Here is a 54,220-nt window from a genome sequence, read left to right on the forward strand (position 1 = left end):
TAAGGCGACAATGTGCCGCCTTATTTTTATTATTTACCGTTCTTATTTTGGTGGTTTGATCTGGCCACCTTCGCCGCCTGTATCGCCACCTGGAGGGGGCGTAGCCGGATCACCGTTGGTAGTTACTGTTGTACCGCCATCATGGGTACAGTTGCTATTTGTATTTGTAGGCGTTGCCAATCCCAGTAGGATCGCAATAAAATATGGAATAAACATGATTCAAAAATTTTAGAATGTGAAATACTTGGAGAGTGCCCACGAACCATTCGTGGGTCTTTCTCCGGGTTGTAAATCAGAAGGCCTTCTGCAATTTTTGGGAAGTGTTGAGTGTCTGTCGCGGGAGCTGGTAACTGCTTCCCAAACCGGTTATTCACTACCGCGATTTCTACTCGTTTTTAACAGTTGATTCTTTGCTTGGATTATTGTTTGAACCGTCGCTTGAATTAAATGTTGAGACAAATATCCAAGCTTCAAATCGCTAGTTTTCAGATAATTCCGAAGATTCCGAGAATTCTTATTAAATTCCATTCGAATTCCGGAAAACCGTAAAAATTCCGGAGAATTCCGTTCTATTTTTACGCTAAAATTTTAAAAAACATGACTGAAGAATACCCAGAATTAGTATTGTCTACCTATAAAAAGATGAGAGATAATGGGGAGCTACATACGATTATACCCAAAGCGACAACTGCAGCATTAAAGAATGCTTGTTTGAAAGTGTACGACAGCAGATATAATCCAGAAGATGCCGACATACTTTCGGTATTTTTTAATGTAGATAAGATGAAATGTGATTTCCGTAAAGTAATATCTGATGTTAAATCGGATTATTTTAAGGCCCTATGGAAACATATTAGAGATAAAACAGATACAACTGATGAGAGAAATAGTGATCTTTTGGCCTGGTTAATAGATTTTAAACCGAGGCCCAGCGGATCCTATTATAAAAGTCTCCGTGAGGCTAAAAAGCGAACTAAAGAATCAAACGAAGGTTTAATTATTACATCATCTGATGGGAATAGTGATAGTAATGGGGAAGATATTCCTACTGACAAAGGAGATGATAGTCTAAACGGAGAATCAGATAAAAATGACGGGTTAGAAAAGGAGACAAAAGAAAAGATAGAAAGTCTAAATACTAGTGAACCAATTGGGGAAATAGAAATTAATGGCGAAAAAGAGCTTGTGGATAAACCAACCGTTCCACCTGTAATAATTATTCCTGTCAAAATTAATGATGGAGATAAAGGTGCAGACAAAACTAGAGATATCCATCCCCCTAAAGAGCCAATTTATGAACCTCGTTTCTCACCACGCTACATCATAATTTCTTGTGTTCTGATATTCTTTATCGGCAGCACTTCCTTTATGGTTTGGGAGCGTATGCCTATAAGCGTTAGAAAGCCTGATGTAGGTGAGAATGCCATGTACTGGGATGGCGATCATTACGAACCTGTTAAAGCTGGAGCACAAAAACCTGGTGTTGCCATTATTCCATTAGATTTTACACTATTACAACAGCAAAGGAAAATTACTTTACCTGATACACTGACAAAATATTCCTTAGGAAAAGTATGGTATAAAGGTTACGGAAGTAACCATGAGTATTTTACTTTTAAGGGCATATACCCAGCAGATACAGCTAGGACATTAAAGCCGCTCTCAACCACAATCTTAACCAAGTATACTTCTAATTACAGGTATTATTTTACCCGTCTGTTATGGTTTTTATGTGCTGCTTTTGTAATCAGTATTGGTGGTTATTTGGTAAGTACATTAAAGAAAGAAGTGAAGCATGCTAAGGAAGAAGGAGAGCCAGATCGGATTCCTATTCTTCCAGATAGGCAATTCGCCTAATGATAAGTTTAACTTATTGTTGCGGCTAAGTGCTGGTTTAACCCAGATGTAATGCACCTGAGTTAAACCAACTGTAATTATTTTTTACTGTCCCCAGTTTACCTGGATATTGTGCTCTTGCGCGTAGGCTTTGCCTTTTTCCATCAGGGCATTAAAATTTTGTTCAAAGCGGGCGCCATATTTCTGGTCGATGCTGTTAATCAGTTCATCTTTGGCGGTCTGACTGCCCTTACTGTCGCAGAGTTTGGCGTAGGCGAGGTATTCGTTCTGATATACCGGGATCACGAGTTCGTATAATTGCTGCGAAAGCTTTTGAATTTCTTTTTCTTCATCACCTGAAGCGGAAAGCTTTTTCACTTTATCGAGCGATTGTTCGAGGTATAATATTTTGTTGTTAAGATTGGTGGCGGCTTCGTTGCCTTTCTTTTTACTGGATGGGATATCGGGAAATTCTTTGGTTTCGTCGTTGATGTGGCGTGCCAGATCGGCGCTGGCAAAATCGTTGATCATGTTGGTATTCAGGATGGCAATGTCGAAGAAACGCTCAGGGGTTTCGGAGCAGGAGGAGCAGAAAATGCTAATCAGGATTAAAATGGTGGTTAATGGTTTTCGGGATAGGGCTTGTAATTTGTTCATGATCTATATGGTTTCCTTATAAAATTAAGTTTGGGGAGAAGCAAAGATTGAGCCGCTTTGAGTTGGGAGTTTGAATTTGAGTTGAGAGCTTGGAGTTGGGAGCTTGGAGTTGATTTAAGGGACCTTGCGTTTAGGGCTGGGCGTTTGGCGTTGATTAACCGATGAAAAAGCTTCTTTTCAAAGATTAATCGCCGGATCTTCATCAGGCAGCATAGCCCGCCAACGCGGTATACTTTGCAGCAAAAAACGGGGCAGGTTAGCGGAAGAATATTTTGATAAAATGATATTTTTTTTCGCTATCTTACACGCTGACTGTCAGTCATAACAACAACTAAACCAATCGTCCCTTTTTTCGCATCTTAATATTACGCATCTTGTGAAATACTCATTCTACCAACATTTAATTGTTAGGTCGGCTGCGCTGCCTATGAATACCAATTTGCAAATGGAATCGCTATTGCAAATGTGGCAGAATCCCTTTATACGGGAAAGTATTTATCTGGCCAGCAAATCACTCTATAACGATCTCGACAAACTCTTTAGCCATACCAGCGAAATCAGCGATTTAAAAAAAGACGGATTAATAAGGAGCTTTTATAAATACCTGGCACGGATGAGCAACCGCGCTACTCCTTTCGGTTTGTTTGCGGGCTGTTCGGCATTACAATGGGATGTACCGCAGCAATTGATCCTGGGCCAGGGGTTTAAAAGAGGCCTAACGTTAGATGCCGCAGTTAACGAACAATTGGCTGCGCGGAGCGAAATAAACAATACTGAGGCTAATTATGCACTCAATAACACCATTTACCTACAGGGCAAACAGTATAAGTTTATTGCCTACCAGTTGGTAGAAGGCGAGCGGGTTTATGAAATTATCGGACTGGCCTACAATGAGGTGCTCGCCCATCTGGTTAACAGCATGCAGAAAACGGCTCGCCCCTGTAAAGAAATTGCCCTGCTCCTCGGCGATTTCGATCCTGAAGAATCCATGGCTTTTATCAGCCAGCTCATTCAGATCCAATTTTTGACTTATACCGGAAAACCGGGCATTGGGCTCCAGTTCCCGGATTATCTGCCACAGCCCTGGCCAGCTGCCATGCAGGCCGAATTACAATCCATCACCGCGATACTGGAAAAAACAGCTAACATAAATGGGGCAGATAAAGCAATAATTGATAATTATTTGCAAGTGGAGCTCAACCTGAAAAAGCTTCTGGGCGAAAGCCCTAATAACTGTTTCCACGTAACGAGGATAAATTACTTACGCGAGGCCAGTATCCAAAACAGCCTGCAGGCTAAACTTATGCGTGGGATAAAGCTGCTGAACAATTTAACCGATTTTGAGCCTCTTAAACGGCTGAAACAGTTTAAGGCGCAGTTCCTTCAACGTCACCAAAGCCGCAGTATCCCCTTGTTAGCCGCATTCGATCCTGATAGTGGTATAGAATACGGGCAGTGGCACAACAAGGAAACTTTACTAACCGAAGGCTTAAATGCAAATTTAAATAGGGCGGTAGAGCAGTCCCCTTATACAGAAACCAGCCTAAAACTGTTAAAGGTATTAACCTTGGCCAATGTAAGCGGCAACCATACCTTTACCCTGCCAGAAGATTTTGTGCAGGAGAAACCCTTAACAGGACTACCCCATCATTTGACAGCGGTTTTTCAACTTTTTAATGAAGATCAGGTTTACCTCGAACTGGTTCCGGGTACTGGTAGTTTAGGGCTTTTAGCCAGGTTTGCCGATGCCAGCGCAGAAATTAAACAGTTGGCGAAGGCTATGGCTGCCGAAGAAACACTGGCCAACCCTGATGCCATTTATGCAGAAATTATTCACCTGCCCGAAGAGCGCTCAGCCAATGTTATGTCGCATCCCCAATTTTGGTCGCACGAGTTGCAATATGTAGACCGCGCAAACGGCCCGCAGATCATTAACCTGGCCGATATTGAGGTAAGCTTACAGAATGGCCTCTTTAAACTGTTTTCGAAAACGGAGCAACGGGAGATTATCCCGAAGTTGAGCAGTGCCTACAACTATAACCGTTCGCAACATCCGATATACACATTTTTATGTGATATCCAGCATCAAACCGGGCCTGCCGGGTTAAGCTTTAACTGGGGCAGGTTGGCAAAAGATTTTGTGTTCTTTCCGAGGGTTGATACTGCCTTTGGTCTCATTTTACATCGCGCCACCTGGAAATTCAACACTGCTAACCTGACTGCGGTTACAAAAAAAACAAGTAGCGAAAGGCAACGGTTAGAAGCTTTTGAGCAGTTTAGATTGGAATGGAAGATACCAAACAAATTTTTTGTGGTAAATGGCGACAACGAACTGTTAATAGATGTAGAAAATGCCTTATCGGTTGATGTTTTTTTAAAGGAAGCCGCTAAAACAGTTAAAGAGTTGATATTGAAAGAATGTTTGCATGGCGATATGGTGCCAGCATTACAGGATGAGGCAGGAAACCGATATGCACACCAGTTTGTAGCGCCCCTTTTTGCGGCAACAGAGGTAAAAAAAACCAGTTACCAGTTAAGCGACAGTACCATCACCCGCCATTACTTTCCGGGTAGCGAATGGTTATACATCAAAATATTTTTAAACGAAAATACCGCGCAACAGGTTTTAATAGCACTATTTAAACTCCTGGATAAAAATTCGGGGACAATCGATTATAAAAAATGGTTTTTTATCCGTTATTACGAACATGGCCACCATATCCGCTTGCGGATATTGCTGCATAGCGCAGATGATTTTCAACAGGCTTATTTTTTGGTTAAGCAGGTACTCGATCCTTTCATCCTGCACCAGCAGATCAGTAACATCCAACTGGATACTTATGAACGGGAGATTGAACGTTATGGTGCCGAACAGATTGCGCTTGCTGAGAGCCTGTTTGATATCGACAGCAGATTTTGCTCATATATTTTTATGCTGTTCGAAAATAACGACTATACCGAGCAGGGCTGGCTGATTATTTTTTGGGTAATGAAAGAATACTTATCGCGCAAAAGCAAAGATGCGGCCATACAACTAAAATTCGCGGAAACACAGCTGGCATTTTTTTTAAAGGAAATGGACAGCAAAGTGGTTAAAATCCAGATCGACCAGTTATTTAGAAAGTACGGCGCCATCCTCCCTGAGTTGGCAAACGAATACGAAACCCTGCTGAACAACAGGCGCAGCGAAATAGATGAGCTGCTTAAAGGGCAACAGATTGATTGGAACGATAGCTTTTTAGGCGGCCTGATCCATATGTTGGTAAACCGGTATTTTGTTAACCAGCAGCGCCTGCACGAATGCCTTTTATATGGGATGATGGTTAAGCAACTAAAATCTGGTCTGGCAAGGGCAACACAAAATTATTTGTAGAGCGTTTTGTTTAACATATAGAAAAAGCTGTCGCGGTAGGTAACACCAATAGGCACCTTTTCTGTGATATGATCAAACAAGATCATATTGCCATCAATAGATTTAATTTTCTTGATTGCGATAATATACGATTTGTGGGTCCTGATAAATTCACCTTCCGGCAAACCGTCAGCAAGTGATTTCATGCTCACTAAGGATACATGCCGCTGGGTATCTGTAAATACTGAACAATAGTTTTTAAGCCCTTCTATGTAGAGTATATCTTCGAAATTGATCCTCACAATTTTGCCCCGGTCGGTTTTTAAATAAAAGGCATCTGTTTTGGGTGTATTCTGCGCGTTCCCCTGATCTTTTTTTAAGGAGTGAAGCATCAGTTTATCGAGCACTTTTTGCGTGGCATTTAAAAAACGGTCGAACGAATAAGGCTTTAACAGGTAATCTAAAACGTTGTTTTCGAAACCAGCAACAGCAAACTCACTGTATGCTGAAGTAATAATGACCTCAATACCCGGGGGCAGCATCTTGATCAGGTCTATACCCGATAGTTCGGGCATATTGATATCCAGAAAAAGCAGATCGATACTATTGCTTTTAATTTCGACCAAAGCCTCTATGGGATTCGTAAATACACCAATCAAACTTAGATAAGGAACCTTATTTACATAATCTTTTAAAATGTTGTGCGCATAGGGCTCATCATCAATAATGATACAGTTAAGTTGTTTCATAGCGTTTTTAGGGGGAATTTTAATTTACATTCGTAAGTTTCTTCTGTTTCTGAAATGATTAGCAGATGATTATCGGGATATAATTCGTTTAGCCTCTGCTTTACATATGCTATTCCTATTTTATTTGAGTGTACTTTTTTATTATTGTTTTTATAGTTGAAAGAATAAAAATGAAGGTCATTATCGATTACTTCAATATTTAAAATTGCATCCTTTCCAGGGTCTTTTATCACACCGTGTTTAAAAATATTCTCTACCAATGTAATAAGGATGAGGGAAATCACCTTTTTATTAGCCGTATTTCTCTCAAGTTTATACTGCATGGAGAGCGATTCGTTTCTTTCATCATGGATGCGGATAAAATCGTGGATATAACTCAGTTCGCTTTCCAAACTGCTATAACCATCTTCGCTACCTGTTAGTGCATGCCGCATCACATTCGATAACATCAGGATCGATTTGGCTACATCGGGCATCGCCTTATAGGTTTTAGCGTGTAGAAAACCAAGCGTATTGAATACAAAATGAGGGTTGATTTGCGACTTAACGAGGTTGAGTTCGGCCTCTATTGCATTCTTTTTCAACCGTTCCTGCTCCTGTAACATACCAAGCTTTTCGAGGTTGTACAGGTAAGCCTCCTTATTCCGTTTTGCGGCCAGTTGCGCAAAACTAAAGCCAACCGCGATGATGTAAAAATAAAGCCACCGCATAATTAGCGCAGTGATCTGATAATGGGTTAAATAAACAGCAATATCCTTATGATAGATGAAAACTTCGACCGCCATCTTCGATACGACAGAAACGGCAAGGGTAACCACAGTAATCCCTAAAATGCCAAGGGCTTTCATCACCAATGAGCTGCTGCGCTCTTTAACAAATGTAAAACCCAGCCAGGTGGCATAAAATACCGCAATATTGATGGTAAATGATAATACAGTAAACGTAGGGCGGAGGTCAAGCCCGGCAAAATAACTGAGAAGAACTTCGTACAGAATATACGCGCCCCACACTATGAAATGTACACCGATATTTTTTCTATTCATTTAAATCTGGATATCTGCTTCCCGAAACGGAATATTCACTTGTCCTTTTATAGCTACTCATTCGTCATCCAAAACCGCTCATTGGTACAAATTATTTTGCAAGCTTTTGAACAAACCGCACATTTATATCAACAACAAACGATAAAGCTATGAAAAATCAAACTAAAGTTTCGCTACCACAAATCGAAGTTAAACAAATTCAGATTCTTAATCGCAGTACGTCTGCAAAAACAATGGTTTTTAATCAGCGTAACAATTATTTCCCAACAGAAACAGTTGTAACCTCAACACTAACAGGCATTTAATTATGAAAGTAACATTATTAAAAAAACTAGGACTGGAAAGCACGGCAACCATGCTGTCGGATGAGCTAAGTGATATGATAGGTGGAGGCCAGTCGGAAGATGATATCCGCTTCACTTTGAATCTTCCATTTGAAGGGCAAATGTCGGGCTATGCCTTAACGCACATCGTCCAGCGGAGCCAGTACAACAAACGCGTAAGTCAGGAAGACAGCTTGTTATAGTTCTGCCATCGGCACCAAAAACCGGTGTGAGCAGACAAAGACATCCCTGTACCGATAGATACAATAGCCCGAACAGCAAATTCTACCTATGAAAAACACTCGAAACGGCTCTATATAAGGTGTTTTAGCGGATAGCCATCTACTATCCGCTAAGCCCTTAATCTTCTCCTGATAGTTTATTATTCATCCCTTTTAAACTATGGAACATGAAAAAACAACCTAAAACCAAGCTTTCCCTGGCCAAAGAAACCATTGCAAAATTAAATGAGGAGCAGATGGCTCTTTTGTCCGGCGGACAAGGGTTAAACGCTGAATCGGCAGTCACTATTAAAACAGAATCGGAAGCCCTGGGAGATGTAGGAAACTGCGGCCCGCAAACTTTTCAGGTTTCAAAAACCTGTCCGGCAACAAGCTCTTGTTTATGCGTATGCGAATAACCTAGCTGATTTAAACAAACACCACCATGAAAAAACCGATCAACATAAAACTATCACTGAATAAAGAAACAGTGGCTAAGCTAAACGAAGAGCAAATGCAACTGCTTGCCGGTGGACAGGCCATTGGGGCCGATGCAACCATTGTAATCGGTTTGGATGTGGTGACAGGGGAAGAAGATGCCTGCGAAAAAAAATCCATCGTCAATTCCAGGACCTGTCCGGCATCTGCAACCTGTAACTGCCCGGGATGCTAGCAATACAAACAACAAAACAATTTAATTCACCATATAATCAAATCTTATGAAAAAACAATTCAAAACCAAACTTGTGCTAAACAAGGAAACAGTAGCAAAGCTCAATGAAGAGCAAATGGACCTGGTAGCAGGCGGGCAGGCTGCAGCAGATGGCAGTACTTTCGTCGTTGGCCTTAGCCTGGAAGCAGATGCTGCCGAAGGAGGTAGCTGTGGCCAAAAATCAATCATCGCTTCCAAAACCTGTCCGGTAACCAGTACTTGCGTTTGTACCTGCTCATAAACAACCTATCTATAAAAACATGAAAAAACAATTAAAAACCAAACTGTCGCTAAACAAAGAAACGGTAGCCAGGCTAAACGATGAGCAAATGGAATTGATTGCTGGTGGCCAGGCCGCCGCAGAAGGCTCAACTGTGGTAATCGGCTTCGAATCCGAATCATTGGCAGCTGAAGGTGATAGCTGTGGTAAACAGTCTATTATCGCTTCTAAAACCTGTCCGGTATCAAGTACATGTAAATGTAGCTGTTAAAAAATTAAATCAATCTATACAAAAAACAATTAAAAACATGAAAAAACAATTAAAAACTAAACTGTCGCTAAACAAAGAAACGGTAGCGAAGCTCAACGAAGAGCAAATGGAATTGGTTGCTGGTGGCCAGGCTGCTGCAGAAGGTTCAACCATTGTAATCGGCCTTAGCCTTGATGCTGTTGACAGTGGCGATAGCTGTGGTAAACAATCCATCATCGCTTCTAAAACCTGTCCGGTAAGTAGCACCTGCGAGTGTAGCTGTAAATAATCAATCATTAACCATAATCTAAATTACATGAAAAAGCAATTAAAAACCAAACTGTCGCTGAACAAAGAAACAGTAGCAAAGCTTAATGAAGAGCAAATGGAATTGGTATCTGGCGGCCAGGTTGCTGCAGATGGCTCTACCGTTGTTATCGACATTCCGATCCTTTCTGCTGCCGAGGCTGAAGGAGGAAGTTGCGGTAAACAGTCAATTATCGCATCTCAAACCTGTCCGGTATCAAGTACATGTAAATGTAGTTGCTAAACCAATGCACATTGCCGGTAAATGCCGGCAATGTTTTTAACCGCTTGCAATTTTAACAATTGCTGCACAACACCATAAGCTATGAAAACATATATAATATTGATGCTCGTTTTTTTAAGTACTGCTGCTATCGCTGCTCCAGCGAAGGTTGCAAACAGTATTACGGATAGCGTAAGCTTAAAATTTACCGGCAAGGTAATCGATTCTGTTACCAAAGAACCACTTATTTATGCACAGGTTGTAATCAACAACGGGCAAAAACAGGTAACCCAGGCCTTAACCGATACCCTTGGGCAGTTTGAAGTAAAGATAAAAGCGGGTACCTATCAGGTTAAAGTATTTTATATGGGCAACGAAAACCAGGTTTTTAATTTGGTCGTAGCAGATAATCCTGAACATATGGTTAACAGGGTTTTTAATGTGAAAATTAAAACCGAACTCTTAAATGAAGTTTCGGTTTATGCAAAAAGAAAAATTATTGAAAACACCGCCGAAAAGATCGTTTACCATGTAGACCGTGATCCGATGGCCAAAAATAAATCACTCAGCGAGGTGATCAAAAAAGTTCCGTTGGTTACGGTTGATTTTAAAGGCGTTCCTTCTTTAAAAGGAAGTGAAAAAGTACAGGTACAGGTTAATGGCCGTTCGGTTACCGATTACGCCATACCGGTAGACCAGGCCCTTAAAATGATTCCAACGGCAAATGTAGAAAGTATAGAAGTGATTACCAACCCAGGTGCAAGCAGCGATGGCGAGAGTTTGGCAGGTATCATTAACATCATAACAAAAAATAAACTCGCCTTAGGCGGCAATCTTACCGTAGGTGTAGAATCAACCATCGGCAAAAGCTATACTACCAAACCAACCTTAAATTTTACATACGGTGTAGGCAAGGTTAATTTTTCGATCAACGGAAGTTATACCAATTTTAAAACAGTAGGGTTTAGCAACCAGCTTTACTCGAGGAGCAATTTTTTGCAAACACAGGGTGGCAATTTGGGTTACGACGGAAATCCTGTTTATGTAAATAGCGGCCTGTTTTACCAGATCAACAAAAACGAATCATTAAATGCAGGTTTAACGGCTTCCAATTCACCATATACCTTTAACCAAAATTTACAAACGAATATTAACGATCAGGGTGCTGTAAATGTATTTAACCGTTTTTCGGATAATTCGGTTAAGGCCAACAGTTTATCAACCAATTTAGATTATAAACTTAAGTTCGATAAACCGGGCAAAGAGTTTAATGTTGGAGCACTTTTTACTACTGGCAAACAAGACAATTTAAACAACAGCATCAACAATTATGTCTCCGGAACAAATATCCCAGTATTACAGGAGCTGAGCAGCAACAACAGTACTATCCGTACCCTGATCCTGCAATCAGACTATAAACTTCCGGTTGGCAAACATAAATTACAGGCAGGCATTAAAATTACCAACAGGCACTTTGGTTCAAAATATCAAAATGCCCTCAGTTCCCAGTTAACAACAGCACCTACTACAGCTGATGAATATACATACAATCAGGGCATTTACGCAGCATTTGCACAGTTCCAGCTGATGCTGCAAAAAAAATGGACCATGATTGGCGGTATGCGCTACGAAAGAACACAGAATGATGCCAAATTCATATCGACTAACAACAGTGTTAATCAAGGCTTCAACAGTTTTTTACCTACTTATGTAATCGGTAAAAACCTTAAAAATGGAATGATCAGCCTCACTTACAGCTACAAAATTTCGAGGCCGGGAATTTCTTACCTAAACCCATTCCAAAATTTTGTAAATGCAAATACCGTAGCACAGGGGAACCCTGATCTTTTGCCAGAACATAAAAATGGCCTGAGTTTGGCCTTCTCGCACAATGCAGGCAAGGCATATTTGTATGTAGATGCCAGTGCCGATTTCTGGTCTGATTATATTTTACGGGTAAACGAGTTTGTAAACAACGTTAACCAGATCTCGTACAAAAATATTGGATCGTACAGGCAGTTTGGCACATCGGCAAACCTAAACCTTAGCATTACAAAATCATTGGGCTTAACAGTAGGCGGTACATTAAACCTCATCTCAACCAACGATGCGGCATTTAATGCCACTTACAACGAGAAATTAAACTTTAATGCCAGTTTTATCGGCACCTACAACTTTAAAGGTGGCTATAACCTACAGGCCGAATATTACCTGTATTCAAATAACTATTTTTTTCAGAGCAGAACAGTAATGCCCAATACTTCTTCTGTTAGCTTAAATAAATCGTTCATGAAAGATAGGATCAACCTGAGCATTGGGGTAATCAATCCGTTGAACAATAAGATCGAATACGACATGCTCAATATTAACGGGGGCCTAACCAACCAAAATATACAATCAGTTTATGGCAGAGGGCTAACTTTTGGATTTAGCTATCAGTTTGGCAACGATAAAGTAAATAAAAAGAGCAAAACCAATATTAAAGACAACGATACCAAAGAAGGAAGCACTAACCCAATTGGTTTTTAAACAGCAAATTATGAAGACTGACACAATTAACGAGCAATACCAGTTCTTGCCAGATCTGATGCTCCGGTTTCCATCTTACCACAACGAGGGGCAGATCACTAAAGAACTGATCTATCAGTTTATTGAAGATGATTTCTTTATGGAGGCTTTATGGATCGCTTCAAAAGATCTTTATGAAGCGGTACTTAGGATCGATACAATTACTGACCCTAAAAAGCTCGAAAAAATAGAAGTTGCCTTATCAAAATATATTAACAGAACTAAGAATAGAGCGACTCCCTTTGGTCTTTTTGCCGGCTGTGCACCTGTGGCCTGGGCAGAAAACACCCAGATAGCGCTAGGCACCATCAGCAAACATGCCCGTTTGGATATGGGCTTGCTTTGTACCATTTTCCGGTATGTGTTAAAAAACGAGCGCATTAAAAAGGCCTTAAAGTATAGTGTTAACAAAACCCTTTACGATATAGATGGAAACTATAGGATGGTTGATTACAAAACCCTGGGCTACCGGAAATATACCGTATCGTCGGTAACAGGTTCGGAATATTTACAGGAGATAATCGAGTTCTGTAGTACTGCACAACCTTATAGTACCATTGTGGCTTTTATTACAGATGCTTTCGAGGTGGATAAAGAAGAGGCGATTGCTTTTTTAAATGAACTGATTGATGGTCAGATTTTGCTTAGCGACCTAGAGCCAAGGGTTAGTGGCCCTGATTTTTTAGATCAGATTATAGAAAGTTTAGAAAATGTGCTATTGGCAGATGCAAGCAATAAAGATGCACACACTTACTTCACAGCTTTTACACAGATTAAAAACATCTTGTCAAAAACAGAAAATACCATTTATAAAAAAGAACAAATCACTAAAATACTGCATGACCTGAACATCGAATTTAATAGCGATAGCATGTTCCAGATTGATCTTTATAAAGATGGTACCGCACAAACACTCAGTAACACCTATGCCGATAAGCTGATGGAAGCCATTCAGTTTCTAAGCCAGGTTACACCAAAGCACAATAACAAAGACCTACAGGCTTTTAAAACCCGGTTTGCCGAACGTTATGATGAGCAGGAAATACCTTTGCTGCAGGCGCTGGATCCTGAATCGGGTATTGGTTATGCTGCAAACACCAACTTAGCGGGCGAAGCCCCATTGGTGCACCGCATGGTTTTTTCGTCGGGTACGGCAAGCGAAATCAGGGAAACACAATATACCGATCTGGGTAAATGGCTTATTGGTTATTTAACAAGCAACCCTACTGGCACTGAAATCAATATTGACCAGCATGATCTGGGTAACCTCAACATTAACCCATCAGAGCTGCCACCAAGTTTCTCTATCATTTTCAGACTGGATGGTGGCGAGCATGATCAGGTTTACCTTGAACATTGCGGATGGCCAACCGGCGCCTGTATGATCGGCAGATTTGGTTATGGCGATCAAAAATTTGGCCGGATGTTACAGGATATCAATACAGCAGAAAATGCCTATTATCAGGATGCGATAGTAGCTGAAGTGGCACACCTTCCCGAAGACCGTCATGGCAACATCGCTTCGAGGCCTAAATTTAGAGATTATCAGATTCCGGTATTGGCAGGCAGCACCTCTGATGAAAGTGAGATCAGCTTAAGCGATCTGATGGTATCGGTACGTAACGGACAGCTTTTTTTAAGGAGTAAACGATTAAACAAGGCCATAATACCAAGGTTAAGCAATGCGCACAACTATGGCATGAATGCCCTGCCAGTATATCATTTTCTTGGCGATCTGCAGGGCATAGACCATAAATACTGGTTAGGTTTAAACTTAGAGGTATTACCAAAAATGGGGGTTTTTAAAATCCCAAGGATCAAATACAAAGGGGTAATCCTCTCATTGGCGTCATGGTATCTACAGGCCAGCGACATTAAAGAAATACTGGAAATTAATGCCCCTGAACATGAAAAGAAACTGAAACTTTTTTTTGAGAAGTGGGCGCTCCCAAAAACCTTTGTTTACGCCGATGAAGACAATGAACTGTTGGTGCATCAAGAAAACCGGATCGAAATCCTTGCCTGGTTATCGGCCTGTAAAAAACGCAGCCAAATTACCTTGAAAGAACATTTGCCGGTTAGCGGTTCGATATTAAAAGATGCAGATGCAAAAGCAGTAAACAACCAGTTTGTTGCATTATTAACGAGAAAAGACAGTAAAAAAAGACCAACCGCCGTGTTTAACCCAATCCGTAAAAATGATAACGAAATAAAAAGGCAATACTTTCCCGGAGAGGAATGGCTGTATGCAAAAATTTATAGCGGCGTAAAAACTGCAGACCAACTCATTGGAAATGAGCTATTGGAACTTGGAAAAAAATTAACAAGTGCCGGATTAATCGATCAATGGTTTTTTATCCGCTACGCAGATCCGGAGCCACACTTAAGGTTTAGGGTACACGTAACAGCTACAGCAGGTTTGGCTAACATCATGCGCGAAATCAATAAAACTTTTGAAACACTTTCGGAAACAGGTTTAATCTGGAAAATACAGTTTGACACCTATGAGCGAGAAATTGAACGCTATAGTGCAGCAGGAATGGAGTTAAGTGAGCAGTTATTTTACCACGATAGCCTGGCTGTATCGAGCTTCTTATCCCGCAGGGACATGGTAGAAAATTTTGAGCAGCTGCGCTGGCTCTGGGGCATCAGATCTATCGATAGCCTGCTGAACGATTTCGAGTTTTCTTTACCCGATAAATTAAGGGTAATGGAAGTTTTATCAGCCTCCTTCCATCAGGAATTTAATTCAGATGCTTTGCTGATCAAACAATTATCGCAAAAATACAGGTTTAGCAAAGAGCTTATTGCAAAACATTTAGATGCAGGAAATGATTTTTCTGGTTCGGATTTGCTTCAATATAGAAGTTTCGAAATTATCCCTTTGGCCCAGGCCTTAAAAAAGAAGATCGCACAGGGATTGATCGGTCAGCATTTAAACGACTTTTTGATCAGCTACATCCATATGAATATGAACCGTTTATTTAAAACCAAACAGCGTGTGCACGAACTTGTCGTTTACGATTTTCTATTAATGTATTATAAATCAACCTTTCACCGTCAAAAAACAAAAATATGAGCACTTTACAAGCAGAAACAGAGGTTAGTACCCGGTTTAAAGTGGTATTCGAGCAGATCAAACATTTGCTTCACCACCAGGAAAATCAGCCGGAATTTATCACTAACGGCAACTTATTTAATGGCTATGCAGGTATAGTATATTATTATTTTAGCTTGCTAAAGGCTTTTCCAGAAGGAGAAACCGAAGCATATGCTGCATTAGAAAAACTGGTCGAATCTTACAATTCGCAAGATAACGAAGCAAGTAAATATATGACCTTCTGCAGCGGATTATCGGGGTTCTATTTTCTCATCCAAAAACTGGTAGAACAGGATTACCTTGACGAACTGTTCTTAGAAGAGGTGCTGCCTATTAATGAACTCATTTTTAAAGATACACAGAAATTACTCACTGAAGAAAATACCGATTTTTTACACGGGGCCAGTGGGCAAATGTTATATCTTTTAAACAGTAAAGACCCCAACCGGGCATATTACTTAAGTACGCTTGTCGATGAATTGTTAAAGCTTGCTGTTGTAGACGAAAAAGGATTGCGGTTTCCGAACAGTACGGTTAAACTGTTTCAAAATACAGATAATACCAATATGAGCCTTTCGCACGGTAATGCCGGTATTTTATTGGTACTGTTAAATATTTATAATGCAGGTATTGAACAGGAAAAACTGGGCCCTGCCATTCAGCTTGGAATTGATTATTTCATCAATCACTATCATCCCAGAACGATAGAAGCTTCGCTATCGGCATTTCCACTATTGGTTAATCAAGAACTCACCAAAAAAGAGTTGATTGATGGCGATTTTTATGCGGAAAATTACAGCTGGTGTTATGGAGACCTGGCTGTAGTATGGTTACTGTATCAGAGTAGCTTATCGTTTAAACAACCTGCCTATGCTGATATAGCCGATCAGGTTGGCAAGACTATGGCCACACGGTTAATAACCGTACCCGCCTTGGGGATAAAAATTAATTCCCATTTCTGCCACGGTACATCGGGCATAGCACTCTTTCTAGATCGTCTGTATAAATTTTCGGGACATGAAATTTATCACGAAGCCGCACAGGTATGGCTGGAGACTACGCTCAACCATTTGGAGAAAGACCTTAACAACCCCGATTTCATGAACAAGCCCTCATCATTTGGCTTATTAGAAGGAGTAGCAGGAGCAATGTTTGTGCTGGCAGCTGCAGAACATAATGATATAGCTGCAAATTGGACCGATATGTTTCTTTTATCTTAAATATTAAAGGTTATGAGTATTAAAAAAATTGGCTTAATGGATTTTGGTACAAGATCTAAAAAAATGGATAGCCTTTCTATTATCGAAAGTGTTATTGATGATGCAGTATTAGCAGAAAAACTTGGTTTTCACCGCTTATGGTACGGAGAGCACTTTATTACTTCGGCCAACTCACCCTGGTTTAGCCCCGATATGCTTTTGCCCCTTATATGTGGCAATACCAATAGCATCCGTGTTGGCGTAGCAGGTGTATTAGTAGGTTATACCTCGCCTATTAGAACAGCATCTAGTTACAAGATGTTGAATAATTTATTCAACAACCGCATCGACCTGGGTTTTGCAAAAGGCACTCCGGGGAGTAATTTTTTACCATACTTCAGTCAACCCAAAATCACCAGTTATGAGGAAGGTGTACAAAATATCCAAAACCAGATCACAGCCATAAGCAGTTTATTACATCATGAGGATGAGCATGTAAAAAACGGGGTCATTCTTTCACCATATAAAGGCGCTGTACCTTCCCTTTGGAACCTGGGCGGTTCGCCACACAGCTATCAAGCTAGCCTCGGCAACCAGTTAAACTGCTCCAGAACACTTTTCCATAAAGGTGTAAACCTGGAAAAAGGCCTTGACAACCTCAAATCCTATCGGGATGACTTTTACAAACAATATGGCCGCCTGCCAGAGGTTAATATTGCCCTGGCCGGATTTACCAGTCCAAATAAAACCAAAAGAGCAGAAGTTGTAGCACTTTCTGAAGCAGAATTTGATTTTGTAGAACCAACAACAAGATTGTGCTGTGAGCCTCAGGAACTCCTTGATAAACTGTCTGCTTATGCCGAACAGTATGATGCCGACGAAGTTATATTTTATGATCTGGCCCGTAACCCTGAAGACAGAAGGGAAAGTATGGCCTGGATCAGTGAGGTTTTTGGAATGAAAAACAAACAACAGTTAGTAGCCTAATTTAAAAAAATCTACCATGTTCAAATTAAACTATCGACCATCGATTCCAATATACAGGCAATTAGAAACAAAAGATTGCGGACCAACCTGCCTACGCATGATTTTACGTTACTACGGAAAATCATATACCTTAAATACCATTAGGCAAGCCTGCAGGGTAAACCGCGATGGAAGTACCTTTCTGGGAATTAAAATAGCTGCAGAAAAGTTTGGCATGAATGCGATATGTGTAAAACTGCATTATGATGATTTGATCAATGCGGATATCTGGCCTGCCATTATCCATTGGAAAACCAATCATTTTGTTGTGCTGAAAAAACTGACCAAAGATGAAGCCGTAATTATCGATCCTGCCCAGGGAAAAGTGAAGATCGGCAGGGCCGAATTTTTGGAGCACTGGAATGCCGTAGAGGAAAAAGGATATGCCCTTATTTTAGAACCCGATGCAGACCTCGAACAGCTTAATCAAGAGGAACAGGAAACGCAGACCAATGTAAGTTTATGGAAACTTTTAGGCTATCTGAAAAAACATAAATCATTGATTTTTCAACTTTTGATCGGCCTTGTAGCCAGCTCGATACTGGAATTGAGTTTGCCATTCTTAAGCAAATTACTAATTGACAAGGGGATAAAACTTAAAGAAGTAAACATCATTTACCTCGTACTAATTGGTCAGGTAGTGGTATTTGCATCCAAATCTTTTATCGAGTTTGTGCGGTCGTGGATTTTATTGTTCGTGAGCGTAAGGGTAAACCTCAATATTTTGGTCAGCTTTTTTATCAAGTTATTAAACCTACCGCTATCTTTTTTCGAAACACGCAAACAGGGCGATGTAATGCAGCGTGTTAACGATCATACGCGTATAGAAAATTTTTTAACCAGCAATACCTTAACTACTGTATTTTCTTGTTTCAACATTTGTGTATTAAGTATTATTCTATTCCACTTCAGTAGCATATTGTTCTTGATTTTTGCAGGTAGCAGCATTTTATATGTAGGCTGGGTATTTTTGTTTTTCAATAGACGGAGGCAAATCGATCAAAAAAGATTTGAGGTAAACTCTTCGGTTCAGAGTAAAATTGTACAGCTTATAGAGGGTTTTCAGGATATCAAGATCAGCAACTCTGCCGATCAGAAAAGATGGGAATGGGAATCGCTCATTGTAAAAGAGTTTAAAATAAGGGTAAAAGGCCTCACCTATAATCAGTATCAGCAGGCCGGCTCGCTGGTGATTACAGAAATGCGCAACATCGGGATCACTTTTGTAGCCGCATTTATGACCCTCAGGGGGGAGATTAGTTTAGGTAGTCTTTTTGCCATACAATTTATTGTAGGACAGCTTATTGCACCAATAGAATCATTGATTTTCTTTTTGCAATCTTATCAGGATACAAAAATGAGTTTAGAGCGCTTAAACGAGATACACGATATTCAGGACGAGCAGCCAGAAACAGGAAAACATATCGGAATTGATCATCTAATTGGCGACATTTCGATCCAAAACCTTCAATTCAGTTATCCGGGGTTTGAAAACAAGGCTGTTTTTAATAGTCTCAGCTTAGTTATACCAAAGGGAAAAATTACAGCCATAGTTGGTTTGAGCGGAAGCGGAAAAACCACCTTGTTAAAACTCTTGCTTAAACTGTACGATCCAACGGGTGGAACCATCCACATCGGCACTGAAAAGCTCGATGATATAGATGTTGGCCAGTGGCGCAACCTTTGTGGAACAGTTTTACAGGACGGCTTTATTTTCTCTGACACCATCGCTAAAAATATTGCATTGGGCTTTGAACAGATAAACGAAAGCCGTTTGCACGATGCAATTAAAATGGCCAATATAGGCGATTTTGTATACAACCTTCCAAAAGGAATTGAAACAGAAATTGGGATTGGGGCAAATGGGATATCACAGGGCCAGAGGCAGCGTTTATTAATTGCCCGTGCCGTTTACAAAAATCCCGAGCTCCTGCTTTTTGATGAAGCTACAAATGCGTTGGATTCTAACAATGAGCAAACCATTATGAATAATCTGAGGGATTTCTTCGATAACAGAACAGTGGTTATTGTTGCCCATAGATTGAGTACCATCAAAAATGCCGACCAGATATTTGTGATGGAATACGGCAGGATCCTGGAAGCGGGAAATCATGAAACCTTAATGAAGAATAAAGGACCTTATTTCAATTTAATCAATAATCAACTCGAAAAAATAAAGTAATATGGAAATTCAAGATAAAATGAGCCCCGATATCAGGCATATCCTTAATAAAAAGCCTAAGGGTATTGTCCGTTTTGGGTCGGGTATTATGCTCACGGTAATTATTGTTACGGCTTTAGCCTATTTTTTTAAAGAAGATATCAAAATATTAAGCATCTTTAACTATTTCGGGTATACGAAGTAAATCTTTAGGTCATCTATCATTATAAATCAATTAAAATATTATGCAGAAGTATATCATTTTTATCGTTTTGATCACACTTTTAAGTGCCTGCTCGTATGGCAATTACGAACTGAACAAAGGACCACTTAACATGGAAACCAAACCCAGCTACAATGTAACTTACAAAGTGTTGGCCAGTAGCAATGCCAGTATCTCTTATACTGATGAAAGTGGAAGTCAGAAAGTTTTAGAAAATATTTCGGGCGAATGGGAAAAGACTATAATGCTGAAATCGAAACAAAAAGTACAGTTTACTGTCGATTCGAAAGATAAACAGTCTGCCTCTGTTTTAGTCGATCAAAAACCGGTTTCTACAGTGAGTAAAACCAATAAAACTGCTCATTATAGTCTTAGTTTTATATTGCCATGAAAAGAGAAAGCTTATCAGTCCAGAGTCCGGAGTCTTGAGTCGATTAACCTGCAAGGCAATCACCAATGGATTAATCACCAATAGACTAATTACCAATTAACTCATCTTTACGGCCAGAATATGCTTACAGATTCCTCTTTGGCCCTGATAAGTGGTAAACCATTCGCAGGTACAACGGTAACCCTGTTTATCGATAACAACCTTGTGTAATACTCCTGTGCCTTTTACCTCTGCTTCGATATAACCGTTTTCCTTTTTAAGGATCCTGACCTGTTGCTCATTGATCAGTTTCCTAGCATTTTTTAACCGGGGGTTTAAGCTTAATATTCGTTCTGTTTTGAATGGAAGCTGACGGTAAAAATGATTTCTACCCATTACATCGTAACCGAGTAAACCCATTGATGATAAGCTCGAGGTGAGCTGATCCATGGTGCCAAAATCGATATCATGTTCGATGGAAAGTAAAGTGGGATCGAAGTTTTCGTTGGCTTTAAGCAAACTGTTTAACCCGTAAACCCATTCTACGGGCAGGTTTTCGGTCATCTGGTCAAGCGCCTTGCCCTCACCAGAAAATCCGCGGTAGGCATCGGGAGAGAAAGCCATCAGCAATTGCATTTTACCAAATTCGTACACAAAGGCAACGGTCTGTTTATCGGCCGATTCGTAAATGTACACCTTATCGGCAATGGCTAAAATGCCATCTAACAAACGGAGCCGGTGTAAACCGCCCACACGAACGGCATCGGCTGTGGCCAGGGTAGAGAACATAAATTTGCCTGCTCTTTTTGCAATAAAGAAATCGCCTTTAACAGTTCCTTTTGGCAGGTTTTGAAAAAGCTGTATGGTTTGTATTTTATTCAGCTCAAACTTCAGGTCCATATCGGCCAGGTAAAGCTGTACACTGGTTAAACCTTTAATCCAACGGGTAGGCAAGGTTACCTTTTTTTCTGTCACTTTAGTTTTGCTGGTCACTACCTGCATGTCCTGCTGACCCACGGCCAGGGTTACTTTTTCGTTTTTCTGAATGCTGTTTAAGGCATTGAGCATGGGGTCGTTAAAATCTACATTGGTGGTGCCACTGGCCATAAATTCGCCATCAATAGATTCGGGTTTCATATCGAGCCTGACATACACGCCATTGCATGAAGAAAAACCTTCGAACCTGATGCGTTCGGTGCCTGCAGTAACAATGGGATCGCGTAAACTTGGTGGGATTGGCCCGAAGCTTGAGCGTACTACTTTTGCTATGGTGCTCCAGCATTTCGCGGTAACATAAGGATCGGTTAAACTGCCCCAGAAAAAGCAGGGGATATTGTTTACGGCTTCTATTTCGGTTTGGTGGGCCAAAACTAAACTATTTATTCCCTTAGCCTTGGTAAAGGTAGAAACTCCGCTATAGTGATATTGTAGATCGGTCATGTTATGCTGTAATAATCTGTTTAATTAAACCCTTAAGGGAAGCATTGTCTTTCCATCGCCCCAAAAAAGCGATGGTTGCAGGAGCAGGCTGTTGATTGGTTTTGTAAAGCACATCCACATAATGTTCAACCAGTTTTTTAAAGTTTAGGGGAAGTTTTTCGGCAATAACCAGGTGTTTTAACAAACCTTCGAGCAGTTGCAGAAAAGCAGAGTTGTGCAAGGCAGAAACATCTTTTAATGCGCCAATACTTTCTATCAGGCGTAAAAAGGCTCCATATTTATTCGAGGCTAAATAAGCGAGTTTTGTGGCCAAAAGATCCAGATCGATCATCTGCTTTTCAATCTGGTTGATCAATACCTCTGAAGCCATTAAACGGACCTCTTTTTTGTCCATAAAAAACATACAGGCAAAAACCAACATCGAGATATCTGAAAAACGGAAGCCCGTACTGTTGATCACATGGAGGAAACCCTTAAGTTCTGAAGCTCCTCCACTGGCATGCTGGCAAGAGGAACGCAGGATATACCAGCTCAGCGCATCGTTATTCTGCGGCATCAGGCTGTTCCAGTAATACACATTGCCTTCGCCACTCATCATGTGCTCCCAACTGTTTTTTCTTCCGAACAGGTCTAAACTGAAAAGGAAATAACCATGAGTGTTTACATAAACAGGCGAATTGAATTCAATGGCATACCAGGATGGCGACCGTTCCATTTTCTTCGTATGATAATTCATATACTCGTTCCACTTTTCTTTAATCCTGATCTCAGGTTTAAACGGCGCTACAGCCATCGGATAATCTTTGAGGTAGGTGTCGTTAAATACAGGAAAGCTTTCATCGGGATAATAGGTTCTGGAGGCCATGGCCCACACGCTTTTTAAGCCGGGATCTGTTGAGGCTCCGATTTTGGTGAACAGTTTATTAAAGATATTATCGGTTTTAACCACAATATCTTTTGTGGTGCCCAGACAAAAAGCCATGAGTTGTTTAAGCTCGCCGTTAAGCTTTGCAAGAAGCGGGATTGCTTCATCTACCTGCTCACGCGGCATGCGGCCAATGGCGATGGTTAAATCGAGCGCATTAATTTCTTCTTCACTTTCCTGATAGGCAATTAACCTTTCTAAAAGCACTTTTGGCGCCACCCAATACGGATAGTGCGTAGGGAAAGAAAGCATGGGCAATTTAACATTGCCGGCCATTCTTTTATGCACCATATCTAAATAAGGCCTGATGAGCAAGAGGGTTTTTATTTTGTGATAGGTATTTTGTGTGATGGTAAATACATAATCGATATTTTTTATTTTCTCGCGCAGGAATGTGGCGATATACGTTTTATGTACACTTTCAAAATATTTCTTTTCAACCTGTTGTGCGTAAGGTGCCAGTTGTTTGGCATAATCGGCAGGGAACAAATGCCTTTGGGTGATATAGGTATTGAGTAGGATCTCGGCATCGGCTATTTCTTCTGAAGCAATAAATTTGCCGAATAAATACACCACATCATTCCAATCCTTTGGCAGTGCGATTACTTCGTTTAATACCTTTTCTTGTTGCGGGTTAAAATGATAGGTTGCTAAAGCCTCATCTGAAACAAGTAGATCCTCGGCGGCCAGCAAACTGCTTAAACCCGAACGTACGTTCCCCAACATCAGGGCCGAATAACCCGATAATTTTTCGCGCAATGCCGTATCTTTTGGTGCGGCTATTTTTAACAGCAGTTTACTTGCCCTTTCTTGCAGGTTAAGATCGGGCACCACATAAATATCAGCAATAAGGGCGCTGATCTTTTTATTTAATTTGGGGTACGCTTTATTCAGCTTCTCTAAAACAGGCAAAATATTCTTGATGGCGGTTTTATTGTCGCTGCTCATCATCAAGGGTTCGAGCCAATCGAGAAAAGAATTGATGTTAAACTTTTTCTCTTCATAAATCTGTTTAATCCAATCTACCGCAGCATTTACAACTGGTGCATAAGCATATTGTAAACAGGCAAAAAGGTATTCCTGATAAAGCACCAGCTCAGCTGCTGTGGGATTTAAATCGCTTAATCTTTTCCGGAAAAAAGATTTAAGATTGTTGTTCCAATCTTTGGTCTGGATTAAAATGGCCTGCTCTATAAACTGTTGCCGATCCAGTTTCCCATCCTGCAATAAGGAGTTATAAATAACCTCCCATATCGAAAATGCGTTATAGGCCTCGGTATCGTGATCTCTGAAGTGATTGTTCTGTATCCCGGTTTCATAGTCATATAAATGTGGTATATCACGTGTATAGGCCAGTTCATCGTTCAGGATATATTGGATAAATGCTCTCGGTTTCATTTTGGTTACCCACTCGCTTGCACTGGCCAAACACAAAGTATAAATTTCGGGCTCTGGTTTAATTAAAGCATGGCTTTCAAGAAAACGCAGGTTTGGATAGCTGAAACTTCGCCACTCGCTTTTTTTCACTTTATCGAGAATAAAAGCATTAATCCAATCGGGTTGCGCCCATTGCAAAATGGCTAAAATGGAGGGATCTTTCGCTTTTTCCAATATGCCGAAAGTTTCATCCCAGGACATAATATCTGTTTTGCTCAGTATACCGATGGCAGTAAGCGAAATAATTTCCTTTAACTTTTCATCGCCCCTGGTACCCCAACTATAATTGTTTGTTGTTTTAAACTGTGGTTCTTTACTCAGGTCGATAAAGTCCATCCAATAACGCTTTTTAGCCTTAATGTGCTTTTTAAGCACCTCAATATTTCCTTTGGCATTTTCCTGTAGAAAAGGTAAAAGCGCCATGAGATTTTTCTCTTTCAGAATGTTGTCGTAAACATTCAATATTTCGGCTACATCTTTATCCCCACTTTTTCCAGGTGTTGATGGCGCCTGATTGTTTATCACCTCGCCCGTTTCGGAATAACCTTTTTTGGTTTTTTCGTTCAGCAGTTTTTCTGCGGCTTTTAAACATTGATCGGCATCATCAAAAGTTTTGGCCTGTGAGGTACCACTGGTTCCATTCCGGCCATAAGTAACGGTATAAGTATTGTTCAGTACTTCGATCTGCCAGAATTTATCTGAACTGCCATCAATGTATTTAAGGTGTTTTTTCATGCGGGAAGCATTCTTTGAGTATTTGAGATTTCGTTGATTTATCGATAGCTAAACTATTCAAATTTTTTCTAAAAAGAGAAGCTTAGAAGTAATGATGTCCGATGGAAAATGGATGATGGAACCGGCCTTGCGATGAAAAAGATTTCGTAATGAGATTGCTTCGTCCGGTGAAGGATCGGCCTTGCAAGGACGATGGTGGGGAAGAGCCAATCACCAATAACCAACGTTCAATCACCAATCACCAGTGAACGAATGCCCAGTAAACCAAAAACAATATACCCAATATCTGGTATTGATGGTCAGCTACATAATGTGTAAATTTAGGTTTGCTTTTTAAGCCTGCCTTCACTTACACTGTATCCCAAGTATTGAGTAACCCTAACAAACCCATTATGAAAGAATCTGAATTAACGGAAAAGAAAAGACGTTTCATCAAACGTACTTATTTTGGTGTATCCGACAACCCCATGGATGATGTCAATCCCTTTGATGCCTGGGATGAATTTTTAGCGGCCAAGGTACAAGACATGAACTGGGGGATCGATCCCGATGCCATTAAAAGATCCAAAATCAGGTTTGCCTATAACTTTAATCAGATTTTAGCGCATTATAACGTTTCGCTGGCACTTGAAGATATTCTGGTCGACCTGGATAACAATACGCAGACCAATGAGACGATGATTAATACCTGGACGGATAAGGCCGTTTTCCCCAGCGACAAGACTCCTGCAAAAACCACAGTTAAATGAAACGGGCTTTATTATTGATCTCCTGTCTGGGTTTTGGAAGCCTGGCAGTGGCACAAAACAATGGTACCGATACCACCACAAAAAAAAGTATTGTGGAGGAATCCAGTTCATTTAAAGTGTTCGATCGGTATGGGTTAAAGGTCGACCTTAAATTTATCGATCCGGAAAAAGGATCCTTCGGGATCGATTACCAGTTTCAACTCGACAAGAATCTACTTGGCAACGATCCAGCTAAAATCAACAAGCTGAATTTATCGTTGGGTAGCAGGGGCTTCGTAACGGTAGCGGAAGAGAAAAACAAAAACAGCAGCCTCATTTCCGAAATAAAATTAGAGGGACAGCCTTTGTTTCATGTAAAGGGAAAAGATCTCGGCCCGCCCAGCACAATAGATCCACTTGCGGGTGATGACCCGGAACTCCCTCCCGGAAAAGATCCTCTTGTGGAAGAAGCGCGCAACCTGGCGGCACAGGTGGCTTCGCCATTGTGGCTATCCTTTAACCTGCATGCAAAACATGAAACTACACAGGATTTCAGGAATTACGATTTTGCATTTGGTCCGCAGCTTTCGGTATCCACATCTTACCTGAGTGCAATCCTCGATTTTCCTTTTGGTTTATTGAGGGCTGCCAAAAACAACAATCCCAGGCAGCTGGATTTGTCGGTGGGCTACGATTATGTAACCGGTGCGAATAAAACCAGTCTTGCTCCTTTGCTTGAAGATTCTAAATTTATGAACAGGTTAAACCTTAAAGCCGAATGGGAAACGGGCATATTCTCCGGAAATGAACGGATTGCCTTTTTATTTGATTCGTATTACGACCTCGACCGCAACCTCCTGCTAAAAAGCGCGGGTAAAGACTGGAATTATTTTTATATGATCAGGGTAGAAAAACTGCTTAAGATTAATTTAGGCCCCGGCACTAAAACCAAGGTAGCTATAAAATATACCGCGGGTGAGCTTCCTCCAAATTTTGATAAGGGTTTTGTACTGGGCGGTGGTTTCTCTATTGATTTTTAGTGTAAGGCGGATTTGGAGTAAGTTAAAGGGCGTGCGTTTGGAGCCAGGCGTTTGGCGTACGGTCAACCGATTTAAACAATTAACCTTCTGAGTTTGGAGCTGGAACTAAATCCCCCCCTTCAAACTGTACACTTCCCCTTCATAGAGCCCATTCAACAATTGCACCGCCATTTTACTTCTTTGTCCCGTTTGGCAATAACAGACTATTTTTTTAGCTTTCGGGATGGAGGCAAGTGAGGCGCTGAGTTCGTACAGCGAAAGGTTGATGCCACCAATATTGCCTTCTTCATGTTCATAATCTTCCCGTACATCGATCAGGAAAACATCATCTGCAGATTCGGAAAGCCATTGATCTAAAACTGCTTTACCGATCTCTTTGATCGGATGATTGACCGGCTCCGGCTTAATGGTTTGTGCCTGTTTTTCCGGTGCGATGTTAAATACCATCACGGTATTGTTCAGTGCATCAATGGTCATGAGTTTACCGGATAAGGTTTCGCCAATGCCACAGATGATTTTGATGGCTTCGTTGGCCATGTATAAACCAATGATGCCAGGCAAAACCCCAATCACTCCGCCTTCTGCACAGTTGATATTTTCAGTTGGTGGTGCCGGATAAAGATCGCGGTAGTTTGCCCCTCCTTGATGGTTAAATATGGAAACCTGCCCTTCAAAGGCCAAGATGGAGCCAAATAGGAGTGTTTTTCCCAAACTTACACAGGTATCGTTTACAAGGTAACGCGTGCTAAAGTTATCTGAACAATCGATCACCAGATCATAAGCCTCGCAAATGTGTATTGCACGTTCAGCGGTAAAACGTTCGTGATATGCCCTAAGCTGAACATGGGGATTAAGTAAGGCAAGTTTCCCGACCGCCACTTTGGCTTTCGGCTGGCCAATATCGGTATGGCTGTACAAAATCTGGCGGTGCAGGTTACTTAGTTCTACCACATCATCATCTACAATGCCGATTTCGCCCACTCCTGCAGCGGCGAGATATTGCAAGATTGGGCAGCCCAGTCCGCCGGCACCAATCACCAGTACTTTAGCCACCTTCAGCTTTTCCTGTCCGGCAAGCCCTAGTTCAGGTAGGATCATCTGCCGGTTGTATCGCTTTAATTCTTCTTTTACTAACATGGTTTATGGATTAAACTCATATCCCAGTCTTTCCAGATGGGTTCGTAACCTTGTTTCCTGATCATGGCCGCAATTTCATGCGCCGGGCGTTCATCAGATATTTCGAACTGCTCCAGCGACTGTGGTTCTACTTCATATCCACCAGGATTGGTTTTAGAGCCTGCACTAATGGCTGTAATCCCTAATTTGATTATCTGGTTCCTGAAAGCCATGGTTTCGCGGGTAGAGATAGACAGTTCTACTTCGCTGTTGAATAAACGGTAGGCGCAGATCAGCTGCACCAGTTCTTTGTCGTTCATCACCACTTTAGGTTCTAAACCACCACTAAAGGGCCGCAACCTGGGGAAGGAGATACTAAATTTACTCTGCCAATACTGTTTTTCGAGATAGGATAGATGTAGGGCCGTAAAAAAAGAGTCAGTCCGCCAGTCTTCCAGTCCGATCAAAACACCAAGCCCCATTTTATGGATGCCTGCCTGCCCCAATCGGTCGGGGGTTTCCAAGCGGTATAAAAAGTTGGATTTTTTTCCTTTAGGATGATGCTTGCGGTAATCGTCCTGGTGGTAAGTTTCCTGATAAACCAGCACGGTATTTAAGCCATGAGGAATCAGCGTTTCGTAATCTTCGGTATCCAGGGGTTGTACTTCCATGGATATGTGGGCAAAATGTGGACTGATCAGATCCAGTACCTTTTTAAAATAATCGGTATGTACACTTTGGTTGGCTTCGCCAGTAACCAGTAACACATGGTCGTAACCCATGCCTTTGATAACGGCCACTTCCTGCATAATTTCCATCGGATTGAGGGTTCTGCGCCGTACCTTATTGTCGTAACTGAAGCCGCAATAGGTGCAAATGTTGTTACATTCGTTAGAAAGATAAAGCGGAATGTACATCTGGATCACGCGGCCAAAGCGGTCTAAGGTTAAACGCTGGCTGATCTGCGCCATATCTTCGAGATAGGGCATTGCGGCAGGCGAAATCAAGGCCTTAAAATCTTCCAGGCTCCGTTGCGGATTATTTAGTGCCCGCTCTACGTCGGCCGCTGTTTTACCGTAAATACTGGCTTTGGTATCGTCCCAGTTGTAGGATTCGAATACTGTGTTAAAACTACTCATCTAAGAATGCGGTTAGTGGACTACTGGCGGTGGCATAATGCTGCTGGCCCCCAAGTTTAGCTTCGAATGCCATTCTACCGGCTTCTACGGCCAGTTTAAATGCGGTGGCCATATCGGTCGGATTTTTGGAGATGGCGATTGCGGTATTCACCAGAACAGCATCGGCACCAATTTCCATGGCTTTTGCCGCATCAGATGGTGCACCTATGCCCGCATCGATAATTACGGGCACCCTGCTCTGGCTGATAATGATTTCTAAAAAGTCAATGGTCCTTAAACCCTTGTTACTGCCAATGGGCGAACCTAAGGGCATTACCGCAGCAGTGCCTACATCTTCCAAACGTTTACACAAAACGGGGTCGGCATGGATATAAGGCAGCACCACGAAACCCAGTTTAACCAGTTCTTCGGTGGCCTTAAGTGTTTCGATCGGGTCGGGCATCAGGTATTTTGGATCGGGGTGGATTTCGAGTTTGATCCAATTGGTTTCCAAGGCTTCTCGGGCGAGCTGAGCGGCAAAAACAGCTTCCTTCGCATTGCGTACGCCAGAAGTATTGGGCAACAGGTTAATGTGTGGATGTTTAAGATGGTGCAGGATATCATCGTCCTTACCTTTTAGATCCACCCTTTTAAGGGCAACGGTAACCAGTTCGGAAGCCGAGGCAATTAAGGCATTTTCCATCTGCCTGGCGGAACTAAATTTTCCGGTTCCGGTAAAGAGGCGGGAGCTAAAAGTTTGATCTGCTATAGTTAACATATCTGTAATTTTTAAAGGGAATGGATGTTAAATTTGCTGTTGATTTCATCAAGAACCGCAGCAGTTTGTATCTGGTTGGTGAGCGCTGCCGAAATGGCTATTCCGTAAATTCCGGTTTCGAGTATCGCCGGAATATCTGCTGGCTCGATACCTCCAATGGCCACAATGGGTGTGTTGATACCGGCCTGTTTTACTTTTTCCATTAATTTGCGGTAGCCCTCCAAACCCACAATCGGACTCAGGTTTTCTTTGGTACGCGTAAAACGGAAAGGACCTAAACCAATATAATCGGCACCTTCGGCTACCCTTTGTTGGATATGTTCGAAGGTGTTGGCCGTCCCGCCGATAATCTGCCCAGGGCCAATGATTTTCCGGGCTTCCAGAATGGGCATATCCTGTAACCCCAGATGCACGCCATAACTGCCCACAGCTTTGGCCAGGTGCGGGTAGTCGTTTATGATAAGTTTGGCGCCATAACGCTCGCACAAAGCTTGTGCGGCTTGTGCAAAAGGCAGGATATCGGCTTCCGCTTGGTTTTTAATGCGGAGCTGGATCCATTTTCCGCCAGCCTGGAGTACCTGCTTAATGGCATCCAAATGAGTGCCTGTTCGGGGTGCTTGCGATATATATTGTAAGGGCTGAATCATGTTTGTGTTTTTTAAAAATTCTGAGTGTAAAGCCGGCATTGGGCCTGTGCTCTTTTAAAGGTATTTAAGGCTTGCGAAGCATCGTTCCAGACCGCACCTAATAAGGCCACACCATCAAAATTCATTTCTTTTACCGCATCAATTTGGCTTAAACCGATGCCTCCAAGGGCGATGACTTTAGATTGGCCAATTTTCTTTTCCAGGCGAAAACCTGAAGGGATAACACCTGAATAACCCGGTTTAGAAAGGCTGTTGAAAACGGGTCCAAAGAAACAGTAATCGTATTGCCGGATATCGTCAATAGCTGATAACTGATGGATGGAAGTACTGAATATCTTGTTTCCATCCAAAACCTGATCACTGTTGCTCTTCCTGAAACTCTCGGTATGATGGATCCTGTTGATGTTGTAATCGTTGGCCAGCGAATGAAAATGGTGTAAAGCGATCTGCGGATGATATTCGGGTAAAATCCCTTCAATAATCTTTCTGTAGCTGGCTTCGCCGGCGTTTTCCTTACGCAGGTGAAACACCTGTAAGCCTGCTTCGAAAAGCTGGTTGACCAGATGGCTTTCTTCCTTAAAAATGCCTGGCTTGGCGATGACGATTAGTTCCACTGTGGCTTAAGAATAAATTTCGCTTCCTTTTTCGGTAAATTCTTTCGACTTCTCCTGCATACCTTTTGTCAAGGCATCTTCAGCATCTACGCCCTGTTTTGCGGCATATTCGCGTACATCCTGCGTAATTTTCATTGAGCAGAAATTAGGGCCGCACATCGAACAGAAATGGGCAATCTTGGCGCCGTCTGCCGGAAGGGTTTCATCGTGGAATTCTTTTGCAGTATCAGGATCAAGCGACAGGTTAAACTGGTCTTCCCATCTAAATTCGAACCTGGCCTTGCTCAGGGCATTGTCGCGGTATTGCGCCCCCGGATGGCCTTTGGCTAAATCAGCCGCGTGGGCAGCTATTTTATAGGTAATTACACCATCTTTTACATCTTTTTTATTGGGCAGTCCTAAATGTTCTTTAGGGGTTACATAACACAACATCGCCGTTCCGTACCAACCGATCATGGCGGCACCGATGGCCGAAGTAATGTGGTCGTAACCCGGTGCAATATCAGTGGTTAAGGGACCTAAAGTATAAAATGGCGCTTCACCACAATGGTCGAGCTGTTTTTCCATATTGGCTTTAATCAGGTGCATCGGCACGTGCCCGGGGCCCTCGATAATGGTCTGCACATCGTGTTTCCAGGCAATTTTGGTGAGTTCGCCAAGGGTTTCGAGTTCAGAGAACTGTGCAGCATCATTGGCATCGGCAATACAGCCTGGCCTTAAGCCATCTCCCAACGAAAAAGCCACATCGTAAGCTTTCATGATCTCACATATTTCTTCAAAATGGGTATACAGGAAATTCTCCTTATGATGCGCGAGGCACCATTTGGCCATTATCGATCCGCCGCGCGAAACGATGCCTGTAATCCTTTTGGCCGTTAAGGGTACATAACGGAGCAAAACCCCGGCATGGATGGTAAAATAATCTACACCCTGTTCGGCCTGCTCAATTAAGGTATCACGGAAGATTTCCCAGGTGAGGTCTTCAGCTTTGCCGTTTACTTTTTCCAGGGCCTGATAAATCGGTACGGTGCCGATGGGAACCGGTGAGTTGCGGATAATCCATTCGCGGGTTTCGTGGATATTCTTTCCGGTTGATAGATCCATAATGGTATCGGCTCCCCAGCGGCAGGCCCATACCGCTTTTTCTACTTCTTCTTCGATGGTGGAGGTAACGGCCGAATTGCCGATATTGGCATTGATTTTCACGAGAAAATTGCGGCCGATAATCATTGGTTCGAGTTCGGGGTGATTGATGTTGCAAGGGATCACCGCCCTTCCGGCAGCCACCTCTGCCCGCACAAACTCGGGCGTGATGTATCCTTTTGGGGTATTGGCGCCAAAGCTATTGCCCTGGTGCTGGTGGTTCATTACTTCATGCTGATTGCCCAATTGATCGTGAAGCAAATCAATCTGCTGGTTTTCCCTGATGGCAATATATTCCATCTCGGCGGTAATTATCCCTTTTTTGGCATAATGCATTTGTGATACATTGGTGCCCGGTTGCGCTTTATAAGGCTTATGTGTGAAGTTAAAGCGCAAAGCGTCGAGTTTTTCATCGGCCAGGCGCTGTTGCCCATAGGCAGAAGAGAGTTGAGCGAGTTCTGCCACATCCTGCCTGTCTTTAATCCATTGTTCCCTTAAGCGTGGCAGTCCTTTTTTAACATCTATCAGGGCATTTGGATCGGTATAGGGGCCACTGGTATCGTAGACAGTTACAGGAGGATTAACTTCGGTTAGACCAAAGCCGTTGTGGATTTTGGTTTCGGTTAAACTGATCTGGCGCATGGCCACCTGTATATCGTGGATTTTTCCGGGCACAAAGATTTTGCGCGATGCCGGAAAAGGGCTGCGGCTGATGACTTCCTGGTTCGGGGTTTTTTCTTGTTTCATATGTAAATGATAGAATGAATAAATTACTGAATGAGGGGATTAGAGAATGATTGAATGAGTTGTAACTCACTCATTCAATCACCCCCCCTGCGTGGCTTTGATGAGTATGATCTGATCGCCTGGATTTAACAGGTGTGTAGTCCAGCCCGATTTGGGAATGATGGTTTGGTTTACCGCTATGGCAAGGCCATCGGTATCTAAAAGCAGTACTTTAGCGAATAGCTGTTCGATAGAACAGGCTTCGTTTAGCGAATGATTTTGATTGTTTATCGTTATTTCCATATTTTAAAAAATTGGAAAAACTATAGAGATTGCCCCGTAACGGGGATCGAAAAGACAGCAATGGTATTGCTTTCACTTTTCCCTTCGGCAGTACTAACTGCATCAGGTTCAAAGGGTATTTCTCAGCACGGCGGCACCCCTAAAGTTTTTTGTAAATATATAGGATTAAATTTCTATTGCAAATAAAAATTAATATAGATAAAATCTATATGATATTATTGTTCATATAGAAACGACAAGAGGATTTTAGAGAACCCAATTTCTTTGTGTTGTTATCATGGCGAGAAGGTTTCTTCAAGCGACAGTCTGTTCCAGCTCTTCGGGGAAGCAATCTAACAATGATCGCTACCGATTAAGATTGCTCTATACCCCGAAATGACGATCCGTTTCGATAACTAATCCACCTATCCCCGCCATATGCCTTTCTCAAAACGCAAAACTTTCCTTACCTTTGCATCATCACCAAGATCCCCCACTCCATGTAAGATTAATTTCTTTTCAGAAAATAGATAACAGGCAGAGCGATACCGCTTTTGCAATTATTTACCAATAAAAAGAAATTTATGCTTATTCTGCAAGGGCTTAGCTATAGCCATCCCAATAGGGATTTATTGTTTTCGGACTTAAATCTCGCCATTAATAAACACGATAAAATTGCACTGATTGGCCACAATGGCGCAGGAAAATCGACACTTTTAAAAATTTTGGCCGGTAAACTTATGCCTGCCAGCGGACAGGTAAAAGCTGAAGCAACACCTTATTATGTTCCGCAGCTTTTTGGGCAGTTTAATGAGTTGACGGTTGCCCAAGCCATTAAGATTGAAGACAAACTAAAGGCACTAAATGAAATCCTGAACGGCAAGGTAACAGATGAAAACCTAACCCTCTTAAATGATGACTGGACGATAGAAGAACGTTGCCATGAAGCGTTAAGCCATTGGCGCTTAGATGGACTCGATTTAAACCAAAAAATGGAAAGTTTAAGCGGCGGACAAAAAACCAGTGTATTCCTGGCCGGTATTTCGATTCATCGGCCAGAGATTGTTTTGCTCGATGAGCCTACCAACCACCTGGACTTAGAGGGCAGAAACAAATTATACCATTATATCCGATCGACCAGAGATACTGTTGTGGTGGTAAGTCACGACCGCACCTTACTCAACCTCATTGATCAGGTTTGCGAACTTAGTTCAAGAGGTTTAACCGCTTATGGAGGAAATTACGATTCTTATACCGCCCAGAAAAAGATTGAAAGTGATGCTTTAAACCGGGAAGTAAAGGCTAGTGAAAAAGCGCTGCGTAAAGCCAAAGAAGTTGAACGCGAAGCTTTGGAGCGGCAGCATAAGCTTGATGCCCGGGGCAAGAAGAAACAGGAAAAGGCAGGCTTACCCACCATTTCGATGAATACTTTAAAGAACAAAGCCGAAAAAAGCACTTCCAGGATGAAAGGTGTACATGCCGAAAAGCTCGGCCATATTTCTGCTGAACTGACACAGCTCCGCTCGGCATTGCCCGATGTAGATCAAATGAAAATAGGCTTTGATATAACTGTGCTCCATAAAGGCAAAACAATTGTTGAAGCGAAGGGAATTAATTTCGGTTATCAAGACCAGATGCTCTGGGAACAGCCGCTAAACTTCCAGATTTTCAGTGGCGAACGTCTGGTAATCAAAGGCCGGAACGGTTCGGGTAAAACCACGCTAATCAAAACCATTTTAGGCGTGCTTCAGCCTTCAATTGGATCGATCAGTAAAGCAGCTATTCAAGCGATGTATATCGACCAGGATTATTCGTTGATCAATAATACGCTCAGCGTATACGAACAGGCGCAACAGTACAATTCCGGTGTTTTGCAGGAACATGAAATCAAGATCCGCCTAAACCGGTTTTTATTTGGCAAAGCCGACTGGAACAAGCCCTGTTCGGCCTTAAGCGGTGGAGAGAAAATGCGTTTGATCCTCTGTTCTTTAACCATCAGTAACCAATCGCCCGATATGATTATCCTGGATGAACCTACCAATAACCTGGATATCCAGAATGTAGAGATTTTAACCACAGCGATTAACGACTACAGCGGAACACTACTGGTGGTATCGCACGATGAATATTTCCTACAACAGATACAGGTAGCGGATAGCATCGATTTATAGTTAATCTTTCATTAAATGATCCATATACCCTTACCTTCGTTTCTGACGATTAAACCAGCGTAACCCATGCAAAGCCTGTTAGCACTTCAAAGCGGTAAACTTAAAGGAGCAGTATCCTTAAAACTTTCTGAAGATCTTTCCGATTTTCCAGACGAAATATTTGAGCTGGCCGATACACTGGAGGTGCTCGATCTATCCTTTAATAAACTGAATACACTCCCGGCAGATTTTGGCCGTTTAAAGAAACTGAAGATTTTCTTTTGTTCGGAAAACCTGTTTACGGTTTTACCGGAAGTATTGGCCGATTGCCCTTTATTGGATATTGTAGGTTTTAAATCGAACCAGATTAAAACCGTGCCTGCAAAGTCGCTCAACAAGAATCTGCGCTGGTTGATTTTAACCAATAACAATATCGCCGAACTGCCTGAAGAAATCGGCCGTTGTACACGTATGCAAAAGCTGATGTTATCGGGGAACCGCCTGGCAACATTGCCCCAAGAACTGAGCAACTGCAAAAACTTAGCCCTATTGCGGATAGCGGCCAATAAACTGCATGAATTACCCCAATGGCTGGCCGCGATGCCAAAACTATCGTGGATTGCCTTCTCTGGGAATAATTTCAGCAAAACACCCGCTGTCGAAAAACTCTCTTTAATCAACTGGCATGATTTAGAAATCAGCCACCTGCTGGGCGAGGGGGCATCGGGCATTATTTCTAAAGCCAACAGAACCATTGGCGACGAAACCAGTGAAGTGGCTGTTAAAATATTTAAGGGTAATGTAACCAGTGATGGTTTACCAGAGGATGAGATGACTGCCTACATTGCTGCAGGTTACCACCCTGGCCTCGTGAACCTGATCGGACAGATTGCCCTGCATCCTGAAGATAAAAAGGGCCTGGTGATGGATCTGATCCCGCATCACTTTTATAACCTGGGTAATCCACCAAGTTTAGAGAGCTGCACCAGGGATGTTTTTTCTCCGGAGATGCGGTTATCAGAAAAACAGATACTGAATATTGCCAAAACCATAGCCTCATTAGCGGCACAATTGCACCAGGCAGGCATTATGCATGGCGATCTGTATGCACACAATACCTTGATTGATGAGGAGGGTAGTACCCTATTTGGCGATTTTGGTGCGGCAAGTTTTTACGATAAAACAGCTGTTGAGCTGGCTTTCGCGTTAGAGCGGATTGAAGTGAGTGCCTATGGCTACCTGCTTGATGATCTGTTATCGTTAAGTAATAAGCCACACGAAGGTACTTTAACCATACTTGGCGAACTTAGAGATAGTTGTTTAGATACGATTCCTTTAAACCGTCCAGGTTTTCAGGATCTGGTTGATGCACTGGCTAAGGTTTGATCATAACATTTGTCAGCCTGAGCTTAACGAAAACCTTTTGGCTGTCCTTCTACAAGCTCAGGCTGACAATGCATAAAGTTAATCCATCTTAGTTCTGTTGTTTTTTCGCCCAATCTAACCTGCGCTGATCGGGAGTAGGGGTTACTTTGAAATTTTCGAAGGTGGCGTTAAAGCCTTTACCATCCGGGCAAGCCGCCACAAGGCCAACCATTACCGGGGTATTATCCTTAAAATAACAGGTACGGAGCATCGTATATTTTTTATCATCCAATGAATAGAAAATCTCAACGGCATCAAGCTTTCTAACGGCCTTCATCCAGATGGATGCAGGTGCCTGTGCCAACTCCACTACGCTCCAGTCGCTGGTTTTATGGGTAACCACTGCACTTACATTTTGTTTACCGTTTACGAACTCTACCCCAGCTTTAATCCACTCTTCTTCATTAATACGGAGCATTAACCCCATCTGGTCGAAGGTGGTTACATAGTTTCCGGTAATTTTTACTTTCACCTCAAATTCACCACCATAGGTGGCATAATAAAAAGGGGCATCATCAACAGTAAAGCCATAATGCGAAATGCGCCAGTAATCTGTTTTGGCTGGCACAAACATACTGAATGTGTTTTTATCCTTGATTTCCCATTTCTCAGGTTCGTTAAACCAGTTCATTTTGGCGAGGCTCTGGGCAGCTAATCTCTGTGTGTTTAATACGGCTACCAGAGCCATTAATAGAAGTAATTTAAGTTTCATTTGTGTGTTAGTGGTTGGTTTTGTGTGTTTGTGTTTTGCAAACTTAATACAAGCATCAACTTTTGTAAAGGACATACATCACTATTTTAACGTGACCATTATCACGTTTACTGGCTAAGGATAATTGCAACAGGTTTATAAATCTGCAATAAACAGTACATTTGTTTTGTTGCATCAGAAACATGGAAACAAATTTTTTAAGGGCGCATATAGATCAGATCGTTTGTTTAACAGATGAAGAATTTCAACATGCCGAATCTTTTTTCACCAGGCGGAGATATAAAAAGCACCAATACATTATTCAGGCAGGCGATGTAAGCAGCTGCGAACATTTTGTGGTGAAAGGAATTGTAAAGTCTTCCTATACCGACCATGAGGGCAAAGAATACATTTTACAGCTGGCGATGGAAGAATGGTGGTTTTCAGATCCAAATGCTTTTAATACCGGGATGCCGGCTACGTTGAATGTGGATTGTATTGAAGATACCGAAACCCTCTCCATCTCTTTCGAAAACAAGGAGAAACTTTGTGCATCTTCACGAAAAATGGAATACTTTTTCAGGAAAAAGTACACCACTGGCAATATGGCTTTGCAAAAACGGGTACTGGCGCTGCTAAGTAATAATGCGGGCGAGCGTTATAAACAATGGCGCAATCAATACCCATCTTTACAAAAGAGAATTTCGAAAACCCTTATTGCTTCTTATCTGGGTGTAACCAGGGAAACTTTAAGCCGTTTATCTCTATAAAGAAAATAATAAGGAATTTAGTCTATTTATAACTTCCAAAGTTAACCATCCACTGGATGCCAAACCTATCTTTAAAACTGCCGAAGTAGTCGCCCCAGAACATATCTTCCATAGGCATTTCGATTTTGCCACCAGCAGAAAGGCCATTAAACAAACGATCGGCATCTTCGCGGCTTTCGGCATTGATGTTGATATACATGTTGTTGCCTTCTTTAAGCACATGCCCTAAAGAAGGTACACAATCTGAAGCCATCAAAATGGTATGCTCATTAATGGGTAAAGCCACGTGCATTACGCGGTTTCTTTCTGCTTCAGATAATTGATCAGATTCAGGTGCATCGCTCATTTTTGCAAAGAATATAAATTCTCCACCAAAAACCGACTTGTAAAAATTAAAAGCTTCTTCGGCCTTGCCATCGAAGTTTAAGTAAGGGTGCATGGTTGCCATAATGATATCTGTTTTGTTTAGACTAAGTTACAGCAGTTAAAAATGACAAAAAGGGTGCGGACGAGACAAATTTGAGGGTAGATTTGACGCAGGGCTAATCAATATTTACGATCACAAAACCGATCGCTTCCGGATGAATAAAACTGAACAAAGATAATTCAATTCTCTTTAATCATATTTGTATCAGGGTATTAAACAATTATTTGAATTCGTTCTCAACCATCCAATAATAATTTATAGTTTGAGTAGGCACGTCCTTAAAAAGGACGTGTTTTTTTTGCTATCGATCAGATCTCCCCAAAAAACAAAAACAGAATATAGCCTGGTCTTCAAAACTACTTACCATCATCAATACTCCACTTATAACTAGGCAAGGTGGCCAATAATAGGCTTGATGCGCTCACTACAAAAACCGAATAATTAAATGGCGCCCTGTAATTCGCAAAAACCAGCATAGAAAGCGCAAAGGCAAGGGTAAGCAAAAAACTGCCAATAGCGGCCAGTTTGATTTTATAACCAATAATCAGTAATACCGCAAAAATTAACTCACCAGCTGTAGCAACAATAGCCATTGCATTAGCAGCTGGTCTTGCCAAATACGGCATAAGGGAATTGGTATAATCTAAAAACATCGCCCAGCTGCCCCAACCCACTGTTGGCGATCCCGGTGCGCCTAACCACCCAAAACGGTCCATAACAGGAAGGATAAAGCCTATGCCCAAAGCGAGTCTTAGAAATAATTGCGCAAAGTGTGGTGTATTTTTCATCTTGTCAACAGCTTAATTTATGTAGAAAGTAGACAAGGTAGCGCCTATCAATCACAATTTTCTTAATCTAGGTTAAGAAATGAAGCTGCAGCACCAATTGGACAAATTAAAAACACTCTACTTCCCAAAAACGCGACCAGCCTTCACCAGCATCGAGCTTGATAATGCCTTCCTTGTGTATTAATTCCTGATCGTGGTGAACGCCATCCGCAACCCCACACCAAGGCTCTAAACAGATAAAAGGTGCATCTGTAGCGGCCCAAATGCCGAAAAAAGGAAAATCTTCGAAATGGAAATGCAGGCCATAATCATTTTTGGTATTCAGTAAACTGATACAGTTACTCTGCAAGGTTTTAAAAACCAGTGCATCGTTGTAAAAAAGCTCATGTTTAAGGTTTAATTTATGGCTCCCCAGCTCGATAGCCTCAGTTTCATCAGCCACTAAACCATCTTCCAGTTTCCAGAAAGTCAACCTCTCGTCGGTATTAAAAGCGAGGTAATAATCTTCGTATACGCTATTGGGTGTATTGGGAACCGCAAATGCCGGATGAGCCCCTATTGAAAACAGCAATTCTTCCGTACCGGTATTGATGACTTCGTAGGTTAGATTCAGTTTCCGGTCGACTAACCGGTACCACAGCTTCAATTCAAAATAAAAAGGGTACACTTTTAGGGTATCTTCATTTTGCGTTAAGGTAAAAACGGCTTCCGTTTCGCTTATCTTTTCGAAATTAAAAACATGATCGCGGGCAAAGCCATGACGGGGTAATTCATAGCTTTTTCCCTGATAGTTGAAACTGTTATTTTTTAGGGAGCCTACAATGGGAAATAAAACAGGACTATGTTTTGCCCAATATTTCGGGTTGGCATTCCATAAATATTCCAGCTGGGTTTCTTTGCTAAATAAGCCTTGAAGTTCTGCGCCCTTAGCCGCCAGGCTAACTTTTATATAATCGTTCTCGAGAGTTATCATTGCCCTCTAAATTAACAAAAAGATGTGCTTTAAAAACATCTTTTTTATTAAATTTGATCACCACCTAAAGCCTAAGTTTACAAGAAGCTTAAGGCGCTGTTTATTTGTAATACCCAGTGTATTTAATCCGCTCAAAATCAAAAAACCATGGCGATAGACCTAACAAAATTATCAAACCCAAAAGTGAAAGCTGCTATAACTGCCTTACAAAAAGGAGATGAAAAAATATGGTTTCCACTCTTTGCCCTGGAAGTCGCCTTCTTTGATGATGGTAACCAGATGAAATTTAACAATTTCTTTAAAAAGGCTTTAGGTCACGAGCGTTTTACCTGTATAGATAAAGTTGAAAACAATGGACTGGATGTTTACGGTCACTTTCACTCCGACCAATGGGGCGATTTTAAAACCTACTTTAAATTTCAGGTCAATAAAGAAGGAAAAATAGACAGACTGGATATCGGGCAAGCTTCTTATTGAGTTTGGAACTTTGAGTTGGGCTTTGAGTTTGCCCCCCGTCAGCTCCAAACCCCCAACTCCAAACTAAGTACGTTCTTCCCAGATACAGGCGATATTAATAATGGTCTGTACCGCTTTTTCCATATCCTGTACGCTTACCCATTCCTGTTTGCTATGGAATGCATGTTCCCCGGCAAAAATATTCGGACAAGGCAAGCCCATATAAGAAAGGCGTGAGCCGTCGGTTCCTCCGCGGATACTTTGCTGTTTAGCCACCACTCCCGCTCTTTCGATCGCTTCAATTCCATATTGAACAATTTTTGGGTACTGATCCAATACCTGTTTCATGTTCCGGTATTGTGCTTTAATGGTTAAGGAATAGGTTGATTTTGGATATTTAGCGATCACTTTCTTTACGGTTTCTTCCAGGAAATGACCATGTTCAGCAAGTTTTTCATCAGTAAAATCCCTTATGATAAATTGCGCTTCAGCTTCTTCTACCTGTCCGTTTATGCTTACCGGATGGATAAAACCTTCCTTTTGATGGGTGGCTTCAGGCGTTAAGGTATCTTTTGGTAATGAATCTAAAACTTCGGCGAGAATTTTAATGGCACTTTCCATTTTCCCTTTTGCAAAGCCTGGGTGGGTACTTACACCATAAATTTTAAGGCTGGCACCATCTGCAGAAAAGGTTTCATCTTCGATAGAACCCAATGTTTCTCCGTCGATCGTATAGCCAAAATCGGCACCGAGCTTTTTTAAATCGGCTTTATCCACGCCTCGGCCTATTTCCTCATCCGGGGTGAAAAGAATTTTAATGGCTCCATGTTTTACATCCAGGTTTTTCATCAAAAAAGAAGCTGCCTCCATTATTTCTGCCAAACCTGCTTTGTTATCGGCCCCTAATAATGTTGTACCGCTTGCCGTGATAATGTCGTTGCCGATTTGATATTTTAAGTCTTCGTGATCGGATAATTTGATCACTATTTTGTTATCATCTGGCAAAATTAAATCCTGCCCTTGATATTTATCATGAATAATCGGCTTCACATTTTCTCCACTACAATCAGGTGAAGTATCCATGTGCGAGCAGAAGAAAATGACGGGCAATTGTTTGGCCGTATTTGATGGGATAGTCCCATACACATATCCATTATCATCCATTTCTGCATCAGAAATGCCCATTTCTAATAATTCCTGAACCAATTCCCTGCCTAAATTCTTTTGTTTTAATGTTGATGGACAGGTTGGGGAATTGGGATCTGATTGGGTATCGATCTTGGCATATTTTATAAATCTTTGCTGTAAAGATTTGTTAAAGTTGGTATAAGTGCTCATAATTCAAAGGTAAAAGTTATAGATATTCGATAAACATATTATTTTTGTAAAAAAACAATATGATTTTTAATTTGCGGAGAGCTACATATATAACCCTTTTGCTTGTTTCTATTGGAAGTTTTTCTTTTGCACAATCCAACTATTTCGGAATGTCGTACGGCTTTGGTGGAGGAATAAACAAATCTTATACCGATGTGTATAAAGGAAGTTATGGCTACACAGCTTATGGTGTTATTGATTATCATGTTACTCCATTTGTAACCCTTGGTTTAGAAGGCCAGTTGGGAAAGGTTAAGGGTGGAGATATTGAAACCGATCCGCACAACCGTCAATTTACGAATCAATATATGGCTATTTCTGCCAATGCAAAATTGATGTTGGGAGAGCTTGTTAATTACGACAGGAGCGAATTCCTTTACAATATCAGAGGGCTATACGCAGGTTTAGGCTTAGGCGTAATCAACAATAACATTACCCAAATTGTACGGTACAAGCCAAGCTGGGCCGCTTACGACCCGGGATATGGCCCTTTTCCTGGAGAAGATAAAAGTCTTAACCTGTTGGTACCGATAAATTTCGGGTTTAATTATTATATCAATGATGGCTATGGTTATATGAGATATATAATCAACATCAATGCACAATCGAATTTTACCTTTGGTGAAGGTTTGGATGGATATAACGATCCGAGCAGTAAATTTAAAAACAATTCTCCCGATGTTTATAACACTTACACCATTGGTTTTAAATACATGTTTGGGAAGATTAGAGTTTACCACAAAACGCTTTAATAATAGCTTTTCATTTCTTAGATTTAAGGCATGAGAAAACTCATTGTGTTTTGTTTGCTGTCCATGAAACTAAAAGTTGCCGCACAAAAAACGCCTTTCGAATTAAGTGGTAAGATGGAAACCACAACTTACACTGCTGCAATATCTTACTATAAAAACCTGGCTAAAACCTATCCGGAAGCCAGGATGTTAACTTATGGAAATACAGATTTTGGAAAGCCATTACATCTATTGGTTTTGTCGCGGGATAAGATTTTTGATCCATTGGTGCTCAGAAAGGACGATAAACGGATTTTATTGATCAATAACGGGATCCATCCGGGCGAACCGGAAGGCATAGATGCATCGATGATGCTGGCCCGCGATCTGCTTAAAGCCAACAAACTCCCAAAAAATGTGGTGATCTGTATCATTCCACTTTATAATATCGATGGAAGTTTTAACCGTACAGGCACCTCAAGGGCAAACCAAAACGGACCTGTTGCCTATGGTTTTAGGGGCAATAGCAAAAACCTCGACCTCAACCGCGACTTCATTAAAACAGACTCTAAGAATGCTGCTGCATTTCAACTGATTTTCAATACCTGGCAGCCTGAAATATTTGTTGATACGCACACGAGTAATGGAGCAGATTACCAATACGTAATGACGCTTATCCCTACCCAAAAAGATAAACTGAATGCGATTCTTTCGGGTTATTTAACCAAAACATTAGTACCTGATCTGTATACAGGAATGGAGAAAGTGGGCTATCCAATGATCCCTTATGTAAACTCGATCGGCGAAACCCCGGAAACCGGAATAACGGGATTTATTGACCCACCGCGCTATTCAACAGGGTATACAACCCTACACAATACCATTGGCTTTATGCCCGAAACACACATGTTAAAATCGTACGATTTACGCGTAGATGCCACTTATAAATTATTGCAAACCTATGTGGATATAGTAGAACGTGATGCCAAAACTATCGGAGTAAACAAGCGTAAGGCAGACGAGTTTGTTGCCGTGCAAAAGGAATTCCCTTTAGAATGGAAATTAAACAAAACAGAGGTAAACGATTTAACTTTTAAAGGTTTTGAAGATGGGCAAAAGCCAAGTAAAGTGAGTGGTGCAGATCGCTTATATTATGACCGCAGCAAACCTTACACCAAAACGATTAAAGAGTGGAACAAGTTCGAGCCGGCAACCACTGTACAAAAACCTGTTGCTTACATCATTCCAAAGGCCTGGGACAGTGTAATTGCTTTGCTTAAACTGAATAATGTTAAGGTTCAGGAGATTAAAGCTGACCAGAAAATTGAGGTAGAAAGTTATTATATCGGAGATTTTAAAACCGGAGCCCGACCTTATGAAGGGCACTACCTACACTCGGCGGTAAAGCTAAATGCAGTAAAACAGGATTTACAGTATTATGCAGGCGATTTTGTAGTATATGTAAACCAGCCAACCAACCGTTACATTGTGGAAACATTAGAACCACAGGCTACCGATTCATTTTTCAACTGGAATTTCTTCGATTCTATTTTGGACATGAAAGAACATTATTCGGCTTACGTTTTTGAAGATACCGCAGCAGAACTGCTTAAAAACAATCCGGATTTAAAAAACAAACTGGAGGCTAAAAAGGCATCGGATGCCGAATTTGCCAAGAATGGCGCTGCACAACTTGAATTTGTGTATAAAAATTCTGATTATTACGAAAAAACACACAACAGATATCCGGTAGCCCGTTTGGTTACAGACGTAAAACTTGATTTAAAATAACCCAATGGAATACTTCAATATCGCACCAGTTGCCTCGGTAATTTTTGTTTTTACCATCATCACCAGCCTTTACGCGTTCTACGATCATTCGCTTTACGGGAAGTTTATGCTGCATCCATACACGGTATCAAAGGGAAGGAATATTTATACGATTATAACCAGTGGTTTGATCCACGCTGACTGGATGCACTTATTTTTTAATATGTTTACCTTTTACGCTTTTGCTTTCAAACTTGAAAGCATGATGGGAAGCTGGCGTTTTGGATTAATGTACTTTGTTGCGATGGTTTTAAGCGATCTTCCAACTATTTTTAAGCATAAGGACACGTTTAACTACAATAGTTTAGGGGCATCAGGGGCGATTAGCGCAGTAGTATTCAGTTTTATACTATATAACCCATTAACAGGCCTGTACCTGATGTTTATTCCCATTCCAATACCTGCTATCATTTTTGGAGTATTGTACTTATTTTATTGCGCTTATGCTTCACGTAATGCAAGAGACCACATCAATCACGATGCCCACTTATTTGGCGCACTAACTGGTCTGATCTTTACGATCATTTTTGTACCAGGTATCTTGGAGAATTTTTTCACCATCATTAGAACAAAACTGGGGATTTAATTTACTCTCGACTTTTCCGTCACCCTGAATTTATTTCAGGGTCTTTTTGCAAGATAGATGCTTACCCCGAAGTCTCGTGACATTGTGACGATCTCGTTAAACAAAGAAACTAAAAACATTAATAAACACAGCTTAAATCACGGTTACCCAAATGCGAAAAGCAGAATATAACAAGCACATATAGTAATTCCACATTCGAATAATGAGAAATCACCTTAATGTTCTTATCCCTTAATGATAAAAGAAACTACCCTGCAGTAGGCAAATACGGTTTCTCGAAGAAACTCATTGGCTCATCAGGATTTTTAATAATCTCGAAAACCACATAACCCCAGGGTTTCCAGAAATTCTCCAATACCTGTGCATATATTTTATGCTGCCAAACATCGAAAAGGGGTTTGGTCATGTTTCCACGCAAAGGCATGGCTTCGATGTAGATGGTGCCTTCTACCGGCATAAAGGTATATTCGGGCAAACGGTTAAACAGATAAGCCGAATAATAAAAACGGGCACTTAACTCTTCAAACTGTTCGGCGGTTAAAGCTTTCCCTTTTATTTCGTTGATGATATCCTGATGATAACGTTTGTTGGTGCCATTATCCTGCAAACAGACGATAATACCAAAGTCTTTCATTTTTAAAGAGAAAGTTAAGGTATTAATCTCATCGCGGAAACTAAATGGTGTTTCTCCATTTTCTAATTTCACTACCGTGATCGACCATGGCGAAAAATCTTCGAACTCCAAACTGGTGTACAGGTTCTGCATCATGAAATTCAGGTTGGCAAATTTCATCATTAGCGATTGCGACATATTTAAACCGTCGGCAGTCATCTCTTTACGTAAAGCCGAATGCATTTCGATATACACAAAGCCATATAAAAACTTGCCGATCCAGTTAAAGAGATCCAGCTCGGGCAGTGCAGAAACGGCATCGTAGCCTGTTGCAAAAGCCGCTTCGATCTTATCCTCCAGCGGAGTTAAAAACTGTTCGTTTACCTCACTGTTTACCGGGATAACCAAAGTATTATAGGAGCGGATACTTTCGTCCAAAAACTGGATCTGCTCTTCACCACTTAAACCGGCCTGTTCCAATAACCATTTTGGGATCAAAGGAACCTGAATAACAGGAGAGTTAAAAGTTTTACCACTTAAAAAGCAGATTTTATATAAAAAATCGAAGTTTTGGAAAGGATTGTATAAGCCGGTATTCATCACTGCAATATTAGCCATTATATTTTTAGGGCTTTGCACCGATAATTTATTTTAACGCAGGGATTACAACCTTACCTGTCAGTAATTATTATAATAATAACTGATATCGTCAACCAGCTGGTTATAAATCGGCTTGGTGAACTCCAAGAACAAGGCACTTGGTGGTGGCGGAAGTATTTCTTTTCTTTTGGTTATAGCCAATTGTTGTTTACTTAAAGCCCTGTCGTCTCCCTTATAACTTGCCCAACTGTCTTTCCACACATAAGTTCCCGGAAACTTTTTTTGGTGGACAAGCTTTCTGGTTTTCCAATCGGTAATGCTCATATCCAATAAACCAGACGATGAGATATTTTTTTCAAAAATACTTAAAGTGGCTTTTACCGTACCGTACACCGGTTTTCTATCGCGGGTTTCGCCGATAATTACACTATCGCGTTTTAATTTTTCAACCCTTTCTTTTACATAGGTTTGGCCGACCACAAAATCGTCGAAGTTTAAGCTTAATACCTGATCGGGAACAATTTTCTGATCGGTAGCCTGCGCTTCACCATAAAAAATAACAAACTTATTTCTCGAATAATTTCCGATAAACTGATCAATCTGTTGTTGAAAATAATCACCACTTAATTTGTAAGTGCTACTGTTTACAATAATCGGCTGAACAACAACCCTGGTTACTGCTGCCCAATAGGCATCTTCCATTTTGGCTTTGGCATCTTTATAATTTACTTGCAGATTTTGCGTTTTCTCAAATTCGTAATAGGCTTTTTTAGCCGATTGGCGGTTGTTTTCCCTCAAATAACCCAAACCGGAGTTATACCTCGCCGCAGCGGCATTGTATTTACTTTCCGCAAGTTCGTTAATATATTTTTTTGGACCCGGAACAATTGTTAAGCAAGCTGGGCAGCTATTGACATCATCAGCCAGTTGATTGATCTTCTGATAATCGTACATCACCGATTCCCATCTGAATAAATCGTTAGACATTTTAGCCTCTTCAATTTTTCTTAGATGATCCTGTATAGCCAAATCGTACGCCGTTTTTAGCACCTGCAGGGCTTCACTATTTTTGGGCGAGTTTTGCAGCCTGCTTACAGCTTTAGAAACGGAGGCGTCATAATCTCCTTTTTGTAAAGCCTTTTTCCCTGTGGAACATCCTCCAATAATTATTAAGGATAAATAAATAAAATAATGTAATCTTGAATTGTTTTTCATAGCAGTGGTAGTTGCGTTAATTACAAAGATAATTTGTAACGTGATAATTACCTTATTTTATTTATAAGACGGTTAACAATGAAAATTAGTTGCAAGCAGTTTGAATTAGCGTTAAAACATCCTTTTTCGATTTCGAAATTTACCCGTACCAGTACCCCCCTAATGTTGCTGAAAATTGAGCATGAAGGTGTGACCGGTTACGGAGAGGCCTCTATGGTCCCTTATATGGGCGAGAGTTACGAAAGTGCAAATACTTTTCTCAAGCTCATCGACTGGGATAAAATTCAATACCCATTCAACTTTGAAAAAATTATCGCTTATTTAGACAGCCTTGCTCCAGGTCAACCCGCCATTAAAGCAGCCATTGATATTGCGCTTAATGATATCCAGGGCAAACTGTTAAACAAACCCTGTTATGAGATTTACGGTGCCGACCCATTGAAAATGCCGGTAACTTCTTACACTATCGGAATTGATACCCCTGAGGTGATCCGCGAAAAACTGAAGGATGCAGCAGCTTTTAAAGTGATTAAGGTTAAACTGGGCAGGGATAACGATCGGGAAATTATCGAAACCATCAGAAGCATGACTAATGTGCCACTTTATGTGGATGCAAACCAGGGCTGGACGGATAAGATTAAAGCCATTGATTTAATTTATTGGCTGCATAACCAGGGGGTGGTTTTAATTGAGCAACCGATGGATAAAAACAATCTTGATGGGAATGCCTGGTTAACCGAGCGCAGCCCCATCCCGTTACTGGCCGACGAAGCTGTACAGCGCCTGGCAGATATGGACAAACTGAAAGGGGCCTATCACGGCATTAATGTAAAACTAATGAAAAGTTGTGGCATGTACGAAGGCCATCAGATGATTTTGAAAGCCCGTTCTTTCGGCATGAAAGTTTTGATCGGCTGTATGAGCGAAACGAGTTGTGCCACCTTAGCTGCAGCCGCTTTGGCCCCCTTGTGCAACTGGGCCGATTTGGATGGGCCATGGCTGACCAAAAACAACCCTTTTACCGATCCTGCTTTCGAAAATGGAAAATATACCCTAAAAGATCTGCCGGGCTTAGGACTTGAAGGAACAGCTACTTCTGGTCTTTTTCTCTAAAGCTTTTTCTGAGCTCTTTAGATAGCTGATATTTAAAATAGAATAAACAGGCCGTTGTACCCACCAAAAAACCTGCCGGAAGGTATTTAGCGTTATTATAACACCACACCAATCCAAGGATGGAAAGGATAATGGCTAAATTATAGAAGATATTTAAAGCAAATTTTTTACCCACGATGGAGAAATATTTTTTTAAAAAGAATTCATTTGTTAATCACCAAACAGCAAATATCCAATTATCAAATCATGCCTAGAGCGAAAAACAACGTTTTAATTCGCGATCTGTAAACTTTGATAATTGGAATTTAGTTATTGGTTATTCTTAATATACTGGCATGCCTGGATCAAAAGCTTCTTGCCAGGCTAAAATCCCACCTTTTAAGTTATAAAGATTGTCGAATCCGTACTGTTGCTCCAACTGCATTACAGCTGCTGCACTTCTTTTTCCACTACGGCACTGAATAATTACAGGTTTATCTTTAGCAACCTTGTCAGCCTCAATTAAAATTCCTCCTAAAGGGATATTCTCTCCTTCAAGGTTTGAAACTTCATATTCAAATGTTTCGCGAACATCAATCAATTGAAAATCTTCTTTGTTATCGATTTTCTCTTTTAGTTCCTGTACCGATATTTCTTTCATTTTATTAAATGTATTTATGCAAATATAGGAAAATCAATTTTACACAGCCCATCAAAAAAATGCCATAAAATTTTGTGTAACACTGTAACAACTTTAACCCTTAGGCGTTTAATTATAAATAGTTACAAATGGACAAACTGAACCGTTTCTTTTGGTTTTGCTCCGGCGCTCATGTGGCCACGCTGGAAAAGTATCCTTCAGAACAAAATAAATATACCGGCATTGGTGCCACCATCTTTTTTACAGGCTTATTTGCAGCGCTCTCCGGCGGTTATGCGATGTATTTTGTATTTAAGGGCGATGATATGGCGGTAATCTTCGCCATCGTTTTCGGCTTTTTATGGGGGGCGGCCATCTTTAACATGGACCGCTACATCGTATCGAGTATTAACAAAAGTGCCAGCACCAATAAACAATTGCTACAGGCCACACCCCGTATTTTGCTGGCCATTATGATCGGTATGGTGATTTCGAGACCTATTGAGCTCAAAATTTTCGATAAAGAGATTAAAGAACGTTTAAAGGTGAGCTACCTGAATGGCCAGCGCGCTAAAATTGATACCTTGAACAAAGCTTTCGAAAAGAAATATCAGGTGGAGTTTGGCCGCTTAAACCAACAGAAAGCAACCAGGGATTCTTTAGAAAAAGGGATCAAAGCCGATCGGCAAAAGCTTAATTTTGAGATTTTCGGCAACAAAACCACAGAAACATCAGGGGTAATGGGTTATGGGCCTTATGCCAAGCGCAAGGAAACAGAAATTGCCCAGCGTACAGCAGAATTAGATTCACTCAAAGCCAACATCAATAAATCGGAAGCTTTTGTAGATAAACGTAAAGAATTTGATGGACTGTTTACCGAGAAACTGTATACCAAAAAACAACTGGACAGTTTATCCGATATTGCTGGTTTTGCCGATCGGAACTGGGCCTTGGGTCAGTTAAAATTTAACGTGGACGGTACACGCGATAACAATACGGCAATCGCTGTAACTTTTATTGGCTTGCTGTTTATTTTCTTCGAATGTTTACCTGTATTTGTGAAACTGATGAGTGCCCGCGGACCTTATGATTATGCCATATCAGATGGCGACGAGGTAGCCATTTACCATTCTAAAAAAGATAAGGATTTCCATTTTGAAGTTGCCGATAATATCCACGAAACGAGGGTCAATTCAGAGTCATCCAAGAAAAAAGAGATCATTAAAGGAAAAGCCTACCGCGATCTGGAAAAACACGACTGGGACAGCGAGGGGTGATCGCGGATGGAAAATGTAAAAGGGAAGATGGATGATTTTACAAAATGTGTCCATTGTACATTTTACATCATTACCTCTTCCATTTTTACTAAATTGCTGCCATAATCCAGATTTTATGAATAAATTTTTAGGTGCTGCAATATTTAGCTTATTTTTTAGCGCTGCTTTTGCCCAAAATGAGATCAGTTACACGGTTTCCTTTCCAAATGCAATCCATCACGAGGCCGAAATCAGTATGGTGATCCCAAATGTACCTGCAGGTACATTAACGGTTCGGATGAGCAGGTCATCACCTGGCCGTTACGCTACGCACGAATTTGGTAAAAATGTGTATCATTTAAAGGCTTTTGATGGCAACGGAAAGCAGCTCCACATTAAACAATCAGCAGGTGATGTATATGAGATCCCTAATCATGGTACGAGTGTAAAGATCACCTATACACTCTTTGGGAACTGGATTGATGGAACCTATGCAGGTTTTGATGAGACCCATGCACACATGAATATTCCGGCAACCTTTGCTTTCCCCTTAGACATGGACAACAGGCCCCGTTTGGTGAAATTCTATTATGGAGAGAAACAAAACTGGAAAGTGGCCACGCAGCTAAAACCCATGGCTGATGGAACCTATTTCGCACCAAATCTCCAGTATTTTATGGATAGCCCAACAGAAATTGCCAATTATAAAACAGCAAGCTGGAAGGTAAAAAATACTGATGGAAGGGAGCAGACCATCCATCTGGTTACCCACTCTAACGACGACCAGAAAACCATCGATAATTATGCTGAAATGCTTAAAAAAATGGTGGATGAACATTTAGCCGTTTGGGGCGAATTTCCAACCTACGATTACGGTAATTACTATTTTTTGGATGATGTATATCCTGAGAACGCCGGCGATGGGATGGAACACCGGAACTCGACCTCAATTGTACAACGTACGCCGAAAATCGAAGGTTACGAATCGAACCTTTTAGGCACTTTTTCGCATGAATATTTCCATAGCTGGAATGTAGAACGTTTGAGACCGAAAACATTAGAGCCCTTTAATTTCGAACACGCCAACATGAGTGATGAACTTTGGCTGGCCGAGGGTTTTACCCAATATTATGGTAATCTGTTATTAACCCGGGCAGGATTAAAAACGATCGATAATGCCGTGCAAACTTTTAATGGCCTGGTTAATGCGGTTTTACTTTCCCCTGGCGCAAAGAATTTTTCACCGATCGAAGCCAGCCGATATGCTGTATTTGCCGATGCAGGTGTAGCAATTGACCAAACCAATAAAGGCAATATTTTCACTTCGTATTACACCTATGGTGCAGCTACCGCATTGGGCCTGGACCTTCGTTTAAGAGCCGAATTTAAACTTACGCTCGACGATTACATGCGCGCACTTTGGAAAGCCTATGGAAAACCGGAAATTGCCTATACCGTTCCGGATTTGGAGAAAACTTTGGCTTCACTAACCAAAAACCCGGCTTTTGCAGCCGATTTCTTTAAAAGGTACATCTATGGAACGGACAAAAATGATTATGCCAAACTGCTTCTAAATGCAGGCCTGGTTTTACAGAAAGCAAGCCCCAACAAAGCATTTACTGGTTTTGGCCGCGTTAATGTATTGGATGGCAAGGTAACATTAGGGCAAACGCTTATCGGCACACCAGCTTATCAGGCAGGCTTAGACATTGATGATACATTATTAACAATCGACGGCGAGACTTTAAAAGATGCAGCAGAGCTTACTTCCCTTACCGATGCCCATAAACCTGGCGATGTACTGAAAGTTACCTATCTTCACCGTGGGGAACAGCAAACAACCCAATTAACCCTGGCAGAAAATCCAGCTTTAGAAATCGTTCCGATCGAAAAAACCGGCGGAACTTTAACGCTGGCCATGCAGACTTTTAGAGATAAATGGTTATCATCGCAGGTAAAATCTAAATAGAACTAACTAATACTTATTATACATGAAGAAAATATTCTTTTTTACACTTGTCGGTATGGCAAGTTTGCAGCTTAAGGCACAGAGCATCGATAAAATTATTACCCGCGAATACACCGATCACCTGATTAAAACCTTAAGCGCAGATGATATGCAGGGCCGCGCTACCTTTACGCCGGGAATTGATAAGGCCGCAACCTTTATCGAGTCTGAATTTAAGAAAATCGGCTTGAAGCCTTTAACCGGCGAAAAAACATTCCGCCAGAGTTTTAACAAATATCAGGTTGCCATTCAAAATACTACTGTTAAAATAGATGGTCAGGAAGTTGCCCCAGAAAACCTGATCGTTTCGGGAGTAACTGCAGAAAATGTTACACTCGATAAATCGAATACGACCGTTGTGAAGTTAGATCCGGAAAAACCATTTGTAGCGCAGTTAAGAGCCATGATGGGGGCAGAAAAAAACCAGATCGTTTTGGTTGACAACAAATTTGCAGATTTATTTAACCGTTATAAAGCTTATTTCGGCAAACCGGCAACTGTTGACGAAAAAGAAATTAAAGCAACTACCAGCGCTGTGCAGGTTTTTGTTTTAGGTAAAGATGCCGCCACAGACTTTTCGGCAACCTTTGCAAGCAAAATAACCAAAATGCCTTTGTTTAATGTTGCAGGGGTAATCCCGGGTAAATCTAAAGCAAAGGAAATTGTGGTTTTCTCAGGCCATTATGATCACCTTGGTTTTTTAAAACCTGTTGATGGCGATAGCATTGCCAATGGTGCAGATGATGATGCTTCTGGAACAACCGCAATGATTGCCCTTGCCAAGTATTACAAAGCACAAAAAAACAATGAGCGCACCTTAATTTTCGTTGCTTTTACAGCTGAAGAAATCGGCGGTTTTGGTGCAAAATACTTCTCCGAAAAGTTAAATCCTGATGAAGTTGTAGCCATGTTCAATATTGAAATGATCGGTAAAGATTCGAAGTTCGGTAAGAATACCGCATTTATTACCGGTTACGAAAGATCGGATTTCGGCAAGATTTTGCAGAAAAACCTGGCGGGAACAGAATTTACCTTTCATCCGGACCCATATCCAGATCAAAACCTGTTTTACAGAAGTGATAACGCTACTTTAGCGGCTTTGGGCGTTCCGGCACATACGATTAGTACCGATAAAATAGATATTGATAAACTGTACCACAGCGTTAAAGACGAATACAGTTCGTTAGATGTAGAAAATATTCTTTCTACCATTAAAGCAATCGCGAAAAGTGCCGTTACCATCGTAAACGGAACGGATACACCTACAAGGATACCAAAGTTGAAGAAATAATAAACTTTATAGGTTTTAAAAACCCATGAGGTT

General features: G+C 41.3%; 52 protein-coding genes and 1 riboswitch. Of the genes, 30 read left to right on the forward strand and 22 right to left on the reverse strand.

Going from position 1 to position 54,220, the window contains the following annotated elements:
- Positions 1-42: 42 nt before the first annotated feature.
- A complete protein-coding gene (locus tag AC04Q1_RS25135; protein WP_478367292.1) occupies positions 43-216 on the reverse strand; it encodes a hypothetical protein in 174 nt (57 codons plus the stop codon).
- A gap of 381 nt (positions 217-597) precedes the next feature.
- Here AC04Q1_RS25135 and AC04Q1_RS25140 point away from each other — a divergent pair, with 381 nt between their 5' ends.
- A complete protein-coding gene (locus AC04Q1_RS25140) occupies positions 598-1,857 on the forward strand; it encodes a hypothetical protein (RefSeq protein ID WP_478367293.1) in 1,260 nt (419 codons plus the stop codon).
- 84 nt (positions 1,858-1,941) lie between these two features.
- On the opposite strand, the gene AC04Q1_RS25145 is transcribed toward AC04Q1_RS25140, so the two are convergent.
- The gene (locus AC04Q1_RS25145; RefSeq protein ID WP_478367294.1) at positions 1,942-2,493 is read right to left on the reverse strand and encodes a hypothetical protein; all 552 of its coding nucleotides are present in this window, start codon (positions 2,491-2,493) and stop codon (positions 1,942-1,944) included.
- 376 nt (positions 2,494-2,869) lie between these two features.
- Here AC04Q1_RS25145 and AC04Q1_RS25150 point away from each other — a divergent pair, with 376 nt between their 5' ends.
- The gene (locus AC04Q1_RS25150; RefSeq protein WP_478367295.1) at positions 2,870-5,866 is read left to right on the forward strand and encodes a lantibiotic dehydratase; all 2,997 of its coding nucleotides are present in this window, start codon (positions 2,870-2,872) and stop codon (positions 5,864-5,866) included.
- Here AC04Q1_RS25150 and AC04Q1_RS25155 read toward each other — a convergent pair.
- The gene (locus tag AC04Q1_RS25155) at positions 5,857-6,594 is read right to left on the reverse strand and encodes a LytR/AlgR family response regulator transcription factor (RefSeq protein ID WP_478367296.1); all 738 of its coding nucleotides are present in this window, start codon (positions 6,592-6,594) and stop codon (positions 5,857-5,859) included. The two genes, AC04Q1_RS25150 and AC04Q1_RS25155, sit on opposite strands and share 10 nt — an antisense overlap.
- Entirely contained in the window at positions 6,591-7,637 is a 1,047-nt protein-coding gene (locus tag AC04Q1_RS25160; protein ID WP_478367297.1) for a sensor histidine kinase, read from the reverse strand. Before AC04Q1_RS25160 ends, AC04Q1_RS25155 begins: the two co-directional genes overlap by 4 nt.
- Before the next feature lie 149 nt (positions 7,638-7,786).
- On the opposite strand from AC04Q1_RS25160, the gene AC04Q1_RS25165 reads away from it, so the two are divergent.
- The 15 genes from AC04Q1_RS25165 to AC04Q1_RS25235 all read left to right on the forward strand — a co-directional run bounded on the left by AC04Q1_RS25165 (position 7,787) and on the right by AC04Q1_RS25235 (position 20,560).
- A complete protein-coding gene (locus AC04Q1_RS25165) occupies positions 7,787-7,942 on the forward strand; it encodes a hypothetical protein (protein WP_478367298.1) in 156 nt (51 codons plus the stop codon).
- 2 nt (positions 7,943-7,944) lie between these two features.
- The gene (locus AC04Q1_RS25170) at positions 7,945-8,163 is read left to right on the forward strand and encodes a hypothetical protein (protein ID WP_478367299.1); all 219 of its coding nucleotides are present in this window, start codon (positions 7,945-7,947) and stop codon (positions 8,161-8,163) included.
- 206 nt (positions 8,164-8,369) lie between these two features.
- Positions 8,370-8,600 carry a class I lanthipeptide gene (locus AC04Q1_RS25175; protein ID WP_478367300.1) on the forward strand — a complete coding sequence of 77 codons (231 nt, stop codon included), beginning with the start codon at positions 8,370-8,372 and terminating at the stop codon, positions 8,598-8,600.
- A gap of 26 nt (positions 8,601-8,626) precedes the next feature.
- Positions 8,627-8,854: a class I lanthipeptide gene (locus tag AC04Q1_RS25180; RefSeq protein ID WP_478367301.1), complete on the forward strand. Its 228-nt coding sequence runs from the start codon at positions 8,627-8,629 to the stop codon at positions 8,852-8,854.
- 46 nt (positions 8,855-8,900) lie between these two features.
- Positions 8,901-9,134 (forward strand): class I lanthipeptide, encoded by a 234-nt coding sequence (locus tag AC04Q1_RS25185; protein WP_478367302.1) that lies wholly within the window; start codon positions 8,901-8,903, stop codon positions 9,132-9,134.
- 19 nt (positions 9,135-9,153) lie between these two features.
- Positions 9,154-9,384, forward strand: coding sequence for a class I lanthipeptide (locus AC04Q1_RS25190; protein WP_478367303.1), 231 nt, complete (start codon positions 9,154-9,156; stop codon positions 9,382-9,384).
- A gap of 37 nt (positions 9,385-9,421) precedes the next feature.
- Positions 9,422-9,652, forward strand: a complete 231-nt coding sequence (locus AC04Q1_RS25195; RefSeq protein ID WP_167295783.1) for a class I lanthipeptide — start codon at positions 9,422-9,424, stop codon at positions 9,650-9,652.
- Positions 9,653-9,679: 27 nt separating this feature from the next.
- Positions 9,680-9,913 (forward strand): class I lanthipeptide, encoded by a 234-nt coding sequence (locus tag AC04Q1_RS25200; RefSeq protein WP_478367304.1) that lies wholly within the window; start codon positions 9,680-9,682, stop codon positions 9,911-9,913.
- 81 nt (positions 9,914-9,994) lie between these two features.
- Entirely contained in the window at positions 9,995-12,421 is a 2,427-nt protein-coding gene (locus AC04Q1_RS25205) for a TonB-dependent receptor (protein ID WP_478367305.1), read from the forward strand.
- Between the two features lie 10 nt (positions 12,422-12,431).
- A complete protein-coding gene (locus AC04Q1_RS25210; protein WP_478367306.1) occupies positions 12,432-15,539 on the forward strand; it encodes a lantibiotic dehydratase in 3,108 nt (1,035 codons plus the stop codon).
- Positions 15,536-16,780 carry a lanthionine synthetase LanC family protein gene (locus tag AC04Q1_RS25215; RefSeq protein WP_478367307.1) on the forward strand — a complete coding sequence of 415 codons (1,245 nt, stop codon included), beginning with the start codon at positions 15,536-15,538 and terminating at the stop codon, positions 16,778-16,780. Before AC04Q1_RS25210 ends, AC04Q1_RS25215 begins: the two co-directional genes overlap by 4 nt.
- A 12-nt stretch (positions 16,781-16,792) precedes the next feature.
- Positions 16,793-17,746, forward strand: a complete 954-nt coding sequence (locus tag AC04Q1_RS25220) for an LLM class flavin-dependent oxidoreductase (RefSeq protein WP_478367308.1) — start codon at positions 16,793-16,795, stop codon at positions 17,744-17,746.
- A gap of 16 nt (positions 17,747-17,762) precedes the next feature.
- Complete coding sequence (locus AC04Q1_RS25225; protein ID WP_478367309.1) at positions 17,763-19,967, forward strand: peptidase domain-containing ABC transporter; 2,205 nt, start codon at positions 17,763-17,765, stop codon at positions 19,965-19,967.
- Between the two features lies 1 nt (position 19,968).
- Positions 19,969-20,151, forward strand: coding sequence for a hypothetical protein (locus AC04Q1_RS25230; protein WP_478367310.1), 183 nt, complete (start codon positions 19,969-19,971; stop codon positions 20,149-20,151).
- A 40-nt stretch (positions 20,152-20,191) separates the two neighbouring features.
- Positions 20,192-20,560: a lipoprotein gene (locus AC04Q1_RS25235; RefSeq protein WP_478367311.1), complete on the forward strand. Its 369-nt coding sequence runs from the start codon at positions 20,192-20,194 to the stop codon at positions 20,558-20,560.
- Between the two features lie 96 nt (positions 20,561-20,656).
- Here AC04Q1_RS25235 and AC04Q1_RS25240 read toward each other — a convergent pair whose 3' ends face one another.
- Together AC04Q1_RS25240 and AC04Q1_RS25245 are read right to left on the reverse strand one after the other, a co-directional pair.
- Positions 20,657-21,979, reverse strand: a complete 1,323-nt coding sequence (locus AC04Q1_RS25240) for an SWIM zinc finger family protein (RefSeq protein ID WP_478367312.1) — start codon at positions 21,977-21,979, stop codon at positions 20,657-20,659.
- A gap of 1 nt (position 21,980) precedes the next feature.
- Entirely contained in the window at positions 21,981-25,076 is a 3,096-nt protein-coding gene (locus AC04Q1_RS25245; protein ID WP_478367313.1) for a DUF6493 family protein, read from the reverse strand.
- A gap of 392 nt (positions 25,077-25,468) precedes the next feature.
- On the opposite strand from AC04Q1_RS25245, the gene AC04Q1_RS25250 reads away from it, so the two are divergent.
- Both AC04Q1_RS25250 and AC04Q1_RS25255 read left to right on the forward strand, forming a co-directional pair.
- Positions 25,469-25,825, forward strand: coding sequence for a hypothetical protein (locus tag AC04Q1_RS25250; protein ID WP_478367314.1), 357 nt, complete (start codon positions 25,469-25,471; stop codon positions 25,823-25,825).
- On the forward strand, positions 25,822-26,844 hold the full coding sequence (locus AC04Q1_RS25255; protein WP_478367315.1) for a hypothetical protein: 1,023 nt from the start codon (positions 25,822-25,824) through the stop codon (positions 26,842-26,844). Before AC04Q1_RS25250 ends, AC04Q1_RS25255 begins: the two co-directional genes overlap by 4 nt.
- A 105-nt stretch (positions 26,845-26,949) precedes the next feature.
- Here AC04Q1_RS25255 and moeB read toward each other — a convergent pair whose 3' ends face one another.
- From moeB to thiS, 7 genes are all read right to left on the reverse strand, one after another.
- Complete coding sequence (moeB, locus tag AC04Q1_RS25260; RefSeq protein ID WP_478367316.1) at positions 26,950-27,981, reverse strand: molybdopterin-synthase adenylyltransferase MoeB; 1,032 nt, start codon at positions 27,979-27,981, stop codon at positions 26,950-26,952.
- Positions 27,975-29,099 carry a 2-iminoacetate synthase ThiH gene (gene thiH, locus AC04Q1_RS25265; RefSeq protein ID WP_478367317.1) on the reverse strand — a complete coding sequence of 375 codons (1,125 nt, stop codon included), beginning with the start codon at positions 29,097-29,099 and terminating at the stop codon, positions 27,975-27,977. The genes moeB and thiH overlap by 7 nt, the downstream gene beginning before the upstream one ends.
- Positions 29,092-29,856 carry a thiazole synthase gene (locus tag AC04Q1_RS25270; protein WP_478367318.1) on the reverse strand — a complete coding sequence of 255 codons (765 nt, stop codon included), beginning with the start codon at positions 29,854-29,856 and terminating at the stop codon, positions 29,092-29,094. The genes thiH and AC04Q1_RS25270 overlap by 8 nt, the downstream gene beginning before the upstream one ends.
- Positions 29,857-29,867: 11 nt before the next feature.
- A complete protein-coding gene (locus AC04Q1_RS25275; protein ID WP_478367319.1) occupies positions 29,868-30,503 on the reverse strand; it encodes a thiamine phosphate synthase in 636 nt (211 codons plus the stop codon).
- A gap of 11 nt (positions 30,504-30,514) precedes the next feature.
- Entirely contained in the window at positions 30,515-31,117 is a 603-nt protein-coding gene (locus tag AC04Q1_RS25280) for a thiamine phosphate synthase (RefSeq protein WP_478367320.1), read from the reverse strand.
- 6 nt (positions 31,118-31,123) lie between these two features.
- Complete coding sequence (gene thiC / locus AC04Q1_RS25285) at positions 31,124-33,007, reverse strand: phosphomethylpyrimidine synthase ThiC (protein ID WP_478367321.1); 1,884 nt, start codon at positions 33,005-33,007, stop codon at positions 31,124-31,126.
- 78 nt (positions 33,008-33,085) lie between these two features.
- Positions 33,086-33,289: a sulfur carrier protein ThiS gene (gene thiS / locus AC04Q1_RS25290; RefSeq protein ID WP_478367322.1), complete on the reverse strand. Its 204-nt coding sequence runs from the start codon at positions 33,287-33,289 to the stop codon at positions 33,086-33,088.
- Between the two features lie 62 nt (positions 33,290-33,351).
- Positions 33,352-33,440, reverse strand: a riboswitch (TPP riboswitch).
- Between the two features lie 412 nt (positions 33,441-33,852).
- Between thiS and abc-f the strand changes: the two genes are divergently transcribed.
- Together abc-f and AC04Q1_RS25300 are read left to right on the forward strand one after the other, a co-directional pair.
- Positions 33,853-35,439 carry a ribosomal protection-like ABC-F family protein gene (abc-f, locus tag AC04Q1_RS25295; protein WP_478367323.1) on the forward strand — a complete coding sequence of 529 codons (1,587 nt, stop codon included), beginning with the start codon at positions 33,853-33,855 and terminating at the stop codon, positions 35,437-35,439.
- 66 nt (positions 35,440-35,505) lie between these two features.
- The gene (locus AC04Q1_RS25300; protein WP_478367324.1) at positions 35,506-36,804 is read left to right on the forward strand and encodes a leucine-rich repeat-containing protein kinase family protein; all 1,299 of its coding nucleotides are present in this window, start codon (positions 35,506-35,508) and stop codon (positions 36,802-36,804) included.
- A gap of 88 nt (positions 36,805-36,892) precedes the next feature.
- Here AC04Q1_RS25300 and AC04Q1_RS25305 read toward each other — a convergent pair whose 3' ends face one another.
- Positions 36,893-37,555 carry a DUF1349 domain-containing protein gene (locus AC04Q1_RS25305; RefSeq protein WP_478367325.1) on the reverse strand — a complete coding sequence of 221 codons (663 nt, stop codon included), beginning with the start codon at positions 37,553-37,555 and terminating at the stop codon, positions 36,893-36,895.
- A 182-nt stretch (positions 37,556-37,737) separates the two neighbouring features.
- Here AC04Q1_RS25305 and AC04Q1_RS25310 point away from each other — a divergent pair, with 182 nt between their 5' ends.
- Positions 37,738-38,304, forward strand: a complete 567-nt coding sequence (locus AC04Q1_RS25310) for a Crp/Fnr family transcriptional regulator (protein WP_316846544.1) — start codon at positions 37,738-37,740, stop codon at positions 38,302-38,304.
- Between the two features lie 22 nt (positions 38,305-38,326).
- On the opposite strand, the gene AC04Q1_RS25315 is transcribed toward AC04Q1_RS25310, so the two are convergent.
- The 3 genes from AC04Q1_RS25315 to AC04Q1_RS25325 form a co-directional block, all read right to left on the reverse strand.
- Positions 38,327-38,752, reverse strand: a complete 426-nt coding sequence (locus AC04Q1_RS25315) for a VOC family protein (protein ID WP_478367326.1) — start codon at positions 38,750-38,752, stop codon at positions 38,327-38,329.
- Positions 38,753-39,087: 335 nt separating this feature from the next.
- Entirely contained in the window at positions 39,088-39,519 is a 432-nt protein-coding gene (locus AC04Q1_RS25320) for a DoxX family membrane protein (protein WP_478367327.1), read from the reverse strand.
- Between the two features lie 106 nt (positions 39,520-39,625).
- Positions 39,626-40,492, reverse strand: coding sequence for an aldose 1-epimerase family protein (locus AC04Q1_RS25325; RefSeq protein WP_478367328.1), 867 nt, complete (start codon positions 40,490-40,492; stop codon positions 39,626-39,628).
- Between the two features lie 147 nt (positions 40,493-40,639).
- On the opposite strand from AC04Q1_RS25325, the gene AC04Q1_RS25330 reads away from it, so the two are divergent.
- Positions 40,640-40,969, forward strand: a complete 330-nt coding sequence (locus tag AC04Q1_RS25330) for a hypothetical protein (RefSeq protein WP_316848407.1) — start codon at positions 40,640-40,642, stop codon at positions 40,967-40,969.
- A gap of 63 nt (positions 40,970-41,032) precedes the next feature.
- On the opposite strand, the gene pepT is transcribed toward AC04Q1_RS25330, so the two are convergent.
- A complete protein-coding gene (gene pepT / locus AC04Q1_RS25335) occupies positions 41,033-42,286 on the reverse strand; it encodes a peptidase T (protein ID WP_478367329.1) in 1,254 nt (417 codons plus the stop codon).
- 59 nt (positions 42,287-42,345) lie between these two features.
- On the opposite strand from pepT, the gene AC04Q1_RS25340 reads away from it, so the two are divergent.
- From AC04Q1_RS25340 to AC04Q1_RS25350, 3 genes are read left to right on the forward strand one after another with little or no spacing between them, the layout of a single operon-like run.
- Positions 42,346-43,077 (forward strand): hypothetical protein, encoded by a 732-nt coding sequence (locus AC04Q1_RS25340; RefSeq protein ID WP_478367330.1) that lies wholly within the window; start codon positions 42,346-42,348, stop codon positions 43,075-43,077.
- 30 nt (positions 43,078-43,107) lie between these two features.
- The gene (locus AC04Q1_RS25345; RefSeq protein WP_478367331.1) at positions 43,108-44,847 is read left to right on the forward strand and encodes a M14 family zinc carboxypeptidase; all 1,740 of its coding nucleotides are present in this window, start codon (positions 43,108-43,110) and stop codon (positions 44,845-44,847) included.
- 4 nt (positions 44,848-44,851) lie between these two features.
- On the forward strand, positions 44,852-45,472 hold the full coding sequence (locus AC04Q1_RS25350; RefSeq protein WP_478367332.1) for a rhomboid family intramembrane serine protease: 621 nt from the start codon (positions 44,852-44,854) through the stop codon (positions 45,470-45,472).
- A 247-nt stretch (positions 45,473-45,719) separates the two neighbouring features.
- Here the strand turns inward: AC04Q1_RS25350 and AC04Q1_RS25355 are convergent, their stop codons facing one another.
- Both AC04Q1_RS25355 and AC04Q1_RS25360 read right to left on the reverse strand, forming a co-directional pair.
- The gene (locus AC04Q1_RS25355; RefSeq protein ID WP_478367333.1) at positions 45,720-46,703 is read right to left on the reverse strand and encodes a hypothetical protein; all 984 of its coding nucleotides are present in this window, start codon (positions 46,701-46,703) and stop codon (positions 45,720-45,722) included.
- A 60-nt stretch (positions 46,704-46,763) separates the two neighbouring features.
- Positions 46,764-47,900: a hypothetical protein gene (locus tag AC04Q1_RS25360; protein ID WP_478367334.1), complete on the reverse strand. Its 1,137-nt coding sequence runs from the start codon at positions 47,898-47,900 to the stop codon at positions 46,764-46,766.
- Between the two features lie 78 nt (positions 47,901-47,978).
- Between AC04Q1_RS25360 and AC04Q1_RS25365 the strand changes: the two genes are divergently transcribed.
- Complete coding sequence (locus AC04Q1_RS25365) at positions 47,979-49,013, forward strand: dipeptide epimerase (protein ID WP_478367335.1); 1,035 nt, start codon at positions 47,979-47,981, stop codon at positions 49,011-49,013.
- On the opposite strand, the gene AC04Q1_RS25370 is transcribed toward AC04Q1_RS25365, so the two are convergent.
- Together AC04Q1_RS25370 and AC04Q1_RS25375 are read right to left on the reverse strand one after the other, a co-directional pair.
- On the reverse strand, positions 48,991-49,188 hold the full coding sequence (locus AC04Q1_RS25370) for a DUF6358 family protein (protein WP_478367336.1): 198 nt from the start codon (positions 49,186-49,188) through the stop codon (positions 48,991-48,993). The genes AC04Q1_RS25365 and AC04Q1_RS25370 overlap by 23 nt on opposite strands.
- A 147-nt stretch (positions 49,189-49,335) precedes the next feature.
- Positions 49,336-49,653: a rhodanese-like domain-containing protein gene (locus tag AC04Q1_RS25375; RefSeq protein WP_445561316.1), complete on the reverse strand. Its 318-nt coding sequence runs from the start codon at positions 49,651-49,653 to the stop codon at positions 49,336-49,338.
- Between the two features lie 128 nt (positions 49,654-49,781).
- Between AC04Q1_RS25375 and AC04Q1_RS25380 the strand changes: the two genes are divergently transcribed.
- The 3 genes from AC04Q1_RS25380 (at position 49,782) to AC04Q1_RS25390 (ending at position 54,187) form a co-directional block, all read left to right on the forward strand.
- Positions 49,782-50,909: a DUF4407 domain-containing protein gene (locus tag AC04Q1_RS25380; RefSeq protein WP_478367337.1), complete on the forward strand. Its 1,128-nt coding sequence runs from the start codon at positions 49,782-49,784 to the stop codon at positions 50,907-50,909.
- Positions 50,910-51,024: 115 nt separating this feature from the next.
- The gene (locus tag AC04Q1_RS25385; RefSeq protein ID WP_478367338.1) at positions 51,025-52,857 is read left to right on the forward strand and encodes a M61 family metallopeptidase; all 1,833 of its coding nucleotides are present in this window, start codon (positions 51,025-51,027) and stop codon (positions 52,855-52,857) included.
- Positions 52,858-52,879: 22 nt separating this feature from the next.
- On the forward strand, positions 52,880-54,187 hold the full coding sequence (locus tag AC04Q1_RS25390) for a M20/M25/M40 family metallo-hydrolase (RefSeq protein ID WP_478367339.1): 1,308 nt from the start codon (positions 52,880-52,882) through the stop codon (positions 54,185-54,187).
- The last annotated feature ends 33 nt before the right edge of the window (positions 54,188-54,220 follow it).

This window comes from Pedobacter humicola (assembly GCF_056490705.1).

Bases quoted from the DNA above. Each gene is read 5' to 3' on its own strand.
- AC04Q1_RS25205 (WP_478367305.1), top strand. From the start codon at position 9,995: ATGAAAACATATATAATATTGATGCTCGTTTTTTTAAGTACTGCTGCT.
- AC04Q1_RS25155 (WP_478367296.1), bottom strand. From the start codon at position 6,594: ATGAAACAACTTAACTGTATCATTATTGATGATGAGCCCTATGCGCAC.
- AC04Q1_RS25145 (WP_478367294.1), bottom strand. From the start codon at position 2,493: ATGAACAAATTACAAGCCCTATCCCGAAAACCATTAACCACCATTTTA.
- AC04Q1_RS25355 (WP_478367333.1), bottom strand. From the start codon at position 46,703: ATGGCTAATATTGCAGTGATGAATACCGGCTTATACAATCCTTTCCAA.
- AC04Q1_RS25360 (WP_478367334.1), bottom strand. From the start codon at position 47,900: ATGAAAAACAATTCAAGATTACATTATTTTATTTATTTATCCTTAATA.
- AC04Q1_RS25345 (WP_478367331.1), top strand. From the start codon at position 43,108: ATGAGAAAACTCATTGTGTTTTGTTTGCTGTCCATGAAACTAAAAGTT.
- AC04Q1_RS25250 (WP_478367314.1), top strand. From the start codon at position 25,469: ATGAAAGAATCTGAATTAACGGAAAAGAAAAGACGTTTCATCAAACGT.
- AC04Q1_RS25210 (WP_478367306.1), top strand. From the start codon at position 12,432: ATGAAGACTGACACAATTAACGAGCAATACCAGTTCTTGCCAGATCTG.
- AC04Q1_RS25385 (WP_478367338.1), top strand. From the start codon at position 51,025: ATGAATAAATTTTTAGGTGCTGCAATATTTAGCTTATTTTTTAGCGCT.
- AC04Q1_RS25375 (WP_445561316.1), bottom strand. From the start codon at position 49,653: ATGAAAGAAATATCGGTACAGGAACTAAAAGAGAAAATCGATAACAAA.
- AC04Q1_RS25135 (WP_478367292.1), bottom strand. From the start codon at position 216: ATGTTTATTCCATATTTTATTGCGATCCTACTGGGATTGGCAACGCCT.
- AC04Q1_RS25340 (WP_478367330.1), top strand. From the start codon at position 42,346: ATGATTTTTAATTTGCGGAGAGCTACATATATAACCCTTTTGCTTGTT.
- AC04Q1_RS25270 (WP_478367318.1), bottom strand. From the start codon at position 29,856: ATGTTAACTATAGCAGATCAAACTTTTAGCTCCCGCCTCTTTACCGGA.
- AC04Q1_RS25195 (WP_167295783.1), top strand. From the start codon at position 9,422: ATGAAAAAACAATTAAAAACTAAACTGTCGCTAAACAAAGAAACGGTA.
- AC04Q1_RS25180 (WP_478367301.1), top strand. From the start codon at position 8,627: ATGAAAAAACCGATCAACATAAAACTATCACTGAATAAAGAAACAGTG.
- AC04Q1_RS25365 (WP_478367335.1), top strand. From the start codon at position 47,979: ATGAAAATTAGTTGCAAGCAGTTTGAATTAGCGTTAAAACATCCTTTT.
- AC04Q1_RS25390 (WP_478367339.1), top strand. From the start codon at position 52,880: ATGAAGAAAATATTCTTTTTTACACTTGTCGGTATGGCAAGTTTGCAG.
- AC04Q1_RS25220 (WP_478367308.1), top strand. From the start codon at position 16,793: ATGAGTATTAAAAAAATTGGCTTAATGGATTTTGGTACAAGATCTAAA.
- AC04Q1_RS25215 (WP_478367307.1), top strand. From the start codon at position 15,536: ATGAGCACTTTACAAGCAGAAACAGAGGTTAGTACCCGGTTTAAAGTG.
- moeB (WP_478367316.1), bottom strand. From the start codon at position 27,981: ATGTTAGTAAAAGAAGAATTAAAGCGATACAACCGGCAGATGATCCTA.
- AC04Q1_RS25225 (WP_478367309.1), top strand. From the start codon at position 17,763: ATGTTCAAATTAAACTATCGACCATCGATTCCAATATACAGGCAATTA.
- AC04Q1_RS25275 (WP_478367319.1), bottom strand. From the start codon at position 30,503: ATGATTCAGCCCTTACAATATATATCGCAAGCACCCCGAACAGGCACT.
- abc-f (WP_478367323.1), top strand. From the start codon at position 33,853: ATGCTTATTCTGCAAGGGCTTAGCTATAGCCATCCCAATAGGGATTTA.
- pepT (WP_478367329.1), bottom strand. From the start codon at position 42,286: ATGAGCACTTATACCAACTTTAACAAATCTTTACAGCAAAGATTTATA.
- AC04Q1_RS25300 (WP_478367324.1), top strand. From the start codon at position 35,506: ATGCAAAGCCTGTTAGCACTTCAAAGCGGTAAACTTAAAGGAGCAGTA.
- AC04Q1_RS25190 (WP_478367303.1), top strand. From the start codon at position 9,154: ATGAAAAAACAATTAAAAACCAAACTGTCGCTAAACAAAGAAACGGTA.
- AC04Q1_RS25310 (WP_316846544.1), top strand. From the start codon at position 37,738: ATGGAAACAAATTTTTTAAGGGCGCATATAGATCAGATCGTTTGTTTA.
- AC04Q1_RS25140 (WP_478367293.1), top strand. From the start codon at position 598: ATGACTGAAGAATACCCAGAATTAGTATTGTCTACCTATAAAAAGATG.
- AC04Q1_RS25230 (WP_478367310.1), top strand. From the start codon at position 19,969: ATGGAAATTCAAGATAAAATGAGCCCCGATATCAGGCATATCCTTAAT.
- AC04Q1_RS25235 (WP_478367311.1), top strand. From the start codon at position 20,192: ATGCAGAAGTATATCATTTTTATCGTTTTGATCACACTTTTAAGTGCC.
- AC04Q1_RS25240 (WP_478367312.1), bottom strand. From the start codon at position 21,979: ATGACCGATCTACAATATCACTATAGCGGAGTTTCTACCTTTACCAAG.
- AC04Q1_RS25305 (WP_478367325.1), bottom strand. From the start codon at position 37,555: ATGAAACTTAAATTACTTCTATTAATGGCTCTGGTAGCCGTATTAAAC.
- AC04Q1_RS25315 (WP_478367326.1), bottom strand. From the start codon at position 38,752: ATGGCAACCATGCACCCTTACTTAAACTTCGATGGCAAGGCCGAAGAA.
- AC04Q1_RS25350 (WP_478367332.1), top strand. From the start codon at position 44,852: ATGGAATACTTCAATATCGCACCAGTTGCCTCGGTAATTTTTGTTTTT.
- AC04Q1_RS25170 (WP_478367299.1), top strand. From the start codon at position 7,945: ATGAAAGTAACATTATTAAAAAAACTAGGACTGGAAAGCACGGCAACC.
- AC04Q1_RS25160 (WP_478367297.1), bottom strand. From the start codon at position 7,637: ATGAATAGAAAAAATATCGGTGTACATTTCATAGTGTGGGGCGCGTAT.
- AC04Q1_RS25245 (WP_478367313.1), bottom strand. From the start codon at position 25,076: ATGAAAAAACACCTTAAATACATTGATGGCAGTTCAGATAAATTCTGG.
- AC04Q1_RS25175 (WP_478367300.1), top strand. From the start codon at position 8,370: ATGAAAAAACAACCTAAAACCAAGCTTTCCCTGGCCAAAGAAACCATT.
- AC04Q1_RS25320 (WP_478367327.1), bottom strand. From the start codon at position 39,519: ATGAAAAATACACCACACTTTGCGCAATTATTTCTAAGACTCGCTTTG.
- thiC (WP_478367321.1), bottom strand. From the start codon at position 33,007: ATGAAACAAGAAAAAACCCCGAACCAGGAAGTCATCAGCCGCAGCCCT.
- thiH (WP_478367317.1), bottom strand. From the start codon at position 29,099: ATGAGTAGTTTTAACACAGTATTCGAATCCTACAACTGGGACGATACC.
- AC04Q1_RS25185 (WP_478367302.1), top strand. From the start codon at position 8,901: ATGAAAAAACAATTCAAAACCAAACTTGTGCTAAACAAGGAAACAGTA.
- AC04Q1_RS25325 (WP_478367328.1), bottom strand. From the start codon at position 40,492: ATGATAACTCTCGAGAACGATTATATAAAAGTTAGCCTGGCGGCTAAG.
- AC04Q1_RS25165 (WP_478367298.1), top strand. From the start codon at position 7,787: ATGAAAAATCAAACTAAAGTTTCGCTACCACAAATCGAAGTTAAACAA.
- AC04Q1_RS25255 (WP_478367315.1), top strand. From the start codon at position 25,822: ATGAAACGGGCTTTATTATTGATCTCCTGTCTGGGTTTTGGAAGCCTG.
- AC04Q1_RS25200 (WP_478367304.1), top strand. From the start codon at position 9,680: ATGAAAAAGCAATTAAAAACCAAACTGTCGCTGAACAAAGAAACAGTA.
- thiS (WP_478367322.1), bottom strand. From the start codon at position 33,289: ATGGAAATAACGATAAACAATCAAAATCATTCGCTAAACGAAGCCTGT.
- AC04Q1_RS25380 (WP_478367337.1), top strand. From the start codon at position 49,782: ATGGACAAACTGAACCGTTTCTTTTGGTTTTGCTCCGGCGCTCATGTG.
- AC04Q1_RS25330 (WP_316848407.1), top strand. From the start codon at position 40,640: ATGGCGATAGACCTAACAAAATTATCAAACCCAAAAGTGAAAGCTGCT.